The organism is Ruegeria sp. BE3 (assembly GCF_056538865.1).
In genome coordinates this window covers 1-57,671 of sequence record NZ_JBQFTW010000010.1, presented here as the reverse complement: position 1 = coordinate 57,671, position 57,671 = coordinate 1, and the positions used below count along the sequence as shown (strand labels likewise).

Annotated in this window: 50 protein-coding genes and 1 pseudogene (1 of these 51 running past the window's edge); 22 read left to right on the top strand and 29 right to left on the bottom strand. The window is 56.4% G+C overall.

Features of this window, described 5'->3' with window-relative positions; genetic code table 11:
- Positions 1 to 730 carry the 5' portion of a LysR family transcriptional regulator gene (locus ACR0AZ_RS18125; RefSeq protein ID WP_480471972.1) on the bottom strand. 161 nt of this gene lie to the left of the window's left edge, so 730 of the gene's 891 nt are visible here — the first part of the coding sequence; it begins with the start codon at positions 728 to 730; its stop codon lies off the left edge, out of view.
- Positions 731 to 842: 112 nt separating this feature from the next.
- Between ACR0AZ_RS18125 and ACR0AZ_RS18120 the strand changes: the two genes are divergently transcribed.
- The gene (locus ACR0AZ_RS18120; protein WP_480471973.1) at positions 843 to 2,393 is read left to right on the top strand and encodes an NADH-quinone oxidoreductase subunit L; all 1,551 of its coding nucleotides are present in this window, start codon (positions 843 to 845) and stop codon (positions 2,391 to 2,393) included.
- 14 nt (positions 2,394 to 2,407) lie between these two features.
- On the top strand, positions 2,408 to 4,816 hold the full coding sequence (locus ACR0AZ_RS18115) for a YbcC family protein (protein WP_480668019.1): 2,409 nt from the start codon (positions 2,408 to 2,410) through the stop codon (positions 4,814 to 4,816).
- A 106-nt stretch (positions 4,817 to 4,922) separates the two neighbouring features.
- On the opposite strand, the gene ACR0AZ_RS18110 is transcribed toward ACR0AZ_RS18115, so the two are convergent.
- On the bottom strand, positions 4,923 to 5,990 hold the full coding sequence (locus ACR0AZ_RS18110; protein ID WP_480471975.1) for a zinc ABC transporter substrate-binding protein: 1,068 nt from the start codon (positions 5,988 to 5,990) through the stop codon (positions 4,923 to 4,925).
- A gap of 56 nt (positions 5,991 to 6,046) precedes the next feature.
- Here ACR0AZ_RS18110 and ACR0AZ_RS18105 point away from each other — a divergent pair, with 56 nt between their 5' ends.
- The 5 genes from ACR0AZ_RS18105 (at position 6,047) to ACR0AZ_RS18085 (ending at position 11,002) form a co-directional block, all read left to right on the top strand.
- Positions 6,047 to 6,559: a Fur family transcriptional regulator gene (locus tag ACR0AZ_RS18105; RefSeq protein ID WP_480471976.1), complete on the top strand. Its 513-nt coding sequence runs from the start codon at positions 6,047 to 6,049 to the stop codon at positions 6,557 to 6,559.
- A 2-nt stretch (positions 6,560 to 6,561) separates the two neighbouring features.
- Positions 6,562 to 7,302, top strand: a complete 741-nt coding sequence (locus ACR0AZ_RS18100; RefSeq protein ID WP_480471977.1) for an ATP-binding cassette domain-containing protein — start codon at positions 6,562 to 6,564, stop codon at positions 7,300 to 7,302.
- On the top strand, positions 7,302 to 8,099 hold the full coding sequence (locus ACR0AZ_RS18095; protein WP_480668018.1) for an iron chelate uptake ABC transporter family permease subunit: 798 nt from the start codon (positions 7,302 to 7,304) through the stop codon (positions 8,097 to 8,099). The genes ACR0AZ_RS18100 and ACR0AZ_RS18095 overlap by 1 nt, the downstream gene beginning before the upstream one ends.
- Positions 8,100 to 8,578: 479 nt before the next feature.
- The gene (locus tag ACR0AZ_RS18090; protein ID WP_480471979.1) at positions 8,579 to 8,935 is read left to right on the top strand and encodes a hypothetical protein; all 357 of its coding nucleotides are present in this window, start codon (positions 8,579 to 8,581) and stop codon (positions 8,933 to 8,935) included.
- Positions 8,936 to 8,938: 3 nt separating this feature from the next.
- Entirely contained in the window at positions 8,939 to 11,002 is a 2,064-nt protein-coding gene (locus ACR0AZ_RS18085) for a hemopexin repeat-containing protein (protein WP_480668017.1), read from the top strand.
- A 297-nt stretch (positions 11,003 to 11,299) separates the two neighbouring features.
- On the opposite strand, the gene ACR0AZ_RS18080 is transcribed toward ACR0AZ_RS18085, so the two are convergent.
- From ACR0AZ_RS18080 to ACR0AZ_RS18045, 8 genes are all read right to left on the bottom strand, one after another.
- Positions 11,300 to 13,012: an ABC transporter ATP-binding protein gene (locus ACR0AZ_RS18080; protein ID WP_480471980.1), complete on the bottom strand. Its 1,713-nt coding sequence runs from the start codon at positions 13,010 to 13,012 to the stop codon at positions 11,300 to 11,302.
- 4 nt (positions 13,013 to 13,016) lie between these two features.
- Positions 13,017 to 13,967, bottom strand: coding sequence for an ABC transporter permease (locus tag ACR0AZ_RS18075; RefSeq protein WP_480471981.1), 951 nt, complete (start codon positions 13,965 to 13,967; stop codon positions 13,017 to 13,019).
- Positions 13,964 to 14,941 carry an ABC transporter permease gene (locus ACR0AZ_RS18070; RefSeq protein WP_480471982.1) on the bottom strand — a complete coding sequence of 326 codons (978 nt, stop codon included), beginning with the start codon at positions 14,939 to 14,941 and terminating at the stop codon, positions 13,964 to 13,966. Before ACR0AZ_RS18070 ends, ACR0AZ_RS18075 begins: the two co-directional genes overlap by 4 nt.
- Positions 14,942 to 15,029: 88 nt before the next feature.
- Positions 15,030 to 16,595, bottom strand: coding sequence for an ABC transporter substrate-binding protein (locus tag ACR0AZ_RS18065; protein ID WP_480471983.1), 1,566 nt, complete (start codon positions 16,593 to 16,595; stop codon positions 15,030 to 15,032).
- A 149-nt stretch (positions 16,596 to 16,744) separates the two neighbouring features.
- On the bottom strand, positions 16,745 to 18,325 hold the full coding sequence (locus tag ACR0AZ_RS18060; protein ID WP_480668016.1) for an ABC transporter substrate-binding protein: 1,581 nt from the start codon (positions 18,323 to 18,325) through the stop codon (positions 16,745 to 16,747).
- Positions 18,326 to 18,440: 115 nt separating this feature from the next.
- Positions 18,441 to 20,447: an alginate lyase family protein gene (locus ACR0AZ_RS18055; RefSeq protein WP_480668015.1), complete on the bottom strand. Its 2,007-nt coding sequence runs from the start codon at positions 20,445 to 20,447 to the stop codon at positions 18,441 to 18,443.
- 517 nt (positions 20,448 to 20,964) lie between these two features.
- A complete protein-coding gene (locus ACR0AZ_RS18050) occupies positions 20,965 to 21,288 on the bottom strand; it encodes an ester cyclase (protein ID WP_480668014.1) in 324 nt (107 codons plus the stop codon).
- Positions 21,289 to 21,303: 15 nt separating this feature from the next.
- A complete protein-coding gene (locus ACR0AZ_RS18045; RefSeq protein WP_480668013.1) occupies positions 21,304 to 21,981 on the bottom strand; it encodes an ester cyclase in 678 nt (225 codons plus the stop codon).
- A gap of 162 nt (positions 21,982 to 22,143) precedes the next feature.
- Here ACR0AZ_RS18045 and ACR0AZ_RS18040 point away from each other — a divergent pair, with 162 nt between their 5' ends.
- Positions 22,144 to 23,340, top strand: coding sequence for a nuclear transport factor 2 family protein (locus ACR0AZ_RS18040; protein WP_480471988.1), 1,197 nt, complete (start codon positions 22,144 to 22,146; stop codon positions 23,338 to 23,340).
- A 59-nt stretch (positions 23,341 to 23,399) separates the two neighbouring features.
- Here the strand turns inward: ACR0AZ_RS18040 and ACR0AZ_RS18035 are convergent, their stop codons facing one another.
- From ACR0AZ_RS18035 to ACR0AZ_RS18020, 4 genes are all read right to left on the bottom strand, one after another.
- Positions 23,400 to 24,392, bottom strand: a complete 993-nt coding sequence (locus tag ACR0AZ_RS18035; RefSeq protein WP_480668012.1) for a nuclear transport factor 2 family protein — start codon at positions 24,390 to 24,392, stop codon at positions 23,400 to 23,402.
- 78 nt (positions 24,393 to 24,470) lie between these two features.
- Entirely contained in the window at positions 24,471 to 25,355 is an 885-nt protein-coding gene (locus tag ACR0AZ_RS18030; protein ID WP_480471990.1) for a carbohydrate ABC transporter permease, read from the bottom strand.
- A 2-nt stretch (positions 25,356 to 25,357) separates the two neighbouring features.
- On the bottom strand, positions 25,358 to 26,389 hold the full coding sequence (locus ACR0AZ_RS18025) for a carbohydrate ABC transporter permease (protein WP_480471991.1): 1,032 nt from the start codon (positions 26,387 to 26,389) through the stop codon (positions 25,358 to 25,360).
- A 71-nt stretch (positions 26,390 to 26,460) separates the two neighbouring features.
- Positions 26,461 to 27,690 (bottom strand): ABC transporter substrate-binding protein, encoded by a 1,230-nt coding sequence (locus ACR0AZ_RS18020; RefSeq protein ID WP_480668011.1) that lies wholly within the window; start codon positions 27,688 to 27,690, stop codon positions 26,461 to 26,463.
- Positions 27,691 to 27,975: 285 nt separating this feature from the next.
- Here ACR0AZ_RS18020 and ACR0AZ_RS18015 point away from each other — a divergent pair, with 285 nt between their 5' ends.
- The 12 genes from ACR0AZ_RS18015 to ACR0AZ_RS17960 all read left to right on the top strand — a co-directional run bounded on the left by ACR0AZ_RS18015 (position 27,976) and on the right by ACR0AZ_RS17960 (position 39,426).
- Positions 27,976 to 29,022: an ABC transporter ATP-binding protein gene (locus tag ACR0AZ_RS18015; protein WP_480471993.1), complete on the top strand. Its 1,047-nt coding sequence runs from the start codon at positions 27,976 to 27,978 to the stop codon at positions 29,020 to 29,022.
- 69 nt (positions 29,023 to 29,091) lie between these two features.
- Positions 29,092 to 29,628, top strand: coding sequence for an ester cyclase (locus ACR0AZ_RS18010; protein WP_480471994.1), 537 nt, complete (start codon positions 29,092 to 29,094; stop codon positions 29,626 to 29,628).
- Entirely contained in the window at positions 29,628 to 30,575 is a 948-nt protein-coding gene (locus ACR0AZ_RS18005; protein ID WP_480471995.1) for an ester cyclase, read from the top strand. Before ACR0AZ_RS18010 ends, ACR0AZ_RS18005 begins: the two co-directional genes overlap by 1 nt.
- A 9-nt stretch (positions 30,576 to 30,584) precedes the next feature.
- Positions 30,585 to 31,913: a histidinol dehydrogenase gene (gene hisD, locus ACR0AZ_RS18000; protein ID WP_480668010.1), complete on the top strand. Its 1,329-nt coding sequence runs from the start codon at positions 30,585 to 30,587 to the stop codon at positions 31,911 to 31,913.
- Between the two features lie 3 nt (positions 31,914 to 31,916).
- Positions 31,917 to 32,966: an ester cyclase gene (locus tag ACR0AZ_RS17995; protein WP_480668009.1), complete on the top strand. Its 1,050-nt coding sequence runs from the start codon at positions 31,917 to 31,919 to the stop codon at positions 32,964 to 32,966.
- Positions 32,966 to 33,730: an SDR family NAD(P)-dependent oxidoreductase gene (locus ACR0AZ_RS17990; protein WP_480668008.1), complete on the top strand. Its 765-nt coding sequence runs from the start codon at positions 32,966 to 32,968 to the stop codon at positions 33,728 to 33,730. Before ACR0AZ_RS17995 ends, ACR0AZ_RS17990 begins: the two co-directional genes overlap by 1 nt.
- Positions 33,727 to 34,743, top strand: a complete 1,017-nt coding sequence (locus ACR0AZ_RS17985; RefSeq protein WP_480472896.1) for a LacI family DNA-binding transcriptional regulator — start codon at positions 33,727 to 33,729, stop codon at positions 34,741 to 34,743. The genes ACR0AZ_RS17990 and ACR0AZ_RS17985 overlap by 4 nt, the downstream gene beginning before the upstream one ends.
- Positions 34,740 to 35,711: a nuclear transport factor 2 family protein gene (locus tag ACR0AZ_RS17980; protein WP_480668007.1), complete on the top strand. Its 972-nt coding sequence runs from the start codon at positions 34,740 to 34,742 to the stop codon at positions 35,709 to 35,711. Before ACR0AZ_RS17985 ends, ACR0AZ_RS17980 begins: the two co-directional genes overlap by 4 nt.
- Positions 35,712 to 35,862: 151 nt before the next feature.
- Complete coding sequence (locus ACR0AZ_RS17975) at positions 35,863 to 36,825, top strand: cupin domain-containing protein (protein WP_480472000.1); 963 nt, start codon at positions 35,863 to 35,865, stop codon at positions 36,823 to 36,825.
- Between the two features lie 77 nt (positions 36,826 to 36,902).
- Positions 36,903 to 38,024, top strand: coding sequence for a cobalamin-independent methionine synthase II family protein (locus ACR0AZ_RS17970; RefSeq protein WP_480472001.1), 1,122 nt, complete (start codon positions 36,903 to 36,905; stop codon positions 38,022 to 38,024).
- A gap of 9 nt (positions 38,025 to 38,033) precedes the next feature.
- Positions 38,034 to 38,738, top strand: coding sequence for an alpha/beta fold hydrolase (locus ACR0AZ_RS17965; protein ID WP_480472002.1), 705 nt, complete (start codon positions 38,034 to 38,036; stop codon positions 38,736 to 38,738).
- On the top strand, positions 38,731 to 39,426 hold the full coding sequence (locus tag ACR0AZ_RS17960) for an RraA family protein (protein ID WP_480472003.1): 696 nt from the start codon (positions 38,731 to 38,733) through the stop codon (positions 39,424 to 39,426). Before ACR0AZ_RS17965 ends, ACR0AZ_RS17960 begins: the two co-directional genes overlap by 8 nt.
- 40 nt (positions 39,427 to 39,466) lie before the next feature.
- Here ACR0AZ_RS17960 and ACR0AZ_RS17955 read toward each other — a convergent pair whose 3' ends face one another.
- From ACR0AZ_RS17955 to ACR0AZ_RS17890, 14 genes are all read right to left on the bottom strand, one after another.
- Positions 39,467 to 40,471 (bottom strand): LacI family DNA-binding transcriptional regulator, encoded by a 1,005-nt coding sequence (locus ACR0AZ_RS17955; RefSeq protein ID WP_480472004.1) that lies wholly within the window; start codon positions 40,469 to 40,471, stop codon positions 39,467 to 39,469.
- A 5-nt stretch (positions 40,472 to 40,476) separates the two neighbouring features.
- Positions 40,477 to 41,646 carry a dihydrodipicolinate synthase family protein gene (locus ACR0AZ_RS17950; RefSeq protein WP_480668006.1) on the bottom strand — a complete coding sequence of 390 codons (1,170 nt, stop codon included), beginning with the start codon at positions 41,644 to 41,646 and terminating at the stop codon, positions 40,477 to 40,479.
- Between the two features lie 4 nt (positions 41,647 to 41,650).
- Positions 41,651 to 41,959: a Dabb family protein gene (locus ACR0AZ_RS17945; RefSeq protein WP_480668005.1), complete on the bottom strand. Its 309-nt coding sequence runs from the start codon at positions 41,957 to 41,959 to the stop codon at positions 41,651 to 41,653.
- Positions 41,956 to 43,548: a GMC family oxidoreductase gene (locus ACR0AZ_RS17940; protein WP_480668004.1), complete on the bottom strand. Its 1,593-nt coding sequence runs from the start codon at positions 43,546 to 43,548 to the stop codon at positions 41,956 to 41,958. The genes ACR0AZ_RS17945 and ACR0AZ_RS17940 overlap by 4 nt, the downstream gene beginning before the upstream one ends.
- Positions 43,549 to 43,564: 16 nt before the next feature.
- Complete coding sequence (locus ACR0AZ_RS17935) at positions 43,565 to 44,323, bottom strand: 3-ketoacyl-ACP reductase (protein WP_480668003.1); 759 nt, start codon at positions 44,321 to 44,323, stop codon at positions 43,565 to 43,567.
- A complete protein-coding gene (locus ACR0AZ_RS17930) occupies positions 44,320 to 45,810 on the bottom strand; it encodes a GMC oxidoreductase (protein ID WP_480668002.1) in 1,491 nt (496 codons plus the stop codon). Before ACR0AZ_RS17930 ends, ACR0AZ_RS17935 begins: the two co-directional genes overlap by 4 nt.
- Entirely contained in the window at positions 45,807 to 46,919 is a 1,113-nt protein-coding gene (locus ACR0AZ_RS17925; RefSeq protein WP_480668001.1) for an ABC transporter ATP-binding protein, read from the bottom strand. The genes ACR0AZ_RS17930 and ACR0AZ_RS17925 overlap by 4 nt, the downstream gene beginning before the upstream one ends.
- A 6-nt stretch (positions 46,920 to 46,925) precedes the next feature.
- A complete protein-coding gene (locus tag ACR0AZ_RS17920) occupies positions 46,926 to 47,807 on the bottom strand; it encodes a carbohydrate ABC transporter permease (RefSeq protein WP_068340098.1) in 882 nt (293 codons plus the stop codon).
- Complete coding sequence (locus ACR0AZ_RS17915; RefSeq protein WP_480472011.1) at positions 47,807 to 48,700, bottom strand: carbohydrate ABC transporter permease; 894 nt, start codon at positions 48,698 to 48,700, stop codon at positions 47,807 to 47,809. Before ACR0AZ_RS17915 ends, ACR0AZ_RS17920 begins: the two co-directional genes overlap by 1 nt.
- Before the next feature lie 100 nt (positions 48,701 to 48,800).
- Complete coding sequence (locus ACR0AZ_RS17910; protein WP_480472012.1) at positions 48,801 to 50,051, bottom strand: ABC transporter substrate-binding protein; 1,251 nt, start codon at positions 50,049 to 50,051, stop codon at positions 48,801 to 48,803.
- A gap of 57 nt (positions 50,052 to 50,108) precedes the next feature.
- The gene (locus ACR0AZ_RS17905) at positions 50,109 to 51,632 is read right to left on the bottom strand and encodes an aldehyde dehydrogenase family protein (RefSeq protein ID WP_480668000.1); all 1,524 of its coding nucleotides are present in this window, start codon (positions 51,630 to 51,632) and stop codon (positions 50,109 to 50,111) included.
- 3 nt (positions 51,633 to 51,635) lie between these two features.
- Positions 51,636 to 52,403 carry an enoyl-CoA hydratase/isomerase family protein gene (locus tag ACR0AZ_RS17900; RefSeq protein ID WP_480472014.1) on the bottom strand — a complete coding sequence of 256 codons (768 nt, stop codon included), beginning with the start codon at positions 52,401 to 52,403 and terminating at the stop codon, positions 51,636 to 51,638.
- A complete protein-coding gene (locus ACR0AZ_RS17895; protein ID WP_480472015.1) occupies positions 52,400 to 53,971 on the bottom strand; it encodes an acyl CoA:acetate/3-ketoacid CoA transferase in 1,572 nt (523 codons plus the stop codon). Before ACR0AZ_RS17895 ends, ACR0AZ_RS17900 begins: the two co-directional genes overlap by 4 nt.
- Entirely contained in the window at positions 53,971 to 54,972 is a 1,002-nt protein-coding gene (locus ACR0AZ_RS17890) for a Gfo/Idh/MocA family protein (RefSeq protein ID WP_480472016.1), read from the bottom strand. Before ACR0AZ_RS17890 ends, ACR0AZ_RS17895 begins: the two co-directional genes overlap by 1 nt.
- A gap of 498 nt (positions 54,973 to 55,470) precedes the next feature.
- Here ACR0AZ_RS17890 and ACR0AZ_RS17885 point away from each other — a divergent pair.
- Positions 55,471 to 55,650 (top strand): annotated as a pseudogene (locus ACR0AZ_RS17885) (helix-turn-helix domain-containing protein); the annotation flags it as partial.
- 39 nt (positions 55,651 to 55,689) lie between these two features.
- Positions 55,690 to 56,343 (top strand): substrate binding domain-containing protein, encoded by a 654-nt coding sequence (locus ACR0AZ_RS17880; RefSeq protein ID WP_480668036.1) that lies wholly within the window; start codon positions 55,690 to 55,692, stop codon positions 56,341 to 56,343.
- A gap of 178 nt (positions 56,344 to 56,521) precedes the next feature.
- Here ACR0AZ_RS17880 and ACR0AZ_RS17875 read toward each other — a convergent pair whose 3' ends face one another.
- The gene (locus ACR0AZ_RS17875) at positions 56,522 to 57,514 is read right to left on the bottom strand and encodes a helix-turn-helix domain-containing protein (RefSeq protein ID WP_480472018.1); all 993 of its coding nucleotides are present in this window, start codon (positions 57,512 to 57,514) and stop codon (positions 56,522 to 56,524) included.
- Between the last annotated feature and the right edge of the window lie 157 nt (positions 57,515 to 57,671).

Here is a 57,671-nt window from a genome sequence, read left to right as displayed (position 1 = left end):
TTGGTGCGACCAGAGCAAGCCCGATATCCTCGCGCGCTAACAGGCGCATCATCGCCATGTCATCTACTTCTGCAGCGATCTGAGGCCGGACGGACAGGCGGCTGGCCATTGCATCGAATGCAGTGCGCACGCTGCTGTCGGTTGTCGGCAAAATGAAGGGCTGATTGCTCAGTAGCTCTTTGATCGGGCGGTCCTGTTTCAGTCGCTCCGGGGTTCCGACGATGCTGACAGCTTGTTCTCCGATATGGTGTGTTTCATAGGGTGTCAGACTGTCGTCCGGCGGTGGGCGGTTCATCAGGACCATGTCCAGGTTCAACGTTTCCAACCCCTCGAGCAATTCGGTCGGGCTGCCAGAGCGCAGGATAACTTCGACGTCGATGCGCGAGAGAATGGGCCTGAGAAACCCGACCTGAAAATTGCGCGACAAGGTTGCAAGCGCACCGACACGCAGGGCTTTCCGGTCCTGCACGGTGCTACTCAACGTTGCGACAAGTTCCTGCCCAGTCGAGAAAATTGCATCTGCATGATCCAGTGCGATACGGCCAGCCTCGGTCAGATGTAACTGCCGTCCGCGACGCTCGAACAGCGCATGGTCAAGGCGTTCTTCCAGTTGCTTGATTTGAACCGAAAGCGCTGACTGCGACAGGTTTAACCGCTGCGCAGTTCGGGTCAGATTCCCGTCATGGGCGACAGCCCAAAAATACCGGAGATGATGATAATTCAATGGCATTACGTTCTAAAATATCGAACGATATTAAAATAACAATGAATTTTTATTGTTAGAATAGCTGCCCTAGTCAGTCTCAACGGCTTCTGGCCTCGAGAACTGAAGGAACGCGATCATGATTTATCTTTTTTTGCCCCTGCTCAGCCCTCTGGTGCTGATTGCGGCTGCAATTCACGCAGCACAACATCCGGGGAAGCGGCCCGGGACGGTGCCGATACTAACAGAGGTGGCCGCATTTGTGGCCTTTGCAATTGCGACTCTGACTGCTGCGTTGCTGGTTGTAAAAGGTCCCGGCACATCTGCTCTGATCGGGTTCATGGGGTTCGGTTTGTCCATACGCCTTGACGCGGTGAGTTCGATCATGCTCGTGCTTGTCAGCTTTATTGGCTGGATCGTGCTGCGCTATTCCAAGACATATATGGACGGGGAACAGCATCAGGGCGCGTTCACAAGCTGGATGGCAGCGACCTTGGCCGCAGTTCTGCTTTTGGTCATGTCGGGCAATCTCTTTCAGCTTTTTGCAGCGTGGATGGCAATCAGCCTGCTACTGAAACGGCTGCTGTTGTTTTATCCCGAACGCAAGACAGCGCGACGTGCAGCACGTAAGAAAGCCGTTGTTGCACGTCTAAGCGAAGGCACATTGGTAGCGGCTTTCATTCTCTTGATTGCCGCGACCGGGACAAGCGATATCGAAACCATCCTTGCGATGGTTGAGGCGAATTGGATGTCAATGACCGCGGCGCTTTTGATTGCCATCGCGGCCGTCTTGGCATCTGCGCAATTCCCGCTACACGGTTGGCTGACCGAGGTGATGGAGGCTCCGACGCCAGTCTCCGCACTTCTACACGCAGGTGTTATCAACGCTGGTGGGTTCCTGCTGATCCGGTTTGCAGATGTCATGCTACTTGCCCCGGGGGTGATGGCGCTACTTGTTATGCTGGGCGGGTTTACCGCGCTGTTTGGCGGATTGGTTATGCTGACCCAGTCGGCAGTCAAAACTTCGCTCGCGTGGTCGACCATTGCGCAGATGGGTTTCATGGTCTTGCAATGCGGCCTTGCGCTGTTCCCGCTGGCTCTGCTGCATATCGTGGCGCATTCGCTCTACAAGGCGCATGCCTTCCTGAGTTCCGGTGAGGCTGTGCGCAACGTCGCTGCGATCCGTCGCCCGGGACCGACTGCAGTGCCAAGTGCACGGAACGTTTTGCAGGCGTTCATCTTTGCAATCGTGATCTATGGCCTTGTCGGTACGATCATCGGATTTGACGGCAAGTCGATCCAGATCATCGCCCTTGGTGTAATCCTGATCTTTGGTGTCGCCTACTTGCTGGCGCAAGGATTTGCAGACTCGGCCCCGCGCGAACTGATGCAACGCACCGCCGTTTTCGCCCTTGTCACCTCAGTCAGTTACTTCCTGCTGCAAGCCATCGTACAGCACCTGACAGCTGGTACATTGCCGCAGCCCCCCTACCCCGGCCCGCTGGAATGGGCGCTTATCATACTGGCGCTTGTAAGTTTTGGCGGCGTCGCCGTTGCCCAAGCCACCTTCCCGTTATGGGCCATGCATCCAACTGCTGCCGGCCTTCGCGTCCACCTAACCAACGGCCTTTATGCCAATGCGGTTTTCGACAAGCTTCTGGACAGTTGGTCCAGGCGGTCAGTAGCCTGAAAGGAACAGAGTCCATGTTTGCAAAACTCGAAGTTTACCCCGCCGCGCTGCTGGAACTTGTGACCGAAGCCAACGATGCCGCAAAAGCAATCCCACCGCTTTTCCCACTGTCGGCAAATGTAGCGGTGAATCCCTTCTTGGGTCAGACAGGCGAACCACTGGCCGTCGCTGCCGCGCGCCTGGCACGGACGGGTGGCGCCCGCATAATGCCTCAACGGTCACATTGGGCTGCGCTGCTGAAGGCTGGTGACATCACCAAGACGGATCTGAGTGATGCCGTCACTGCGGTCGAGGATCAATTCAATGCACCCAAATTGCAGGACATTTGGGAAGCTCTGGAGGTCGAGACAGATGACGCCCAAGCCTTGCCGACAGTTGCTGAGCTGGCAGCGGAAGTCTCGGGTTTCGATTGGCCGGGTTTGATTGACGACCGCATCGGCGCATGGGCGGCCAGTCATTTTGATCAGGGCCAAGCGTTCTGGCCGCAGTCCAACACGCGGGGTACCTTTCATTCATGGCGTGAATTTGCATCGCGGGATCTGACGCCCGAGATCCATGGGTTGTCCGGTTTCTGCGCTTTCGTGACCGATACAAATCGCTCGCACTGGCGCGCCATCGGCCGGGCTTCGGAACGGCTTAGCGTTGATATGGGTGCCGCGAAGACCGCTTTTCACCGCTGGCTGATGACGCTCGGCGGATGGGCTCAGTACGGGCGTTATTTCCTGTGGCAAGCTGAACTTGAAGGTGCGAGTGACAGCACGGTGACCGAGCTGCTGGCTGTACGTATGGTCTTCGACGAGGCGTTATTTAATTTCTACGAAGAACAGATTGCCGGGCGTTGGGCTGAAGTTATTGCAGCACACCGAACCCTGGTCACGCCGTCGAAAGAACTTGTGATCGACACTGTGCTGCAGGATGCATCCGAGCGGGCACAGCAGCGCCTGCTTGCAAAAACTCTGCTTGGTGGGAAACCACGTAATGCACAGGGCCGCCCCGAGGTGCAGGCGGCCTTTTGCATCGATGTCCGCTCAGAGGTTTTTCGTCGGGCCTTTGAAGCGCAGGATGCCAAGATAGAAACGATTGGGTTCGCTGGGTTCTTCGGCCTTGCTAGCGCACACAAAGCGGCAGGTTCTGATGTGACCGAACTACGCGGTCCGGTTCTTTTACAAGCTGGCATGTCATCCTGCGCGGCGGAGTCAGAGAAAGCTGATCTAAGCCGTCGCTATACCGCTCGGGCCAAACGCGCCTGGGGACGGTTCAAATTGGCCGCCGTCTCGTCATTTGCCTTCGTCGAAGCAACCGGCCCCCTCTATGCCGGAAAACTGATACGAGACTCGCTAGGTTTGGGGAGTAAAGCGAACGCTGACCCGGCACCACAGCTGGACCCATCCATCGACTTGAAAACTCGGGTTGAACTGGCGAAATCCGTGTTGTCGGCGATGTCGCTTACAAAGGGCTTCGCACCGATTGTGATGCTGGCCGGTCATGGCGCCGACGTTACCAACAACCCGCATCAAAGTGCGTTACAGTGCGGTGCATGCGGTGGCTATGCCGGCGATGTGAATGCCCGTCTTCTGGCGGCACTATTGAACGAGCCTGACGTGAAGCTTGGTCTGCGTGACCATGGCGTCGACATCCCTTCTGACACCGTCTTTCTGCCGGCACTACATAACACAACCACAGATGAGGTTTTGGTGTACGAACTGGACCTGCCTGCTGGAGTACCGACCGACAAACTCGCGCTTTTGAAAACATGGCTGGATGCAGCGGGAAACCTCGCCCGTGCAGAGCGGATGCACCGTCTGCCCCGTGCTGATGGCGCCGACAGAATTCTAAAGCGGGCACGAGACTGGGCCGAGACTCGTCCGGAATGGGGCCTTGCAGGATGCCGTGCCTTTGTCGCAGCTCCGCGGAACCGCACGGATGGAGTGGATCTGTCCGGCAAAGCGTTCCTGCACAACTACGATTGGCGAAGGGATGATGAATTCAATGTGCTGGAGTTGATAATGACCGCACCGGTTGTCGTCGCCAGCTGGATCAGCTTGCAGTATTATGGCTCGACCGTTGCCCCGAACCTGTTCGGAGGTGGTAACAAACTGCTGCACAACGTAGTTGGCGGTATCGGAGTTCTAGAGGGCAACACAGGCTCTCCGCGTCCTGGGTTACCTTGGCAGTCCGTCCACGATGGCGCTGCATACCAACACGATCCGCTGCGCCTGTCTGTCATAATCGAAGCCCCGCGAGAGGCGATGTCAGACATTCTGGCTCGTCATCCCGGCGTGCGTGAACTGTTCGACAATGGCTGGCTTCACCTGATTGCTATGGATGAGGAGGGCAAGTTGACCTGGCGCTATCGCGGTGACCTGAAGTGGACAAAATTTAATGAGCATGTCGACGAGGCACAGGCAATAGCCGCCGAGTAGCGGGGCTTCGCGCTTCTATAGTAACCAGCACTTGGACGCTGGGATCCCATGATGCCTCTAATGGTATGCGGCCCGGCGGATTATTCAGACACCGCCGGGCCAGAAGTTACAGGCAATCGGCCAATGTCTGGGCCATATTGCGGATGACCTGTGGGTAGAGTGATGCTCCGGGTTCGAGGTCAGAACCAAGCGGGTCAATGACACCGGTATTGGCTTCGGTTCCTTCCAGAACGGTTGAAACAATTCCGGGGTTGAACTGCGGTTCGGCCAAAACGCAGTCGATACCTTCATCCCTAAGACGGGTCTGAATCTCTGCGATACGGGCCGGGCTTGGGTCCGAAGCGTCGGCGATTGAGATTGCACCCGCGGCCGGGAAGTCAAACGCATCTTCAAAATACTGATAAGCGTCGTGGAAAACGATAAAGTTGCTACCACGAACCGGTTCAAGTGTTGCGGTGATCTCGGCAGACAGAGCCGCCATTTCCTCCCGCGCAGCTGCGGCGTTGGCAAAGTAGGTACCGGCGTTGTCAGGATCTGTCGACGACAGTTGTGATGCAATCACGTTCAACCAGATTTCAGCGTTTGCAGGGGACAGCCAAGCGTGCGGGTCATTTTCGCCGTGTGCATGACCATCATGATCATCGCCATCATGTTCCGCGTGATCTTCGTGCTCGTCGGCATGTTCATTTTCGTGCTCGTCATGCTCTTCGCCTTCAGCATGCTCATCACCATGATCGTCATGATCGTGGTCATCATGTTCCTCTTGTTCGGCGTGCTCGTCATGCCCATGGTCATCGTGGTCTTCGTGTGCCTCGAACAATGCGTTCTCGCGGAAATCGAGAAGTACGGTGCCGTCCGCCTCAAGCAGAGATGTAACAGTCGCGCCGTCGGCAAGTGTTTCCAACGCGCCTTCCATCCATGGGGTCAGGTCTTCACCAATCCAGAAAACGATATCAGCCTCTTGCAAGGCGGCAGCTTCCGAAGGTCGCAGATTGTATTCATGCGGAGAGGCACCAGGCTGCATGATCAGATCGGGCGCTCCGACACCTTCCATGACCCGGGCGACCAGCGAGTGCACCGGCGCAATATCTACTGCAACGTTGGGCACCTCTGCCATGGCCGTCCCGCCCATCAATGCGGTTGTGATCGATAGTGAAAGAAGCTTTCTGGACATCAGACCCTCTGTGTGATTTTATAACATTAAGAGCGGCATACATGATATGGAATAACATGACAAGTGAGACGCACCCTGTTTCGACCGAAGATACGGCTCCGGTCGGGTTCCAGGAACATGACCACAAAAATTGCGTTGAGACCGCACTGACCACAGCGGAAACTCGATGCAAGGAAGAAGGGCTGCGCCTGACCCCGGTTCGGCGCAAAGTTCTTGAGATGCTGTTGCAGGAACACCGCGCGCTTGGAGCTTATGCAATTCTGGATCGCCTGCGCGATGAAGGCTTTGGATCGCAACCGCCCGTGGCGTATCGCGCGCTCGATTTTCTTGTCCAGAACGGGTTCGTTCACAAGGTTGAACGTTTGAACGCATTTGTCGCCTGCTCTCATCCAGGCGCGACGCATTCGCCTGCTTTCATGATCTGCAGAAAATGCGATGCCGTCGCCGAAGCACAATCTGCGCCCGCGAAGGGAGCATTGGGCGCTGCAGCACGCGCGGCGGGTTTCGAGATCGAACGCACAGTTGTAGAAGCTGAGGGAATCTGCCCCGACTGCACCCAAAAGGCGTAGAAATGAGCCTGATCACAGTTGAAAACCTCAGCGTGCGCTATGGCGCGAACACCGTGCTTCGTCACGTGGATATGGTAATCGAACCCGGAGAGATCGTAACGATCGTCGGTCCGAATGGCTCGGGTAAAACCAGTCTGCTGCGCGCTGTCATCGGTGCCACCGAACCCTCGGTGGGTAAGGTTTCGCGGAAACCTGGGTTGAAAATCGGGTATGTGCCGCAAAAACTTCATATCGATCCAACGCTGCCAATCTCGGTCGAGAGATTTATGCGTCTGACAACTCACGTCTCTCGCAAACAGTGCCAAGAGGCGCTCAATTCCGCAGGCGTCCCTGATCTTTTAAAGCGCCAGATGTCGCAATTGTCCGGTGGACAGTTTCAGCGTGTATTGCTAGGCCGCGCCTTGATTAACCGACCTGATGTGTTGCTGCTGGACGAGGCGACGCAGGGGCTCGACCAGCCCGGATCAGCGGCGTTTTACCGTCAGATCGAAGAGGTGAGGCGTGATACGGGTTGTGCCATTTTGATGGTCAGTCACGAACTGCATGTTGTCATGAGTGCTTCGGACCGGGTGATTTGCCTCAATGGTCATGTCTGTTGTGAAGGCTCCCCTGCTGTTGTGGCCTCGGCCCCAGAATATCGGGCGCTGTTCGGATCTGGAACCGGGGGTGCACTGGCCCTCTATCGTCATGATCATGACCATGATCACGACCACTGCGAACACTCTCAGGAAGCAGCAGAATAATGTTCGATGACTTTATGACCCGCGCGACGCTGGCTGGTATCGGCGTCGCATTCGCTGCCGCACCGCTTGGATGTTTTGTCGTATGGCGCCGGATGGCGTATTTTGGTGATGCTACAGCACACGCTGCGATCCTTGGTGTCGCATTGTCGCTTACATTCCAGATGTCGATCTTTGCGGGTGCGCTGGCGGCGGCACTTGTCATGGCGCTGGCGGTAACGCTTTTGGCTGGCCGTGGTTATGCGATCGACACACTGCTGGGGGTCCTTGCGCATTCCTCGCTTGCGTTCGGGCTCGTAGCGGTCTCCTTCCTGTCTGGTGTGCGCATCGATCTTATGGCGTATCTCTTTGGCGACATTCTTGCAGTGTCACGCTCGGATCTAGTTGTGATCTGGGGCGGTGCAGCGCTTGTTGTCGCCCTTATCACCTGGCGCTGGTCTCAACTTCTTACGGCAACGTTAAATGAAGAGCTCGCATACGCCAGTGGCTTTGATCCAAAGCGTGAGCGATTGATCCTGACGTTGTCTCTCGCCGTCACCGTGGCGGTTGCGATCAAGGTCGTCGGCGTTTTGCTTATTGCAGCGTTGCTGATCATTCCGGCGGCGGCGGCACGCAGCCTGGCACGCTCACCCGAGGCAATGGCCTTGATTGCTGCGGCAATCGGCGCATTTTCCGCCGTTGCCGGATTAAGGGCCGCATACGTCTTTGATACACCGGCGGGTCCTTCGATAGTCTGTGTCGCGGCCCTGTTGTTTGCAGGCTTCAACCTTTTTGGGTGGCGGGGATGGCGCAACACTTAGGTCATGCCAAATCACTGGCGTTTGCAACCGAGTTGAGAGCTTGCTTACCAGCAAGCTGCAAACTGCTATTGCCCTCAACTGAGAAATAGTGGGGCGAATGCCTGCGCCCTCTACATAAATCGCACCAGACTGCATGCCACTCTCAATTGACAGGCACCGCAGGCGATATTTCGCCGTCAACGTCATCGACAATTTCTGGTGTCAGATCAGTTAGTTTGATCGCGCCCTTTGTCCGTTGTCTCCTAAGGAGCTCAGAAAACTCGATTCTGGTGAATTTGAAGGCAAATTCGTGTATACTAGGGTTGAGTAAGGTGTGCCTGATGACACCCAGACTTGCGTCTGCAAGCCACTGTTGGTGGCGCATGTTTCAGATCTGATTTGATCGTCTGACCGCTTTTCCGCGGCACTGGCTGTTGTATGGAACAGCGGCTAATTTATTGATTTTGAATTCAATTTATTTAAACTGCAGGAGAATAATCATGTCGAATATGGTGATTTGCGCTGAAAAACGCGCTGACCGTCGCCTGTTGAAATCCAGACTCAAACAGCTTGGGATTAGAGTTGTCCATGATAGCGGCAGCCGCTTCATGATCGTTGGTGTTCCTGATGACGAAAAAGGTCTGAAAGATCGCCTGCCACCGGGAACCGAATTGCTCTCTCCCGACAAGGTCTCCCCGGAAGTTGCTGGCGAAGACGATGGGCAAGAACTGCTTTTCCTCAAGGCGCTGCAGTTGCGGCAATCAAAAAAATACCGCGAAATGAAGGCCAGTCAAACGCCGGGTGAATCTCCGGAAGAACAGGAGATCTATTCCGCTCCTTGCATGGAGGAGGATTGAGCCATGGCAAACGAGCGTCTGATCAACACCGTTTCGGTTGGCATCGTCTATGTCGGAAACACCGATGAATATCGCATCACCGATGAGGAGCGCGTTCATATCGCGGCAGAGGTGCAGGAAGGTCTTGAAGATCTGGCATCCAATGAGCCGGCTGCCAATATCGAATGGATTTACGGCCATCTCAACGTCAATATCTCTGGCTATGTACCGTGGGAGGGTGCCCGTTGGCCGGGCTGGCCCGAAACCTGGTATCGTGGCCCCGACGCCCTGCTGTGGTCCGATCCGAATGACAAGATTTATTGCTTCAAGGGCAGCCAGTACATTCGCATCGACCCAGCAAATGGCTGGCAAGTGGACTCGGGTTATCCCAAACCGATCGCAGGCAACTGGCCAGGCTGGCCCGCCAATTTCACCTCAGGTATCAGCGCCGCGCTGTGGAGTGATCCCAACGACAAAATCTATGTATTCAAAGGCGATGAGTATATCCGCATCGATCCCTCAAATGGCTGGCAAGTAGACTCGGGTTATCCCAAGCCGATTGCCGGGAACTGGCCCGGACTCGATGCAGAGTTTGCCGCAGGGTTTGACTCGTGTCTTTATGCGAAAGCGAATGACAAGGTTTATTTCTTCAAGAAATATCCGGGCGAGCCACCAAAGTATGTGCGCATTGATCCCGCGAATGGTTGGAACATGGATGCCGGTTATCCCAAACCGGTCGCCGGAAACTGGCCGGGTCTTGATGAGGTCTTTACCGGTTCGGGCAAAGGACCAGCCGCAGCGCTGTGGGGTGAGCCCAATGGAAAGATCTATCTTTTCACGGACGACAACACAGGCTGGGCCAGGATCGTCGGACGGTATGTGCGGATTGACCCTTCAAACGGCTGGCAAGTCGATGATGGATATCCCAAGCCAATCGGATTGAGCGCAGGCGAAGCCGAAGCGCTGTGGCGCGATCCGGCCTTAACCCAGCTCGGCTTCGATCCGGGTGGGGACGGTATCAACCAGATATCAGACTTCTTCCAGAATGGTGCCGGAGCTCAATATGGCTATGTTGCATTCTTCACGAAGTTCCCAGCCGTTTGGGCCGCATATGCCGGCGGCAAACGCGTGATGATGCGAAAGGGGGGAACCCCGGGCGCGATATCGTTCCTTGACTGGACGTCGATTGACCGCGTTTTTGCACATGAGACGGGACACATATTCGGTGCGCCAGATGAATACGGATCGTCAGGTTGTAATTGCACCTCGATACACGGGCGCTTTATCAAAGACGTCAATGGCAACTGCGCCAATTGTGCAGATCCATTGGTGTCTTGTGTCATGCGTTCGGGTGCCCCTAGCCAGGCTTGCGATTTTACACATGCCCATCTTGGCTGGCGTGCATTCCTGACGGGGCTAGGTGCTGGTTTCTACAGCTTCCCCAACGACAAGATCTACATGTTCTCAAAGGGTTACTATGCGCGCTATACTGGCTTCGATCTGGACACGGACTATCCGAAGCAGATGGACGGGAACTGCGTGGGCAACTGGCCGGGCGTTCCCGAGTCTTTCTATGACCTCGACGCTGCGACCTACACGCGCAAAAACCACAGGGTCTATTTCTTCAAGGATGATCAGTATATCCGGATCAATCCTTCAAACGGCTGGCGCGTGGACGCGGACTATCCCAAGCCCATAGCAGGCAACTGGCCCGGAGTTGACGGGACATTTGCAAACAGCGTTGACGCCGTTCTGGAGAGTGTGCCCAACGACAAAGTTTATTTCTTTAAGGGCAACCAATACCTGCGGATTGATCCGAACAACGGATGGCAAGTCGATGACGGTTATCCAAAACCCATTGCGGGCAACTGGCCGGGCTGGCCCTCTCATTTCAACCAGGGTATCGAAGCCATCCTTTGGAGCGAAACGAACCAACGGATCTATGCGTTCCGGGGCACCCAGTACATTCGCATCAATCCCTCTGCGGGGTGGAATGTGGATCCCGGATATCCCCGCTGGATCAACAAGAACTGGATGCCGTTCCCCGAGAAGCATGAGATTGGCTTGGGTATTGGTGTCGTCGGTTGAGGTCCACACCCGTTTCGTGGTGAATCTTAACGAGGTCTGGGTTGTCTGTTGATTGCCCAGATCGTTTGTTCTGGCAAATGTGGCCGCGAACATCGGTTGAAAAACGCATACACAACCGCACCGATACTTTCGATCACCGAGAAAGTGTCTAGGTGGCTTTGATCGAGGCTCGGCTGCCGTCGGCAGGCCATAATAAGTTGATGGCATCACCTTAGGGCAGTTGACGTCTGAGATACGGCCATCCGAGTGTCAAGAGCACCTAAGAGGTTGGAAGCCAATCTGACTTCGTTGTCGCCTCTAGCCCTCGCGCGCGCCCAGACCGTCGGTTGAGAGGTCGTCCAGCTTGGGCATCAACCGCAGCAGCTCGCGCGCGTAATCGGTTTGCGGGCTGGCGAACAAGTCGCTGGTTTCCTGAATCTCGACCATCTGGCCCTGCTTCATCACGGCCACCCGGTCGCACATCTGGCGCACCACTGGCAGGTCGTGGCTGATAAACAGCATCGTCAGACCGAGATGCTCCTGCAGATCCTTCAAGATATTCAGAATCTGTGCCTGGATCGAGACATCCAGCGCGCTGGTCGGCTCATCGCAGATCAGGAAACGGGGCTGTGTGGCCAGCGCGCGGGCGATCGAGATACGTTGGCGTTGCCCCCCCGAAAACTCATGCGGGTATTTCTGACCGGCCTCGTGCCCAAGCCCCACCTGATCCAGCAGCTCATCCACGCGTCGTTTGATGTCCGCGCCGTCCATCAGCCGGTGATGGCGGATCGGCTCGGCCACGATCTCATCCACCCGCATCCGAGGGTTGAGAGAGGAATACGGATCCTGAAAGATCATCTGGATATTCTTGCGGTATTCGTCCTGAACCGCACGATTACTCAGGTCGCTGACCCGCTGGCCCTGAAAGTCGATAGTGCCGCCATCTACCGGATAAAGCCCCGCGATCATCCGCGCGACGGTGGACTTGCCCGAACCGGACTCGCCGACCACGCCGAACACCTCTCCGGCCTGAATATCAAAGCTGACATTATCTACGGCTGTAAAATAGGTCCGATCCCACGGCAGCAACCCGCGCTGTTGAAGGAACTTCTTGGTCAGGTTGCGGATCTCAAAAACCGGCTTGCTGGTGTCGTTGTCCACCTTGGGCCAGTGACGCGCCATATCCTCGATGGCAAAGCGCGTCTCACGACCACCATAGCTGATTTGGGGGAAACGGTGCAGCTTCAATGTCGGGCGCGGCACGGCGGCAATCAGGGACTTGGTGTATTCGTGCTGTGGCTGCCCCATCACCTGCGCGGTCGTACCGCTTTCGACCACCTTGCCCGCATACATCACGGTTACCCGGTCGGTCGTATCAGCGATCACGCCCATATCATGGGTGATCAGGATGACCCCAACCTGACGTTCTTGCGCCAGTTCCTTGATCAGGTCCAGAATCTGCGCCTGGACCGAGACATCCAGCGCAGTCGTGGGCTCATCCGCGATAATCACATCCGGTTCAGTGCACAAGGCAAGCGCAATCACCACGCGCTGCCGCATCCCGCCCGAGAACTGGTGCGGGTATTGGTCCAACCGGGTATCCGGATCGGGAATGCCCACGCGGTCAATCAGGTCGCGCGCGCGTTTGGTTGCTTCAGCCTCGGACCCGCCCAGATGCGCTTGAATGGTTTCAACCAGTTGCTCGCGCACCGTAAACAGCGGGTTCAACGAGGTCAGCGGGTCCTGAAAGATCATTGAGATCTTCTTGCCACGCAGACTGCGCATCGCCTCGGCATCGATACCACTAATCTGGTCACCACCCAGCTTGATCTGCCCGCTTGCAATGCGTCCTGGGCGCTCCAGCAGGCCCATAACGGCGGCACCGATGGTGGATTTACCGGCCCCGGATTCGCCCACGAGCCCGTGGATTTCACCAGGTTCGACGGAAAGACTGGCGTGATCCACCGCCGTGAACAACTGGCGACGGGTCGGGAATTCAACGGTGAGGTCTTGGATGGTCAGAAGGCTCATGAAATCACCGCAGTTTGGGGTTCAACGCGTCGCGCAGCCAGTCACCCAGCAAGTTCACCGACAGGGCAAGGGCCAGCAGCGTGCAGGCCGGGAAGAACAGGATCCACCACTCACCCGAGAACAGGAACCCCTGCCCGATCCGGATGAGCGTACCCAGCGACGGCTGGGTCGGCGGTGCGCCAACACCCAGAAAGCTCAGCGTGGCTTCGGCGATAATGGCCAGTGCCAGCGAGATGGTGGCGATGACCAGAACCGGGCTGAGCACATTCGGCAGGATGTGGCGGAACATGATCGGGAACGATCCACGCCCGATCAGCCGCGCAGCTTGCACATATTCCTTGTTTTTCTCGACCAGAGCGGCACCACGGACGACTCGTGCGAACTGCACCCAATCCGACAGGGCAATCGCAATGATCAGGACGTAGATTGCCATTTCATCACGGTATTCCGGCGGAGTGATCCCCTTCGCGATTCCAAAGATCAGCATCGCCACCAGAATGGCCGGGAAAGTGAGCTGAACATCGGCGATCCGCATAATCAGTGTCTCGATCCAGCCGCCGAAATATGCCGCGATCAACCCCAGGATGACACCGATGATCAGCGCCAGCAACACGGCAGAGACGCCCACGAACAGCGAGATACGCAAGCCGTAGAGGATGGTCGAAAACACATCGCGCCCCTGATCATCGGTGCCCAACAGGAAGGTCTCTTGCGTGAACGCATTGGGCGTACCGGGCGGTGTGAATCCATTCATCAGGTTCAACGTTGCGGGGTCAAACGGATTATACGGCGCGATCAACGGGGCAAAGACTGCCGCCAGCACCAGAACGACCACGACCAGCGATGCAATTACAGCCACCGGAGAATGTCGAAACGACCAGGCAAAGTCGCTGTCCCAAAACTTCGCCATGCGCGATTTGGGAGCTGATTTCGAGGTTTCCATCGTGTCGGTCATGTGGCCCTCGCGTCGACACGCAAGCGCGGGTCAATGGCATAATAAAGAAGATCGACAATCAGGTTGATCGTCACGAACATCACCGAGATCAGCATCAGATATGCAGCCATGACCGGGATATCCACGAACTGGATCGCGTTGATGAACAACAGACCCACCCCGGGCCATTGGAACACCGTCTCGGTAATGATGGCGAAGGCGATGATCGACCCCAGTTGCAGACCCGTGATGGTGATCACCGGCACCAGAGTATTCTTCAGCGCATGGCGGAAATTGATCACCCGATCCGACAGTCCCCGAGCGCGGGCAAAGCGGACGTAATCAGCGCGCAGCACCTCCAGCATTTCGGAGCGGACCAGTCGCATAATCAGTGTCATCTGATAGAGGCCAAGCGTGATCGCGGGCAATATCAACGCCTTCAAACCGGACGCTGTCAGAAACCCGGTGGACCAACTGCCAATCATAACGGTCTCGCCCCTCCCGAAGCTGGGCAATAAATCAAGCTCGACCGAGAAGACATAGATCAGCAGGATACCTATGAGGAACGTAGGCAGCGAAACCCCGATCAAGGAAACCGTCATGATCACATTCGCAGCAATTCCTTGTCGTCGGATCGCCGTGAAGACACCGAGACCGATGCCAATCGTAATCGCGAGAAAGCCCGAGACAAAGGCAAGCTCCAGCGTCGCCGGAGCCCGTTCGACCAGAATTGTCGACACTGGACGCCCCTGTCGATAGGAGACGCCGAAATTACCTTGAACCGCGCCTTGCAGGAACTTGGCATATTGCACCACAAAGGGTTGATCCAACCCAAGCTCGGTCCTCAGACGGTCGATGTCAGCTTGCGTGCGCTCTTGACCAAGCATGTTGTCGATCGGGTCGCCGACAAAGCGAAACATCGAGAATGCAACCAGCCCCACGACCAAAAGCACGATCACGGACTGGAACATCCTGCGGACGATATATGCGAACATTCGTTTCCCTCGTTGATCGGTCTCTCTAGGCCGCCTTTGACCAGATGGTCAAGAGAGCGCTATCAGCCCGACGCGACGTTGCCGCTGATCAGTTCACCGTCACCCATCTGAGCAGGAAGAAGTTATCCGGGCGCTGCGTGACCTCGACATTGCTGCGCGTTCCCCAGACCAGCGGCTGAACATACATAGGCACGTAGACCTGTTTGTCCTGATAGATCTGCGTGACCTCATCCAGCATGGCCTGACGTTTGGCCTGATCCAACTCGGACTGGATCATCGGCAGCAATTCATCGACACGTGCATTCGAGAAACCACCAAAATTCCAGCTGCCCAGCTTTTTCTCTTCGTTCGGGGTTGCGACAAGGAACCGGACCGGATGCTCGGCGTCAAAAGTGCCCGGACTCCACCCCAGCAGGTACATATCGTAGTTGTCCTCGCGCAGTTCCGGCCAGTAGTTGCGCACCGGCATAGCGTCGAGTTCCGCTGTGATCCCGATTTGGGCCAGCATGCCAACAACAGCCTGACAGACAGCCTCATCATTCAGATAACGGTCATTGGGGCATTTCAGTCCGAACGAAAACCCGTCGGCGTAACCTGCATCGGCCAACAGTTCTTTGGCGGCTTCGACATCAAACGCGGGACGATCCGCGTTGGCCTCGGAATATCCGCTCATGGCGGGGCTAACGAGCTGCGAGGCGGGCTCGGCATTGCCGCGCATAATGGTGGCCAGAATCGCATCAACATTCACCGCCTGAGCCACTGCCTGGCGCACGCGCGCATCACGGAACGGGTTCGGCTTGCCCGCATCATCGGTGTATTTCAGAGCTTCGGCCTCATGATCAAAGCCCAGCATGATCACGCGCGCTTCGATACCCTGAATGACATCGACCTCAGCATTCTGCTGCAGTCGGGCCACGTCCTGAATCGGCACCGGATTGATCATATCGACATCGCCTGAAAGCAATGCAGCAACGGCGGTGGCGGGATTCTGGATCGGGTTGAACTCGGCGCGGGTAATGTTGTGTTCGACCTCACCCCACCAGCCATCAAACGGTTCCAGCACCGTCTTCAGCCCCGGCTCCCGCTCGGTCACCTTGAACGCACCTGTGCCATTGGCGTTGATCGTTGCGTAATTGCCGGTCTCTTTGTCGGGCACAACCGCATCGTTGGCTTCGGTCCAGCCCTGATCCACGATCATCCAATTTGCAATCGACGACGGAAACAGCGGGTTGGGTGCAGTGGTCATGATATCGACAGTGTAGTCATCAACCACGATCACGTCGCTGACGGGCGCAAACCAACTGCGCGTGTCTGCAGCCTCGCCCGAGGCGCGCTCATAGCTAAACAATACATCCTGCGCGTCAAAGCTGCTGCCGTCATGAAAGGTCACACCTTCGCGCAGTTTGAAACGCCAGCCTTCACCGTCGCCAATCGCTTCCCAACTGACGGCCAATGCGGGCTCAACGCTCATATCCTTGCCGCGACGGACGAGCCCTTCGTAGACATTGTTCAGAAACCCGAGCACCGGGGCCGAGTTGACCGCGTGCGGGTCCATGGTCTGAGGATCAGTGGTCGAGGCCCATTTGAACTCGGCTGCTTGCACGGTACCGGCCAGCAACATAGTCAGGCCGATGGCGCTGTTCCTGAGGATCATGACGATTACTCCCTGTTTATGGATCAGAGCTTCGTGGTTTTTGGCTGGTGCGTAAAGGAATTCTCACATTGAGATCACGCGCCCGTTACCATCGGAGACATGGAAGCAGGGCGCGAAATCGCGCCCTGCCCTGCATCCTGAGAGATGCCTTAGTTCATTTCGAAGTATTTGATCTTCGGCGAGTCTTCCGGCTCAACGATGGTGCCGACACCGGACTTCATACCCCAGTTCAGCACCTGATGGTGGATCGGGATATAAAGTTGCTCGCCCTGAACAACCTGCCAGATGTCCGCAATCTGCTGATCACGTGCGGGCAGATCAGTTTCCGAGGCCAATGCTACGATCTTGGCGTCCAGATCCGGGTTGGAATAGCGCGTGCCGTTCCACGAGCCGTATTTCTCACCCTTTGAGTGTACCAGGAAGTTGAAGATGTATTCCGAGTCATAGGTCGGAACACCCCAGCCCAGCATATAGAAGTCGGTCTCGAGATTGTTGATCAGCGGGAAGTGCTGCGCCTTCGGTTTGGCATCCAGATTCACGGTGATCCCGATCTGGGCCAGCATACCGACCGCCGCCTGACAGATCGCCTCATCATTGATGTAGCGGTCATTCGGGCAGTTCAACGTCAGCGAGAAACCATCAGGATAGCCTGCTTCGGCCATAAGCGCCTTGGCGCCCTCGATATCGGTCGATGAAGACGAATCCATATCCGCATCCCAACCATTCACGAACGGGGGTGAAATCATACCCGCCGGAGCAGACTGGCCACGCATCACAACCTGTTTGATCGCATCGCGGTTGATCGCCTTGGACATCGCCTGACGCACCCGGACATCCGACAACGGGTTCGCGCCGTCAACACTATCCGAGGACAGATCGGCATCACCCATGTTCATACCGAAGAAGATCACCCGGTTCTGCGGCGCTGTGCGCACATCCAGACCGTCGGTTCCGGCCACACGCTCAAGATCCTGCACCGGTACGTCCTGAATGAAATCCACCTCGCCCGACAGCAGGGCGGCAACACGGGTCGCGGCGTTCTGGATCGGCGTATAGATGATTTCAGTCACCTGAAGCGGGAACTCGTCCTTACCCCAGTAGTTTTCGTTGGCGCTCAGAACGGTCTTCACGTCGGGTTCGCGGCTGACCAGCTTGTACGGGCCGGTTCCGTTGGCGTTCTTGGCCGCAAAGGTATCTTCACCGCCCTCATAATCCTGAACCTTCACAGCATTGTTCGCCTCGGCCCAATCCTTGTCCATCATGAACATGTTGGTCAGGTTGTTGGGCATGATCGGGTTCGGACCGTCGGTTTCGATCTCAACCGTGAACTTGTCGGGTGCGCGCACCTCTTTCACCGAAGCGAGCAATTCCTTGTAATCCGAATCCGGCGTCATCGCGCGATTCAGCGAGAAGACAACGTCCTCACTGTCAAATTCGGCACCATCGTGAAAGGTGACGCCTTCGCGTAGTTTGAACACCCAGACATTCGGGTTTTCTTCGGATGGTGCCCATTCGGTCGCCAACGACGGAACCAGCGCACCGGAGTGATCGCGCATCACCAGCGTTTCCATGATCTGGTGCGCCATGGCCGAAGTCGGTCCTTCGTTCTGGGCATGTGGGTCCAGCGTCAGCGCGTCACCAGCGCGGGCCCATCGCAGAGTCTCGGCCGAAGCACCGGCTGCAATCATCGCCGTGGCACTTGCGGCAAGCATAAGTGTTTTGAATGACATACGTCGTCTCCCCTGTGTTGTTTTGACCGCATTTGACTACGGCTGACCGAATTTTCCGGTACTCATGCCAACGCATCATCCAGATCATTTTTCGAGTTGCAACACCCGATTGTGATCAAAGAGGCCTGCCGTAGCCACGCGCCAGACGCCAGAAAGGCGGGATGCCGTCATGGGGATAATAGCAGGCCGGGGCTTCTTCAAACTGAAGTATCCCCTGCCCGGTCCGATGCCGTAACGTCGCGTCAATGGGGACCAGACGTGCGAACTCGAAGGGTTCGATCTGCTCGTGCTTCCAACCTTCGACGGATTGTTTGAGCAGCTGACGCATGGCGACAACCAGCCTCTCTGCCGCTTCACTGCTCCAGGGTTGCAACCCGGTCCCTTCCAGCAGATTGAAAAGGTTGATCCAGCTTTGCAGGTTGTACGCGCAATAATGCTGGGTCAGCGTGCGGGTCATTTCATGAGGCTGTTCACCGTCATCGGTAATACTGCCGAGAATCCGCGCCTGTGCCCGCAGGTTGATCCGCTGCAATGCGGTTTTATCCCCCAGGAAAGACGCCAGAGACGCCGCCTGCAGGTCATAACACGTACCGTGGTTGTTCTTCGCCCGACGCTCACCCTGCCCCTGATCACTATCGGTTAACCACGCAAAGAACTCGGCGCACCAATCGCGCACCCCCGCGCTGACTTCTGAATCGCCCAGCATCCGCACCGCATCGAGGAAGAAGTAGAAATCCTTTGTTTCGATCAGGCCGTGTGCTAACCCTTTGTCGCCTTTGTGCCCTAACCGGACCTGCGCGTAGTCCAGATTCGGGTTCATTCTGGTCGCCGGATCGATAAACCAGGTTTCAACCAAACGCGTAGCATGATCCGCATAGCGGCCTTCGCCAGTGAGCTTTGCAGTCAGCGCCAAAGCAATCGAGTCGTCAAAGAGCCTCTGCAACCGTGTCCGGTCAAACCGGTCACTCTCTTGCTCGTATAGTTGCGTGCCAGGCACTCGTTCCCCGTCCCGGAACACATAAGGCCGTCCGTCTTTTTTCTTTGGGTTGGGCCACCAGTAAGGCGATGGATGAAAATAGTCGTGAATGTCCCCGCTAGGACCAGGCTCGGGTTTATCGGTGACCGAAAATGGACCACGGGTCAGAGCGTCCTCGGCTGCGTCCCGTAATGCGTTCAGATCGGCATCCGTCAACGCGTCGAGCCGGGCCTGATCGTAAAACACGGTTGCGCCGTCGATATGGGTCCCTTCCATGCGACGCGCTTCAAGCATGTCCAACGTGGCGCAGATCGCCTCATTCCTGGCGGTGCCGCGATTGATAAGGGTCTTAACCCCTTTTTGCTCCAACTTGGCCTGTCCGGAAAACAAACGCGCCACCCACCCGGCATATCCCACGCGATGGCCTTCCGCGCTGACCTTGCGAGGCGGAAGATCGAAGCTCTCCAGGGGCCAGTTCTGCCAGGGTCCGGGTATGCCCAGATGGACAAACAGTTCGACCTTGGGACGCCGCCCATAAGGGTGCTCTTCATCAAACCGAAGTGGCGCGTCACATCGAAAGGCCATTTGCGGCTCTTCGTTTGCCTCGGGTTTGGCAGAGTCCTGAAGCAGCTCCTCATTGTTCTGCATGCGTGCCATCGGCACACAGAAATACCGCTTATCTCGCTGAGAGATGATGTCTTCGCGCACAGCCCCCCAGGCGCTCTGAGTAAAGAAACAGTTCCCATCAAATGGCAGCGCCCACTTGGCGTGTTCCAAGCAGAACTCCAGCGCCTGATTGCGCGCGCCGTTGTTGTTCATCACGTAGTTATTGCGCGCCCGGTAAGCCTGCGTAATCATTTTGTTTCGGGTTTCACCATCCAGCCGTTCAAGCGTTCCGTCGGCGAAAACCATCGGGTCTTCGAAGGGCGCAAAATCATATCCGATTGTTTGCAGCGCTGTCGGATCGAAAGGAATGCGCAGATATTTCTGATTATGTGCCTCAAGCAGGACTATAAGCTCAGCCTCTGCTTCAGGATCGACGATCCGATTCAGTATCCAGAGCTTCGTGCAGTCCTTCAGCTCCGGCTCGTTTTCAAGAATGAAACTGACATTTTCCCGCGATTGACCGGCCTTGTGACGTGGCACAAGATCGTTTCCAATTACCCGGCACAGGGCGAAGGTGTCAGGTCGACTTTCAATCAGCCTTTCCTCTGCCTCATCAGATTGCACCGGTTCCACCGATGACAAATTGCCGGCAACATCCCCCATTTTTTTCGTGGATCGTCGAGGTGACTTTTTCTTACGGCGCCACACAAAGAAGAATATCGGCAGCAGTATCGGTGAAAGCAGGACAAGAACCGGCGAGAGCAGAATCAAAACACGATTGCGCAGCCGTTTGCGCCGCTCGCGCTCCTTCAAGGACAGAGGGGGTTTACCAGTTACATTGTTCTGACTTTTCGTCACGGGAAAGACTGCCATTCTAAACGTTCTACCCGGCAGTGCGGCGCGATGCGTTACAGCGGGAATTCAATCCTCTCCCCATAACCTCTACCCGATCAAACAAGCAACAGCACGCAATCTGCAGAACCGCCAGCGTACTCCAGCTCAGGCTTATGCAACGAGCGAATGCAGCGAGGAAAATTTCAGATCAACATTAGATTGGTCAGCACATCTCATGTGCTGGTAAAGTCATCTGGCGATGACGCTCTAACAGATCAATGCCCAGTTGTTTCAAGAACCAAAGCAGGTCGATGAAGATCCAGTTTTCGACCAGCTTCCCATCTTTACATCGGTAGAGATCAACAATCCGCATGTCGGCCTCTGTATCAGAAACACTCGTAAGCCCCAAAAAACCGCCTCTGGGCCTCATGGTCAGACTGGGATAGCCAAAGAAGCCACAATAATTGCCCTCTCCGATGCGCGTGACATGACCGTTGTGCCGCACGAATTCGAGCCCATCTTCGAACGGTAGGACATGGCCCTTCATATACCCTTCATGGGTTTATGAAGCCCCGATACCCGCGGGCCCCCACCACAACATGTCATCGGCCCAATCCTTTTTCAGGTCTTCGATGGTTGTATGTACGCCGGATGAAATGAGCGTATCTAGCATGCGGTAGAGTATATCCAGGGACGCTTCACCTTGTTCCGGAGGACAAGGTCCGAACAAGAGGCCATCCTGCGTTTGAGGACCCGGAGTAATCGTATACACGCCTGTAGGCTGAGGGATGACCTTGCTGCCTGCCTGTATCATCATTCCGAACACATCGATGTGTAGAGATGATTCAGCGATCTTACCGTTTTCAATGCGGAAAAACTCATAATACCGCAGAAAGGCCATCTTGTGGGTTGGCTCCAACCCTAGCCAAGGCTGTTGAAACTGCCCCAATAGATGACCCATCGAGCACACCCAAAGTGTCTGATAATCATCGAGCCGGTTCCTGCCTGCGAAAAAGATGTTCTCGCGCCTTTGAACCGGAGCGAAGGCGGATTTGAACGGGACCCAAAACTCGGTCGCGAAGCTTTCGACGCCACCCATATCGTTGAAGGGATAGCTGCACTGGCAATTGAAGTTTGCACCGGTGTATTTGGTCATTGCGGCGGACACGTTCTGCGCATCGGCCGCATCAAGATCCCGATAGAAGTCTCGCACCAGTTGTTTTGCGCTTTGCAGTTCCATAGCGTCTGCCACCACGATTTGAAATCGTATGCGATACTATATGCATGATACTCGCCTAACAACTATGGAAACTAAATATTCTCCTAATTTAACTGTATTTATATGCATCTTGCCTTGATATTATCTAGCATACGTATGCGGTTTAACGATTCGAGGCTTGCAATGACTAAGGAAGCTGAAGCTGCTGGAAAGCCCGTTGCTGCACGCCAGATCAAAAGCGATAGCAACAGCCAGACAAGCACACATATCCGGTTTCGCCCGCTTGGCGATGCGCATATGCCATCAGATTTTTCAATCTCTCTCGAAAATTATCGACGTGGTGGCACACGGGAATTTCTGGACAAAGAACCCGATCACGTGACCACCCAATCCATGCGGGGTTTCGAGCCGCGTTTCAAAAACATCGTCGACTATATTGTCCGCATCACCCACCAGATCTGGGAGGAAAAGGACATTGGCTATATCTACGACACCTATAGCCATGACTGCCGCGTGTGGGATGATGTCGGACTACAATATGGTCGCGACAAGATTGTTGCAGATACGGTTCACACCAACAATGCCATCCCCGACGTTCGTCTAGTCGCGGACGAGGTCATCTGGGCCGGCAACGATGACGTCAGCTTTCACACGTCTCACCGGACTATGATCCTCGGAACCAATACTGGGTATTCACGGTTTGGCCCTCCGACCGATCGCCCGCTGCGCCTGCTATGTATCGCGAATTGTGTAGCCCGTGACAACGAGATCTATGACGAGCATGTCGCTTATGATACCGCCGCATTGATCCAGCAAATGGGCCTTGATGTCGGAGAAACCGCGCGCTGCATAGCCTCGCAACGCGCGCAGGGCCCATTTGCCCCAAACTATGCTGCAAGCGATACAAACCGCATGGACGGCCAAGGCTTTCCAAAGCGACCCGCGATCCCGGATGTCATCGACGGCAACGTACGTGAATTCACACACGCCGCATTCGAGAGCATCTGGAATCGCCGTGATTTCAGTGCAATGGACCGGGTCTATGCGCCAGACATCGTGCTCGAAGGTTCGACCAGTCGGGTCTACCGAGGCGTTGGCCAATTGCGCTCTCATATAATGTCGATGATTGCGATGTTCCCGAACATCCGGATCTCTGTCGATGACATCTATTGGATGGGCAACGCAGAAGACGGGTATTTGGTCTCGGTGCGCTGGGGCGGTGTTGGCGCCCATCGTGGCAATGGGCCATATGGCGAACCGACCGGGAAAGAAGCGCATATCTGGGGCATCACCCAGTGGCAGATCAAAGACAACAAAGTCCTGAAAGAATGGACTGTTTTCAATGAGTTTGGAATTCTGATGCAAATCTTGGGCGAATAGAGAAGCCCAAGAACAAACCTATGACAACGCACCCCTGAACGGGGTGCGTTTTAATTTGGCTATCCGCGCATATAAGGAAGGCGCGCAAGGACATCCAAACCCTGTTGCTTCCAGAAGTGCAGCAGGTCGATGAAGATCCAGTTCTCGGTCAGTTTGTCACCCGATCTGCGGTACATGTCTATGACGCGCATATCGGCTGGCTTGCCGGTGGCCGGCATACCCATGAAGCCGCCCGAAGGGGTCAATGTCAGGTTCGGCCAGCCGAAAAACCCGCCAAAACTTCCTTCGGCTATGCGCGCAACGTGGCCGTTGAAAATGCGATCCGTAAACCCTTCGCGAAAAGGACCCGCATGCTGTTTGGCGTAGCGCTCGATCGTATAAGTTGCACCGATGCCTGACGGACCCCACCAAATCATGTCGTCGTTCCAGCTGCGCGGCAATTCGGTCAGCAACCCCTCTTCCTCCCGACCCTTCCAATCGCGGATATCATTGATCATGAACTCGATGGCCTGCAGGGTTTTCTCGCCTTCGGCAGGGTCCTGCTCGTCAAACATCACTCCGTCATGAGTCATCGGGCCGGGCTGAACCAGCTGCGCTCCAGTCTGAGGCGGGAATGGGTTGAGGCCCGCCTGCATCATTAGATGCGGGATATCGAAGAACATCGCGGTATCGGTGATTTTGTCCCCTTCGACGCGAATGAACTCGGCATAGCGCAGCATGACAATCTTGTTTGTCGGCGGAATGTCCAGCCATGGCTGATCGAAAAGCCCCATGAGATGACCCATGGAAGCGACCCAGATACCACCATCTTCAAGCCCGTTTTCGCCCGCCATGAACAAATCAAGCCGACGTTGCATACGCGTGACCGCCGTTTTCAACGGCACCCAAAAGGTCGCGGCAACGTCCTCCGGGTTGTGGATTTCATTGAACGGGTGATACCCACGCCAGAGCGCATCCGGCGCACAATAAGTCCTGACCGCTTCAACCGGATCCTGGTCAATTGCGGCATAGTAGTTGCGCACAAGCGCTTTGGCGGATTGCAGAGTAGTCATGTGTCACGCGTATCTTTCGCTCGTTCGAGAACACAAAAAAAGATCCGGCCAGATTGGCCGGATCTGCATCAGTCGAATTCAGCCTTTTACCGCACCGGCCGTGAGGCCACTGACGATCTGCCGCTGGAAGAACAGAACAAGGAAGAACAATGGGATCAGCGCGCTGACCGCTGCAGCGACAGCGAACATCACGTCCCCGGTTTCGCGCACCGTTCCAAGGAAACTCGCAATTTTTGGAACCATGGTCTGGTTTTCAGAACTCAACAGAACCGCGCCAATTGCAAAATCATTGTAAGCCAGCAGGAAGCTGAACAAACCCGTGGTAATCACACCCGGCCACATCACTGGGATGATGACATGCCGAAACGCCTGAAACCGCGTGCAACCATCCACCATGGCACTTTCGTCCATGTCCTTGGGGATGTTCAAAAAGAACGAATGCAGCATCCAGAGCGTAAACGGCTGGTTGATCGCCACCAGAACGATAACCGTTGTCCCCAGCTTACCCCAGACGTTCCACTCAAAGAACGGCAGCAGGTAGCCCGAAACTAGCGTGATATGAGGCATGGCCCGGAAAACCAGCGCCGCCATCAGCAGCCAAAACGCGTATCTGAAACCTGAGCGTGCAAGGGCATAGCCCCCCAAGGTGCCAAAGGTCAGCGAAATGATGACCGTGAAGAATACGACAATCGCCGTGTTGATCGAGTTGCGCCAGAACTCCTGCTCAACCCATGCGCCAAGATACCCGCCACCCGTAAACGCGCTGCCGGTTTCAGCCGTGGTCATCACACCGTAGACGGCGTTGGTCCAGTCAGCTTTGGAAAAGAAATCGGCCTGAACTTTAAACGACCCCCAAACAGTCCAAAGGAAAGGCCCAGCAGCAATGAGAATCCACAGAACCACGAAGCTGCTGGTGAACCAGATCAATCCTTTGGAACGTCTGTCAGCGACTGATGTTGACATGATCAGGCCCTCTTCCGGTTAAAGTCGCGCCATGTGCGGATCAGCACAGGGGTGAGTAGGATGGAAATACCGATGATTGTCAGCAAAGACGTTGCTCCGGCAGAGCCGAACAGCTGGACGTCGCCACCTCGCAGGTCATTGAAGATGATCCACGACAACGACGTTGCCTTGGCCGAAGCCGAGAACGCGACGATGGGTTCAAACACGCGGAAATTATCCATCAACTGCATCAGGGTGATAAACACCACCAACGGCGCCATATAAGGAATGACCACATATCGGATGGCCTGCCAACGCGAGGCGCCGTCAATCTTAGCCGCCTCAAGCGTTTCTTTCGGAACTGTCTGCAAACCAGCGTAGAAGACGATGAAGCTGAAGGGGGTCGAACTCCAGATCCCGTAGACGATCAGCATAATCCAAGTCAGCGGCGTTGAGGCCTTCAGGGACAGGTTCGGATCGTCGAATATCTTTTGCAAAGTTGCGCCGATAATCCCGTCCGCATCCACCATCCAAAACAGGATAAGTGCGCCAATCAGCGGCGTCACAATCATAGGCAGCAGCGAGACAAAAATGGTCGGCCCCTTCAATAAACGTGGCAGATTGTTCACGGCCAGCGCCACACCTAAACCCAGCACGATCACAAACGGGGTCACGACAGCGGTGTAGGTCAGGGTAAAGATCAGGGCTTTGTAGAAGGGCAAGTTCAGCAACTCGCCCATGAAGTCGCCGATTGTCTCGGTTTCACTCCAGGCTACGCTGACTTCTTCAAACGCCAGATGTTTCCGGTTTGTATAGGTTCCCAAACCGTTAAATCGGCCCAGAGGCGCCTCTGCCTGCAGCGCGGCTGTCGCCTCATTGTCGACCTGCAAAACCGTTTCGCATTTGAACGGTCCACAGTTTTCGACCTCGATCATGATTTGCTCGTGCTCAACGAACAGAGACTGCACCGCCACCGATACGATGGGCAAGGCAATGAAAAAGATCATCGCGGCCAATGATGGCAAGATGAACCAGAAGAAAGTGCGATGTTTCATAACCCGGCACCTATGTCAGCTTCGCGGCTTGGGGGAAGCCGAGGCGGGACGACCCGCCTCGGGCATGGCTCTTACAAATAGCCGGCCTCTTTGGCCGCCGCGATGTAGGCGGCTTCGATGTCTGCCAGAGTCTGCTCGGCGCTTTCATTGCCCTGCAGGAAGTCGGGCAGTTCTTCGTAGAACGCCTGATGCAGCAAGCCCATGTATGGCAGCATCGGGTAAGGATCGGCCCCGCCTGTAGCCGTCGCAGCAACGCCTACTGCAGCCGGGCCAGGCTTGTAGGAATCCATCAGCCAAACTGCGGCATCGTTGTTCTCCTCGACCATCGCGGGTGAGATACCATGCATCATCGCGATAAAGGTCGCTTCGGCATCTTCGTCAGAGATGTTTTTTGAGATCGTAAACCCATCCCACCAAAGCGTGGAGGACGGAGTATCACCGCCTGCAACGGTTGGTGCCCCAGCCAAAACAGTGTTTTCAGCAACACCTTCGGCAGCGCCCTCACCGCCCAGAAGCTCGCCGCCGCTGGATCCCCAAAGCTGGGCAATGGCGAGATCACCAGATTTCCAGATCGGAACAACAGTTGCGGTGTTGTATGTCAGGAAGTCGGGGTTCGACAGCGACACCAGCTCTTTCATCATGTTCAGGGTCGCGACGCCCGCTTCGTTGTTCACTGCTGGCTCTGCTGTGCCAGGCTTGAAGAATTCACCGCCGTGACCAAGATACATGTTCACGAACTCTTCACCCAGGTTCCAGTCGGACATGCTGAGGAAGGCAAACGGGTGCTCCATGATACCCGCATCCTTGATTGCCTTACCGGTTTCGACAACCTCCTCCCAAGTCGTGGGCACGGGTTTGCCGACTTGATCCAGAATATCCTGACGCACGAAGAGGTGCTGCGCGTTAGCCATGAAGGCAATCGCCATGATCTTACCGTCAATGGTGATCAACTGGTTCTTGCTGAGAGCCTGGCCATGTTTGGCAACCAAGTCATCCAGCGGGCGGATCAGGCCTTCGTTGAGAAGCGGAACAATTGACGAGTTCGCAACCACAACCGAGCTGTACTCGGCCGGATTGGCCGTCAGCGCCTGAACATGGAAGTTACGGAAATCCTTGTTGTGGTTTGCCCCGACAATGACACCGCCCGCGCATTCTGCCGCCGTGGACGTGATCGCCTTGAGCGCCGGGAAGTCATTCGCCAAGACATTGACGTTGCCACTGGCGATTTCACACTCTGCATAGGCAGCCGTGGCCATCATGGCCGCGACTGCACCAGCAGCGAAGTTTCTAATCAGATTCATTGTTATAAACCCTCCGGTTGGTTCATGTGCAGGCGCCGACCTGCCAAGTCTTATTGTTTTGACTTCTATTCATCTGTTGTGCATTCGCATTCATCATTATGACAATTTATTCTCATATGACAAGTTAATCCTTTTGAGCGCAGCATAATCATGATTTACTTGAATTTATAACTGATATTGCCGTCAAAGTTTGCGATGAACGCATCGGCATAGAAAACTTACGCTTGCTATTTTTCCGAATCTTTGGCAACAATTTTGAGAACGCATGCAATGCTTGGAGCAGACATGGCCGAGATTCAGCTGAAGAACATTTCAAAGCGGTGGGGGTCATTTATTGGCGTGCACAACTTTGACCTGACAATCGCGGATAAAGAGTTTCTGGTGCTGCTCGGCCCGTCTGGTTGTGGCAAGACGACAACAATGCGCATGATCGCTGGACTGGAAGATGTCACCGAAGGCGAGATCACGATTGACGGTCGAGTTGTGAACGATCTGGACCCGAAGGATCGTGACGTAGCGATGGTGTTCCAGAGCTATGCGCTCTACCCCAATCTGGATGTTTACGAGAATATCCGCTTTCCCCTGAAGGTTCGGAAAACGGACCCAGCGACCCATGACGAGCGCGTCGAACGAGCAGCCGAGATGGTCGAACTCACTGAATTCATGCATCGCCGCCCGGCCGAGTTATCCGGCGGTCAGCGACAGCGGGTCGCCCTGGCACGAGCTATTGTGCGAGAACCGAACGTGTTCCTGATGGATGAACCGCTATCCAATCTCGACGCCAAACTGCGTGTTTCCACACGCCATCAGATCAAGAACCTCAGCCACGAACTGCAGGTCACGACAATTTACGTGACCCATGATCAGATCGAGGCAATGACGCTGGCAGATCGGGTCGTCGTCATGAACAAAGGGGTGGTTCAGCAGGTGGGCACACCCACTGACATCTATGACACGCCAGCAAATACATTCGTAGCCAGCTTCATCGGCAGCCCTGCAATGAATCTGCTTGAAGGCGAAGTGAAGAACGGCGTATTCACCGGCGAAAATGTCCGGATCGAGGGTCTGCAGACCAATCACCAGGGCAAGACGACGCTGGGCTTTCGCGCCGAAGACGCCAACCTCGACCCTGATGGGACATCCGCTGCCCCGCTGTATTCACTAGAGCTGCTTGGCGACGCAACGATTGTGACCCTGAAACTTGGGGGTACGATTGCCTCGGTTCGTGCGGGCAAAGATTACCGGGCCGAGATTGGAACACCAGTGAACGTGAATATTCCCGCATCTGTTTGCCATCTGTTCGATGCCAACTCAGGGGAACGCCTGGACTGAGGCGACCACGGCGCAAGCCGCCACGTGACCAAAAGTGCTTACAGGTCAGCCAGATAGGAGAATGCTGCCATGAAGGGGTCTCGCCCTGAACAAGCCGTGCTCAGCCGCGATACGGACATGAACAAGACCGCGGAAACGCGTGCTGTCATCGAAGGGATGGTAGATGGCCTGAATGATCACCGTATCAGCGACATCGGAGAATTCTTTTCCGAAGGCTTTCGCTGGATGGGCAATACCGGCTGTGGCACCAAAAACGGCTTGAAAGAGTTCCAGGACAATTGGCAGCGCCCGTTTCAGGCAGCGTTTTCGGACAAGATCTGCGTCGATGAAGCCCGCCTCTACATGGGAGAGTGGGCCGCGGCCTTTGGCCGTCAAGAAGCAACTCATTCCGGTGAATTCATGGGTCTTGCACCGACCGGGAAACGGGTCGAGATCCGGTATATGGATTTCTGGAAAGTCGTGGATGGGAAAATTGTCGACAACTGGGTGATGGTCGATTTTCCGCATGTGCTGGCTCAGCTGGGGCATGATGTGTTCGCCGGAATGGGTTGGGAATCTTACGATCGAGGTGAGGCGACGCCGCCACGGCCCGACGGAGGCGCATGATGGCATCCGTCCTGGAACTGGTAAAAGGCATGGAACAGGCGCTCGGGCGGTCCGAGACCGACATGTCGCCCTGGTTTCACGAAGACTTTGTCTGGGACGGTAATTCCGGGTGCGGCCGCAAATCCGGTCTCCATGAGTTCCAGAAAGGATGGCAGGAGCCCTTCCGCACCGCCTTCGGCAATCGCCAGTTTGACACAACGGTGTGGCTTGAGGATAGCGACTGGGCGGCCTGTATCGGCACCTGCCATGCAACCCATGCCGGTGACTTCATGGGTATCCCGGCGACGGGTCGCCCGCTGCGTATTCCATATGTGGATTTCTGGCAGGTTCGCGACGGGCGCATCGCCTATAACAAAGTGAATGTCGATCTGGCCAGCGTTGCCGCCCAGTTGGGATGGGACGTGTTTGAAGGCAAGGGCTGGGATCGGCTTGACCCGCCTGTCGCACGCCTGTGGCGGGGAAAGCAGGGCCAGGGCGCTTCTGCACGCCCGCTTGATGTTGTTCAGGCGATGGAAGCGGCCTTACAACGTTCTGACGTCGATGTCTCGGAATTCTTCCATGAGGATTTCGTTTGGGATGCCAACTACGGCTGCGGCCTGAAACACGGCCTCGAAGAGTTTGAAAGCGGTTGGTATTCGCCGTTCCGCGAGTTTTTTGGGAACCGGGATTTCGTGACCCCTCATTTCATGCAAGACGGCGACTGGGCCGCTTGTTTTGGGGCCTGCCATGCCACGCTTGAACGTGACTTCATGGGCATCAAGGCCACCGGGCAGAAAATCCGCGTCCCTTACATCGACTTCTGGCGCATCGAAGGGTCCAGAATCGCCGAGAACATTGTGCGGGTCGATTTTGCCAGCATCGTCGAACAACTAGGGGGCGATGTGTTCCGTGGCAGAGGCTGGGGTTTCGAAGCACCCGTTGAATATAGCGCACATCCTACGGCCTAGGAGGCTGATATGACAATCGAACACCTAAAAACCAGCAAACCCGCAGAAGCGCGCGCCGAAGATGACGCCAAGGTGCGCAAAGTTGTCGAAGGGACGCTGTCCGACATTGAAAATCGCGGTGACACAGCCGTCCGGGAGCTGAGCGAAAAGTTCGATGGATACAGCCCGGTATCGTTTCGCCTGAATGCCTCCGAGATCGAGGCGGCAATGCAGAAGGTCTCGACCCGGGATATGGAGGACATCAAGTTCGCCCAGACCCAGATCCGCCGCTTTGCCGAGGCGCAGCGGGCCTCGATGACGGATATCGAGGTCGAGACCCTGCCGGGCGTCATTCTGGGCCATCGCAACATCCCGGTGCAGTCAGTTGGCTGCTATGTCCCTGGCGGTAAATTCCCGATGGTTGCTTCAGCCCATATGTCCGTGCTGACCGCGCAGGTGGCGGGTGTGCCACGCATCATCGCCTCGGCCCCTCCGGTCGATGGCGCGCCACACCCCGCGATTGTCGCCGCAATGCATATGGGCGGTGCGCATGAGATTTACGTGCTAGGCGGAATTCAGGCCGTAGGCGCAATGGCGATCGGGACTGAAACCATTGATCCGGTTCACATGATCGTCGGTCCAGGCAACGCCTTTGTTGCTGAAGCCAAACGGCAATTGTTTGGCCGCGTTGGCATCGACTTGTTCGCGGGTCCGACCGAAACCATGGTGATCGCAGATGAGACGGTCGACGCCGAGATGTGCGCCACCGATCTGCTGGGTCAGGCGGAACACGGGTACAACTCACCCGCCTGCCTGATTACCAATTCGCGCAGCCTAGCCGTGGACACCTTGTCCGAGATTGACCGGCTTTTGAAAATCCTTCCAACGCGCGAAACCGCGTCGGCTTCGTGGGAAGATTATGGCGACATAATCCTGTGCGATACGCATGAGGAAATGCTGCAGGTCGCCAATGACATGGCTTATGAACACGTTCAGATCATGACTGATCGCGACGACTGGTATCTGGACAACATGCACTCTTACGGGGCGTTGTTCCTCGGCCCCCGCACGAACGTCGCCAATGGCGATAAGGTGATTGGCACCAACCACACGTTACCCACGAAGAAGGCGGGCCGTTATACGGGTGGGCTATGGGTCGGTAAATTCTTGAAAACGCACAGCTATCAGAAGGTAGCCACTGATGAGGCCGCAGCGCTGATCGGCGAATATGGCTCACGCCTGTGTATGCTGGAAGGTTTTGTCGGGCACGCAGAACAGTGCAACATTCGCGTGCGCCGCTACGGAGGTCGCAACGTGCCTTATGGCGCGCCCGTTGTTCCGGTTGAAGCTGCGGAGTAATCCATGTCCATCCACATGACGAACCGCGAATTTCTGGCACCGATGCGGATGGCGTTATACGACTGGGACGACGCGGCCATTCGGCGCGCGTTGGACACGCTCTGTTCTCCGGATGCGGTGTTCCATTGCTGTCATCCTTTCGGCGATCAGATCGGACCGGCAGCGTTTTTCGACAACGTTCTGACCCCGTTGCGACACGCATGGCCTGACGCCGAAAGGCGCGAATGGCTGATCATGGCTGGCGAAGATGAGCACGGCAACAACTGGGTCGGCTGCGGCGGGCACTACGTTGGCACCTTTGTGGGTCCATTGCTGGATATCCCGCCTTCGGGTCACTTGGTTCATATGCGGTTTCACGAGTATTACTGCATCGTGGACGGCAAAATCACCGAGATGCAGATGATCTGGGACTTGCCCGAGGTGATGATGCAGGTCGGTGCCTGGCCGATGGTTCCATCGCTTGGGGCCGAGATCTTTATTCCCGGCCCCGCAACGAGTGATGGCCTGTCTCACGGACCGCATGCTGAAGCTGACAGCAAAGCCAGCCGCGACCTGATCGTGGATATGCTGGACCACATGAAACGGCATCCGTCGCAGGGCGGGCCCGAAGTGATGGAGATGTCGCGATTCTGGCATGAGAACATGAATTGGTACGGCCCGGCCGGAATCGGTACCTGCCGGGGCATTCTAGGGTTCCGCAACTGGCACCAGATCCCCTTCCTTTCCGGCATGCCGGATCGCGGGCAGTATCTGGACGAGATCACCTATCACTTCTTTGGCGACGGTCCCTACGTCGCTGTCACGGGATGGCCCGACATGGTGCAAACAGTCACACATGACGGGTGGTTGGGCATCGCACCATCTGGCAAGAAAATCACCATGCGCAGCCTCGACTTCTGGCGGATCGCCGATGGGCGCATTCGCGAGAACTGGGTCATGGTCGATATACTGGACGCTTATCGGCAATTGGGGGTGGACGTCTTCCGACGTTTGCGCGAGTTCAATAAGGCCCGTGTCCCGGGCCGCGTGCCCTTCCCAGTTGGAGATATCTGATGAACTTGCCCCCTGCACCGTCCTTTCGCCTAGATGGCAAACGCGCCCTTGTGGCCGGAGCCTCCTCGGGCATCGGACTGGCCTGCGCCACCGCATTGGCCAGCCATGGGGCAGAGGTAACACTGGCTGCGCGGCGCGAAGACAAATTGACCGATCTTGCCGACGCTTTCGCAGCAAAGGGCTGGAATGCAAACACACTTGCCTTGGACGTAGCTGACATCGCTGCAACCGAGGCTGCTGTGGGCACTAACGGTCCGTTTGACATCCTGATCAACTCAGCAGGTATGGCCCGGCACAGCCCGGCGCTGGAAACCTCCGAGGCTGATTTTGATACGGTCAGCGATCTGAATTTCAAAGGGGCCTACTTTCTGACCCGCGCGGTGGCGCGCGACCTGATCGCGGCGAAAAAATCCGGTAGCCTGATCAACATCACCAGCCAGATGGGCCAGGTTGGCGGCATTGATCGCGCGGTCTATTGCGGTACCAAACACGCGGTCGAAGGATTTACCAAAGCTATGGCCATCGAATGGGGGCCACTGGGCATCCGCGTAAACACGCTCGCACCAACCTTCATCCGCACGCCTTTGGGGGAACAAACACTGGCCATTCCTGAAAGACGGGCCTGGATCGAGGAAAAAATCAAGCTTGGCCGCGTGGGCGAGCTCAGTGACATCACCGGTGCTGCCCTCTACCTGGCGTCGGATGCCTCAAGCCTTGTCACCGGCACTTCCTTGTTGATCGATGGCGGATGGACGGCAGACTGATGGCAGAGAAAGTTACATCCTTCGACGTTGCCCGCCTTGCGGGTGTCAGCCAATCAGCGGTAAGCCGAGTGTTCACCCCCGGTGCTTCAGCATCAGCCGCAACGCGCAAGAAAGTCAAAAGAGCCGCCGAAGAACTTGGGTATCGACCCAATACGCTGGCGCGAGCAATGATCACCGGAAAAAGCCGGATCATCGGCGTGGTTGTGGCCTATCTTGAGAACCAGTTCTATCCAATGGCACTGGAATACCTCGATCGAGCGCTGAAGGAGCGCGGCTATCATATCCTGCTGTTCATGGCCAAGAATGACGAAAGCGTACCCAAGATCGTCGAGGATCTGCTGTCTTTTCAGGTCGACGGCATCATCACAGCCTCGGTCGACATGTCCAACGATATCGCCAAGCGTTGCGACGACGCAGGTATCCCTGTGGTCATGTTCAATCGGGGCCAGGTTTCCGGTAATCTGGCACAGGTCACATCAGACAACATACAGGGCGGGCGCACTGTCGCGCATTTCCTGGCGGGCGGTGGCCATAAGAAGATTGCGCACATCTCAGGCTGGCAGGAGTCCTCGACAGGTGTGGATCGCATGCGGGGGTTTGTGGACGGACTGAAAGAGCACGGCCTTGAACCATTCGCAATCGAAGACGGCAAGTACAATCAGGAAACCGCCTCGACCATCGCGCGCAAGCTGTGCAGCGCTTCGGATCGGCCCGACGCGATATTTGTCGGCAATGACCACATGGCGTTTGCCGTTATGGATACTGTTCGGTTCGAACTTGGCCTGTCTGTTCCTGGTGACATTAGCGTCGTCGGCTACGACGACGTGCCTATGGCCGCCTGGCCGGCCTACGACTTGACGACCATCAGGCAACCAATCAACCAAATGGTTTCTGCCACAGTCGATGTTCTTCTGTCGCGCATCGAGGATGGCACCGCATCTGAGACCATTCAAATACCCGGCCCGCTGAAAATGCGCGGTTCGGCCCGAAAACCAAAGGGCTTTACCCCATGACCTATGCGAACAAATGGAAAGACTTTCCGGACTACATTCTCGGGATCACGAAAGAGATCTGGGAAGATCGCGGAACTGAGACGTTAAACCGCTATTATGCGCCTGAGATCCCGGTGCGCACCCCGATGGGTATCAGCCATGGCAATCAGACTGTGATCGCATCAACGATGGCGACCTGCCATGAATTCCCGGATCGCCAGCTATACGGTGAAGATGTAATCTGGTCCCACTCGGATGAACACGGTCACTTGTCCTCTCACCGGCTTCTAACAACTGCGACCCATCTGCAGGATGGTCAGTTCGGGAAAGCCAGCGGCAAGAAGTGGGTGGTCCGGGTGATCGCGGATTGCGCAGCAAAAGGCGAAACGATCTATGACGAGTGGTTGGTGCGCGATTATGGCGGACTTGTACGCCAACTAGGTCTGGAGCCCGAGGATTATACACGCGACCTGATCGCCTCAGAAGGCGGTCCGGAAAAGGCGAGCTGCCCCTTTTCGCCTGAGATTGATGTGGACGGTGGCTATCACGGGACCGGCAACAACAACGAATGGGGCGCACGCTATGCCGAGACGCTGACGCGCATCATGGACAAGGATTTCAACCATATTCTTGCTGATTATGATCGCGCCGTGATCGGTGAGTACGCTGGTTCAAAACAAGCCATTGGACGCGAAGCGGTCAGCGAGTTCTGGATTGGTCTGCGGTCCTCGTTCCCGAATGCGACGTTCAAAATCCACCATCAGATCGGCATGGACGGCGATATGATGCCGCCAAGAGCTTCGGTGCGCTGGTCTTTGGACGGCACCCACGATGGTTGGGGCGCTTTCGGTCGGCCAACCGGGGTCAAAGTACACGTGATGGGCATGTCCCATGCAGAATACGGCCCATGGGGCCTGCGTCGGGAATTCAGCCTCTATGACGAAGTTGCAATCTGGAAACAGATCCTACTGCAAACTGGAGATGTCTGATTGATCCAGGCGGGTGCATATCTCGATGCCAGCCAAGCCGCGAAGCGCTTTCACGCGCACCGTGCGAGCCTGCGCGCGCGGCGGTTGAACAACCGACCTCCGGGACATGGGGTTTGATCCCACAAACCCCCGAAACCAAGGAGATAGCATCATGAGCACCATCCAAAACCGCATCGTTCGCTATGGCGAGCTTCAGCCCTGTAAAACCGCCTTTATCGACGCCCACACACCCGGATCGGATCAGAAAGAGAACTTCACCATCGTCGGTGGCGGCGTATCGGAAAGCCCCGACCAGCACGTCCACATTACAGACAAGATCGGCTTTAACATTGGCGCAGCGGGGCAGCCCCCGAAATGCCGAAACTCATTGCACAGTCATACCACGGCCGAGGTCTTCTTTGTCGCCAAAGGCCGCTGGCGGTTCTTCTGGGGCCGTTACGGCACAGCGGGCGAGTTCATCGCCGAGGAAGGTGACATTTTCAACATCCCGACCGGTATCTTCCGCGGGTTTGAAAACGTTGGCCAGGACTATGGAATGATTATGTCGATCCTCGGCGGTGACGATGCGGGCGGAGGGGTGACTTGGGCGCCTCAGGTCATCGAAGACGCACAGGCACACGGGCTTATGCTGGGCGATAACGGAGTGCTTTATGACTCGAAGAAGGGTCAGGAACTGCCGCACAACGTACGACCCATGCCGCTGCTGAGCGACGAACAGCTCAAGGAATATCCCGAGGTTCCTGTCGAAGATGTGGTCGGAAAATACGTCGCGCGCTATTGGGACTTGATGGCGCTTGCCGCCGACAAACCCGCTATTGTGATCGGCGAGAATGGGATCATAAGGGACAAACCCGGGTTTGAGGTCGATTTCCTGACCCGCGGCTCCAGCGTGGATACTCTGGTCGAAGCTGTGAAGCCGGTGGTCCTTATGCCTGCCATCGGCCATTGGCGGATCGCTATCAACGATGTGGTGACCACTTTGTCCGGTGGCGACACCGCGCTGGTTCTGCCCGGCGAACGCTACAGCGTGGCACCCTCGATGACAGGCCAGGCGGGTTTGTATCGCATCACCGCAACGGATGATCCAGCGGGCGCGACCTGGATCGGCATTTGACCCACCGGGCGGTGGTCGGAAGAAAGCCGGTCCCGCCCGATGAGACTGCCACAAGGAACAAGACTGAGGAGACGAAGATGACCCGAGTTCTGACAACCCATGTGGGCAGCCTGCCACGCACGCAGGAAGTGGTGGACTTCATCTTTGCCCGCGAACGCGGGGAGTCTTATAACACGCACGCTTTCGATGCTTGTATTACCGCCGCTGTCTCAGAGACGGTCAAACAGCAAAAGGATGCCGGGATCGATATTGTCTCAGACGGTGAGACCTCAAAGATCAGCTATGCGACTTATGTGAAAGATCGTTATACCGGCTTTTCGGGCGATAGCCCCCGCAATGCCCCAGCCGATCTAAAAATGTTCCCGAGTTTTCTGCAGCGGCTGGCCGATGCGGGCGGAACACCTCAATACGCGCGCCCCATGTGCACGGGCGAGGTCCGATCCAAAGGGCAGGATGAACTGCAGAAGGACATCGCCAACCTCAAAAGCGCGATGGCGGAACACGGGATTAAGCGCGGCTTCATGAACGCCGCCAGCCCCGGCGTGATCTCACTATTCCTGCAGAACGATTTCTACAAATCGCGCGAAGCTTATCTGGCCGCACTCGCCAATGCGATGAAAGAGGAATATGAGACCATCGTGGCCGCTGGTCTGGACCTGCAGTTAGATTGTCCGGATCTGGCCCTGTCGCGGCACATGTTGTTCACTGAATTGTCGGATGATGAGTTCATCAAAGTGGCGCAGATGCATGTCGATGCACTGAACCACGCGCTCTCGGATGTGCCGGCTGAAAAGGTGCGCGTGCACATTTGCTGGGGTAACTACGAAGGTCCGCATCTGTGCGATATCCCGATGTCCAAGATGTTTGACACTCTGATGGCGACCAAATCGCGCTATGTTCTGTTTGAAACATCAAATCCGCGCCACGGGCACGAATGGACAGTGTTCCGGGATCGCAAAGCGGATATCCCGGATGACAAGGTGCTGGTGCCCGGGGTCGTCGACACCACGACGAATTTTGTTGAGCATCCGGAACTTGTGGCCCAACGTATCGCCAGATTTACGGACATCGTCGGAGCCGAACGAGTCATCGCAGGTAGTGATTGCGGCTTTGGCACCTTTGCCGGGTTCGGTGCCGTTGATCCTTCCATTGCCTATGCCAAGCTTGCTGCCCTGTCGGAAGGCGCCGCGTCCGTTTAGGGAAAAGAGATGACTCCACTTGTTCTGCTGCCAGGCATGATGTGTGACGCCCGGCTTTTTGCACCTCAGATCGAAGCGCTCTCGGCCGAACGTGCTGTATCGGTGCCTGAACTGTCGGGTAGCGATACGATGGCCGGGCTGGCTGCGCAAATCCTCGCGACCCAGCCGGAACGGTTTGCGCTGGGCGGTTTGTCCATGGGTGGCATTGTCGCCATGGAGATCGTGCGGCAAGCGCCCGACCGCATTGTCGGACTGGCGCTGATGGACACAAACCCGCTCGCAGAATTGCCCGAAGTCCAGGCACGCCGTGGACCTCAGATGGAAGCTGCGCGTGCCGGACGGCTTGAAAATGTGATGCGGGACGAGATGAAACCCAACTATCTCAGCGATGGTGAAAACCGGGCCGAGATACTGGATTTGTGCATGGAGATGGCGCTGGAGCTCGGACCGGATATCTTCTGCGAGCAGTCAATCGCATTGCGCGACAGGCCCGATCAAACCGCAACGCTGCGCGGTTTCGACAAACCTGCGTTGGTACTGTGCGGACGCGGAGACAAGCTTTGCCCGATCTCTCGCCATGAGTTGATGCACGATCTGCTACCGCGATCCGAGCTGGTTATCATCGAGAATGCAGGGCATCTGCCGACACTTGAGAAATCGGTTGAAACCACGCAGGCCCTGCGCCGCTGGCTGAAGGATGTTGACGATGAATGATGAATTGCTGACTCTATTGAAATCGGTAGATACACCGACCGTCTGCAACGCGATCGAGGTCGCCCAAGGCGGGCGCGGTTTCGACCAGTTCACGCGTGGCACTGTACTGTGCAGCGATCCAGATGCCGGAGCAGTCGTCGGATATGCCCGCACGGCCAAGATCGCGGCTGTCGAACCCCCATCTGAGCCCGTCGATATCATAAAAACCCGCCGCATGGACTATTACCGCCACATGGCCGAAGGCCCCCGCCCCGGTATCGCGGTCGTCGAGGATGTGGATGGCGAAAACGCCATTGGTGCCTATTGGGGTGAAATCAACACCACCATTCACAAAGGCTTTGGCCTGTCCGGCGCGCTGACCAATGGCGTGATGCGTGATCTGGGTGACCTGCCCGAGGGGTTCCCCGTCATCGCCGGCTCTGTGGGGCCCAGCCACGCATTTGTTCATGTCCGCGAAATCGGCACTCCGGTCACCGTGTTCGGCATGATGGTTGAAGATGGCGATCTGATCCACGCCGACCGTCACGGTGCATTGGTGATCCCTGAGAAAGACATCCCTAGGCTGGCCGATGCGATCCACAAACTGCTTGAGACCGAAAAGCTGGTGTTGGAACCTGCCCGCGCCGAAGGGTTCGACTTTGCCGCGTTCGAAGCCGCCTGGTCCGCATTCGAAAAGGCGCGCACCTGATCTGCTTGGTGACAGCGCCCAATTTCTGAACTTTCCCGGCTCAAGAACCGCGCGTCGTCTGCCTGAGTACGAGCCGTACCGGTGTACGCAGGCAAGGTTGGGGTTTGGTTGTGCCCTGTAGCCAGCCAACAATCATATCGGCAATCTTCTCTCCAAACCCATGAACACCGCAATGCACTGTGGAGAGCGCAGGCCAATACTCCGAAGCCTCTGCGATGTCGTCAAACCCGATCATCTGAAAATCCGCACCAATCTGTCTTTGGGCTTCGTGACAGGCGTTGATCATCCCGAATGCAACGAGATCATTGAAACAAACCGCTGCGTCGCAATCTGGCTGATCTTCGAACAGCTGAACGGCGGCAGTATGCCCAAACACGCGGCTGCTGCGGCCAGTCAATACGAGAGGGGTCAGACCGCTTTCTTCCATCACTTCCAGGTATCCGGAATACCTTTCATGGGTAACTTTGCGCCCTTCCAACCCGCCGACAAACGCAATTTTCTTTGCCCCGGTTTCAATGAGGTGTCGCGTCGCGATGCGCCCACCTTCGGTATAGTCCGGCGCAATGAATGGGAAAGTTTTTGTGTTGCTCTCGACCTGACGCAGGACTTGCATCAGAGGTATGCCCGCCCGTTCAACAGCGGCAAATGTTCGGGATACATCCCCATAAGCCGGAGACACGATCAGAGCCGACACGCCATGTTCCAGCATCGCGCCAATGACCTGATCCTGAAGCGCAGGGTCTTCATTGGTGTTGGCCACGACCACCGCATAGCCACGAGAGCCCAACGCCATCTGCAATGATGTCGCAAATTCCGTGAAGAACGGGTTGGTCAGATCGTTGATCACCAAACCAATGAGAGCGGTTCCGGTCGAGCGCAGATTTGCCGCCGACCGGTTGTAGACATAACCGATCTCTTTCATGGCAGCGTGCACCAGCGTCCGGGTTTCGGACTTCACCTGAGCGCTGCCTTGCAGGACAAGACTGACCGTCGATTTCGAAACGCCTGCCTTTCTGGCCACATCTATGATCGTCGGTCTTCGCATTCAGATTATTGTTCAACTCCGTGCAGGTTCAGCAACGTGATCATCCGTGCTTTAGCCAGTTCCGGATCCGAGAGCAAACCAGCCCTGTCCGCAAGCCGGAAGACCTCTGCATAGTGGCAAATGTCACGACTGGACTGGAAACCGCCGGGCATGACAAAGTGAGACTGCGCGCCGTTCAGCCAGGCCAGATAGACGATCCCAGCCTTGTAGAACTGAGTCGGCGCTTTGAAAATCTCGCGACTCAGGGGCACCGTCGGCGCAAACAACGCCTGATAGCGATCCATTTCACCCAATGCGAGCGCCTCAAGTGCCTGACTTGCCGCCGGTGCAATCGCCGCGAAGATACCAAGCAAAGCGTGCGAGAAATACGTACCATCTCCGGCGATCAGGTCGGCATAGTTAAAATCGTCACCAGTATAGAGGCGCACGTTGGGCGGAAGCCGGGTGCGAAAGGCTTCTTCATGGGTCTGATCCAGCAGGGATATCTTGATCCCGTCTACTTTGTCCGGGTTTTCGTTGATCAGGTTCAGAACAAAATCGCTGGCCACGGCGACGTCCCTGTGACCCCAATAGCCCGTTAGAGCGGGATCAAACATATCCCCCAGCCAATGCAGGATCACGGGCTCAGCCGCCCCATCGATCAACGCCCGATAGACATCATGATAGATCTCTGGCCCGGCATCAATTGCCGGGAAAGCACGCGATGCCATCAGGATCAACTGGCCGCCTGCGGCCTCGATCGCTTCGGCCTGATGCTCATAGGCGGACAAAATCTCACCCGCAGTGTTCAGCGCGCTCAGCGGAAGATGATCGGTTCCTGCCCCGCACGCAACGCGGGGCGACAACGGGTGCGCACGGGCCGCCTGCATCGTGCGCTGAATTAGCTCCAGCGCGGTTTCCCAATCGACGCCCATGCCTCGCTGCGCCGTATCCATCGCTTCGGCCAGCCCCAGACCCTGATCCCAAAGCCCTTGTCGGAATTGCAGCGTGGCATCCCAATCCACTGCGGGGCGTCCATCCCAGGGGTTCCGCTCGGCCAGTGGGTCCGACACTACATGCGCGGCGGCAAAGGCCGTGCGTGTCAGCGGCACTTTAGGCGCACGTGGCACCAATGGCGTTCCGCTCAGAGTGTACGGCTGTAGTTGCCCGTCGAGATTTGGCAGTATCAGAGTCATCGTCTCACACCTCCAGATCCAGCACCAGAATGCCGTCGATCCCGCCGACGGCATTTTCGACTAGCTGTGCGCCCAATGCCTTGTGGATCTTGTTGTTTTGATAGGTTTCAAGCGCGGTCCAATCGTCAAAATCGATTACGAAACCGTGCATATAGCCGCGCTCAATCTGTTCAGGACTTTCACTGCGGCCACCGGTAAATCCGCTTGCGCCTGGCAGGGTCTCGGACAGGTCTGCGAGACCTGTGTAGATGGTTTCAACGGTCTCTTCTGTGACATCAGGGCGGAACTTGGTCAGTACGATATGGCGGATCATTGTAAGATACCTTGATCTTGTTTGATCATGTCAGCGGCTTTCTCACCGATCATGATGGTCGGGGCGTTGGTGTTCGAAGAATTGACCGTCGGCATGATCGAGGCATCCGCAACGCGAAGCCCTTCGATCCCGTTAAACCTCAAACGCGGGTCCAAGACCGCCTCGGCATCGCTGCCCATACGACAGGTGCCTGCGCAATGGTGCGAGGTTTTGGAATGCACGCAGATGAAGTTGAAATATTCCTGTTCGGTCTGCACACCCGGCCCCGGAAGACGCTCGGCCAGGATATATGGCTTCAGCGCGTCTTGCGCGAGGATGTTCTGCACCAGTTTTAGGCCCCGTATGGACATCTCGCGATCATAAGGATCGGCCAAATAGTTGGGGTCGATCAGGGGCATCGCCGCAGGGTCAGCGCTTTGCAATCGCACGGTACCGCGTGAGCGCGGCCGCAGGAAGCAGGCATTCAGCGTGACGCCACCGTTTGGCATGGCCTCGACACCCGCTTCGATGCCGGTGCCAAGGCCCAGATGCATCTGGATATCCGGGGATCGGGCATCGGGATCAGCATACCAGAAACCTCCCGTTTCAAAGAGACTTGAAGCGACCGGACCTTTCCGGGTGAAGATGTATTGCAACCCGGCCAGGGCCGAGAGATGCAGCTTGGCAAATCGGTCATAGGTATGCGGTCCGGTAACCTCACAGATCGAATAGAGATCCAGATGATCCTGAAGGTTCGTACCAACCTGCGGCTGATCGTGGACCGTGTTTATCCCAAGGCTTTCCAGATGGTCAGCCGGACCAATCCCCGATAGCTGCAGCAAACGCGGCGATCCAATGGCGCCTGAGGATAGAATGACTTCTTTCGCAGCGGTGATCCTGTTGCCACTCATCATTTCGACGCCAATCGCGCGGCCCTTGTCCACAATGATACGACGGACCTGAGCCCCCGTGCGCACGGTCAGGTTGGATCGACTACGGTTCGGTGCGATAAAAGCCATCGCAGCGGAGGAGCGTCGCGCATTGCGCTGGGTCAATTGGTAATAGCCTGCACCGTCCTGCTTTGCGCCATTTACATCCCGCGTTTCGGGAATGCCGAGCTGCCCTGCGGCTTTGATATAGGCATCGCAAATCGGCAGAGGTGCTGCAGGCATCGAGACACCCATCGGCCCGCCTTTGCCATGGAAGTCGTTGTCATAGGTATCGTTGTCCTCGGATTTTTTGAAATAGGGCAACACATCGGCATAGCTCCAGCCTTCGCACCCCATTTGACGCCAGTCGTCGTAATCCTGCGCTGCCCCGCGCGTATAAATCTGCGCATTGATCGCAGAACCGCCCCCGATGACCTTGGCTTGAGTATAGTTGAAGACCTTGTTCTGCATGTGTTTTTGCGGAACGGTGGACCAGCCCCAGCTGCCAATGCCCTTGGTCATCTTGGCGAAACCTGCCGGCAAATGAAAAAACGGGTGGCGGTCTGTCGATCCGGCCTCGAGCAGCAATACTTTCGCTGCAGGCTCTTCGGACAGGCGCGCGGCAATGACCGAACCGGCCGAGCCGCCCCCGATGACAATGAAATCATACCCTTCAGACATTCTGATGTGTCCTGATCTAAAGACGTGGAATTGACAGGCCACCATCCACCGCAATGGTGGTGCCGGTGGAAAAGTGCATATGCCCCTGAACAAGCGGTATGACGACGGACCCGATATCTTCGGGCACGCCCCAGCGCGCTGCAGGAACCAGACCGCCTTCGATCCGATCGGTGTATGTGTCACGGACACCCGCCGTCATCTCGGTGGCGATGATACCGGGTCGCAGCTCAAAAACTCCGATCCCGTGGGGCGCAAGGCGAACGGAAAAAAGCTGCGCCATCATCGCAGCGGCCGCCTTTGATACGCAATATTCAGCGCGTTCGATTGAGACCATCGTGGCGCTGACCGAGGTCACGAATATGATCGAGCGATAGATGTCCTGCGGCAGCTCCAACATGCGCCGCGCCACCTCTTGCGCCAGAAAGAATGCGCCGCGCGTGTTGATATTCTGGACGAAGTCCCAATTCTCGGGCTTAAGATCCAGCATGTCACCGCGCACAGGTGCACCGACGCCTGCATTGTTGATCAGCGTCGTGACAGGACCCGCTTCAGCCTCGATCTGATCCAGCAGTGCCGGAACGCGCGAGATGTCAGACACGTCATGCTGAACATAGAAAGCGTTTGCGCCAAGCTCGGTCAAAGCCTCCTGCACCACCGGTGCGTCAATCGCATACTGTGAAGCCAACGCCACCTTGTACCCAGCCGCAATCAACGCGCGTGAGATACCAAGACCAATGCCTTGCTGCCCCCCTGTGACCAAGGCGATTCCGGTCATGCTGCGAACTCCGTCTCGATGATGTGACGGCCCGCTCGAAGTGCCAGTGCAGCAATGGTCAACGCCGGATTTACCGCAGCAGATGTCGGCAGCACCGAGGCATCAACGATGAACAGGTTCCTGTGGTCGTGACTGCGGCAATAGATGTCAACGACACTGCCTTTCGGGTCCGCCCCCATACGCGCCGTGCCGCATTGATGAGAAGGTGTTCGGCGATCAAAGGGCCGCGATAACACAATCGGGAAACCCGCCCTCCGCAGATGGGATTTCAGTCTCTTAACTAGTGCTTCATGCGCAGCCCAGTTCGACCGTTTCCAGTCGAGACAGATTTGACCCCGGTTAATTGTTACGCGGCTTTCTGGGTTTGGCAGATCTTCAGACATCGCATAGAAATCAAAGCTTCTGTTCGCGATCAGGTTTGCAATCAGACCCGGCAAACGGGTCTGCGCCGCTAGAATGGGGCCCGTGATCTTGCCCAGCATCTGGATATTACCGAGCGGGAAGCCACCCTTGCCATCACCATTGTAATAATCATTGAACATCAGTGTTTTCTGATAGATGGCCCGGTTCCTGCGAAATGGATGCAGGGCAAGCACGGCTGAACAATTATGGTTCATAAAGTTCCGTCCCACCTGATCCGAGCGGTTTGCCAGACCCGTCGGACAATTTTCATTGGCAGAATTCAACAACAGGGCCGCGGATTGCACCGCCCCTGCGGACAACACGACCAATGGGGCCGCAAACGTACCCTGCCCCTCGACCTCAACACCGGTTATCTGTCCGTCGTCTCCGGCGATCAGTTTTTGGGCAGATGCTTTGGTCAGAAGATCGACATTCTTGTAGGTCAGAGCCTGCGCAAGCGCCCGCGTTTCCGCATCCATCTTGCCACCGCAAGTGTTTGGAAACGCATCCCATGTGGTTTGGCCCGCGGCGAGCCATGTTTCGATATCCACGCCCAAAGGGACAGAGGATGGCGTCAACCCGCAACGGCGCAAGCTATCCCGCAAATCCGCGATGTCTGCCTCATCCGGCACCGGAGGGTGCGGATAGTTCGCGCTATGCTCGGGCTCGGTTGGATCTTCATCAGTCGTTCCATGCACATCGTAGAGCTGTTCAGCAGCCGTATAGTCGGCCTCCAGCTCCTCGTAGGAAATCGGCCAGCCGGGGGCTTCACCTCCCATATGCTGACGGCGCTGAAAGTCCTCCTTCCGATACCGTATCAAAGCGGCTCCGTAGAACTTGGAGTTGCCGCCGACGCGATAGTAGTTCCCAGGGTTGAACGGCCGACCCTCTCCGTCAAGCCAGGTCTCGTCCGGACGAAAACAGCCATCACCAAAAATCGCCTTTGGATCCCGATCCTGAGGCGAGGGGCGTAGATGCTCCCCTCGCTCAAGGATCAGAATGCGGCGACCCGACGGGGCCAGCGCAGCAGCGAGCGTTGCCCCGCCAATCCCGGACCCGATGATTATGATGTCGGCTTGTGTCACAGGGCGATCCGCATCTCGCTTTCAGGATCAAAGGCCACCGCCTTTTCCATGTTTACGGCAAAGGGGAAGTCCTGACCCGGTGCCACCTCGGCATCCGAGCGCATCCTTGCAATCACGTCTTGCCCTCCAAGTGTCATCGACACAAAGGTGTCAGAGCCTGCGGGTTCCGTAACAACAATCCGATTGGTCATCTGCGCGATGTTCGTCGATTTACGATCTGCGCCATCCATGTCGGTAATCGTCTCTGGACGAATGCCCAGCAGAATCTCACGCCCATCCCATGCAGACAGGTTATCCTGGCTGAAAGGCAGTTGCGCCATTGACCCGTCGTGCAAAGCAACCTCGGCATGCGGACGACCGTTCAGAACAGCCACTTTCGCAGGCACCACGTTCATCGCAGGCGAGCCCATGAAGGTCGCCACAAAGATATTTGCAGGGGCGTCGTAGATCTCCTGGGGCGTACCCAGCTGCTGCACGTACCCGCCATTCATGACCGCGATGCGGCTGGACAGAGTCATCGCCTCGATCTGATCATGGGTGACGTAGACGATGGTTGTACCAAGGTTCTGATGCAGCTTCTTGATCTCAGTCCGCATATCGACACGCAACTTGGCGTCGAGGTTGGACAGCGGTTCGTCGAACAGGAACACATCCGGGTTCCGCACCAACGCCCGCCCCATCGCGACCCGCTGGCGCTGTCCGCCGGAAAGCTGACCGGGCTTTCGATCAAGTAACTGCTCGATCTGCAACAACTTGGCGACCTCTTGCATCGCCTTGTCCCGTTCAGGTTTCGGAACGCCATGCATCTCCAACCCGAAGGTGATGTTCTGTCCGACCGTCATGTTCGGGTAAAGCGCGTAGCTTTGGAACACCATTGCAATGTTACGATTGGAGGGGTGCACCCCGTTCATCACCTGATCCTTGATGCGAATTTCTCCGCTGGTGATCTCTTCGAGCCCTGCAATCATGTTCAGCAAAGTCGACTTGCCACAGCCCGAGGGGCCGACAAGCACAAGGAATTCCCCTTCCTGCACCGAGATATCGACTTTGTGCAGAACTTCGACCGACCCATAGGATTTGGTCGCATTATCTATGTCCAGAAAACCCATCAGGTCTTATCCTTTCACCGAACCCGCCATCAGGCCGCGGACGAAATATCGACCGGCCACGATGTAGACGAGCAGAGTTGGCATGGCGGCCAGAATGGCGCCTGCGAAATGAACGTTGTATTCTTTCACACCGGTTGACGACTGCACCAGATTGTTCAGCGCCACCGTCATCGGCTGACTATTTGCATCCGCAAAAGACGCACCAAACAGGAAGTCATTCCAGATATTGGTGAACTGCCAGATGATCGACACCACGGCGATCGGCCCGGAACTGGGCAGCAGGATGCGCCAGAAGATCTGGAAGAAGCCCGCGCCATCGATCTGCGCCGCCCGGATCAATTCGGTCGGGAACACGGCGTAGTAATTACGGAAGTACAGCGTGGTGAAACCTATCCCGTAAACCACGTGGACCAACGCGAGACCCCAGGTCGTGCCCGCCAAACCGATGATGCCTAGCATCCGTGCCATTGGGATCAGGACGATCTGAAATGGGATGAAGCAGGCAAACAGCATCAGGCCAAACAGGATGGTGTCATACTTGAAGCGCCATTTGGTCAGCACATAACCGTTCAGAGCTCCGAGGATGGTCGAGACGATCACGGCCGGAACCACCATCTTGATCGAGTTCCAGAAATAGGGCTTCAACCCGGTTGGATCGACTCCGATCTGAGCCGAGGACCAGGCCTTCAGCCAGGGTTCTATCGTGAACACCTGCGGCAGGTTCATCATGCCACCGCCGGTGATCTCTTCCAACGGTTTGACCGAGTTCACTAGCATCACATAAAGCGGCAGCAGATAGAACAGACCGAACAGCAGCAGCACCAGATAGATCAGCGTGCGCGTGACGCGGCCCGTGCGAATTGCGGTATCCTGAGTTGCCTGAGACATCAGCGTTTCTCCCGCAGTTCTGCATACAGATAGGGGATCATGATCGCTGCAATGGTCATCAACATGATCGTGGCAGAGGCCGCGCCGATCCCCATCTGGTTCCGCGTGAAGGTGTAGGAATACATGAACGTCGCAGGCAGTTCGGTTGCACGGCCCGGCCCACCTCCGGTCAGGGCGATTACAAGGTCAAAGGTCTTGATCGCGAGGTGGCTGAGAATAACGAAGGCCGACAGGAACGCGGGTCTTAGCTGGGGGATGATGATCCGACGATAGAGGTTCCAGTTCGAGGCCCCATCCATCTGTGCTGCCCGCAGAATTTCGTTGTCGATGCCGCGCAGACCCGCAAGGAACATGGCCATAACGAAGCCACTGGTCTGCCAGACCGCCGCCAGAACGACGGTATAAATCGCATAATCACGGTTCTTGATCCAATCGAACTCGAAACTGGTCCAACCCCATGTGTGCATCACGTTCTCAAGACCGATGCCGGGGTCGAGGAACCATTTCCAGGCGGTGCCTGTGACGATGAAGCTCAGCGCCATGGGGTATAGATAAATCGGACGCAGCAGCCCCTCACCACGGATTTTCTGATCGAGGAAGATTGCCAGCCCAAGCCCGATGCAGGTGCAGATCACGATATAGAGGCTCGCAAAGATCCCCATATTGATCAGCGAGGTCTCCCAATGGCTCAACCGCCACAGCTTGTCGTAGTTCTCCCAACCGACCCAGCCGAAGGTTGGCAGGATGCGGCTGTCTGTGAATGACAGATAGACCGAAAACAGAATGAAGCCGTAGACAAAGACCAGCATCATCGCCAGCGATGGTGACAGGACCAGCTTGGGTATCCAGTTCTGAAGGCGTGTCTTGAAATCCGCGTCGGCTGAAGCAGCCATGGCGCGCCCTCCTCGTTCGAGTGCAAAAGATCGGAGCGTTCACGCCCCTAAGGTGACAGGGCGGCTGCACCGCCGCCCCATCGGGAGGATCACGTTAGGATCACTTGGCAATCGAAACAGCGTCGACCAACTCGACCACTGCCGTTTCACTGTCATATTCGCCGTTGAAATGGGCGGTGACCACGTCATAGACCGCGTTCTTCACCGAAGCAGGCGCTGCGTGACCATGCGCCATCGAGCCGAACAGATTGCCCGATGATGCAGCCGCAGCCAGATCCTTCATGCCCTGCTGTCCGCAGGCATCCAGATCACTGCCATCCACATCCGTACGCGCAGGCACCGAGCCTTTGACCTTGTTGAACGCAATCTGGAACGACGGCGACAGGATCGCGCTGGCCAAGGCGGCCTGTTCAGCCGAAACCGAGCCACCCTGATCGAACATCATGAACTGGTCGGCGTTGAAGGTGACCTGATCCTGCGTGCCGGGGAAACGGAAGCACAGGAAATCCTCGCCCGGGACTTTACCCGCGCCCAGGAACTCACCTTTCGCCCAGTCGCCCATCATCTGGAAACCGGCCTCGCCATTGATGACCATCGCCGTTGCAAGGTTCCAGTCGCGGCCCGAGAAGTTCTCGTCAACGTTGTCGCGAATAAAGGCCATGCGGTCGAAGGCCTCTTTCATAGCGTCACCACCCAGAGTTCCTTCGTCCAGATCGATGAACGCTGCTTTGTAGCCGTCTGGGCCAAGCGTGGACATCGCCACCGCATCAAAGATGGTCGCATCCTGCCAGGCCTGACCGCCATGTGCGATCGGGGTGATACCAGCGGCTTTCAGCGCTTCGACAGCGGCCACAAACTCATCCCAATTGGTGGGTTGAGCGATACCATTGGCATCCAGAACAGCCTTGTTGGCCCATACCCAGTTAGTCGAATGCACGTTGACCGGTGCCGCAACCCACTTGCCGTCATGCTTGGCAAAAGCCTTGAGCGCGTCCGGAACGACATCGTCCCAGCCTTCCTGGGCCGCAACATCGTTCAGATCCGCCAACGCGCCCTGACCGGCCCAGTCCAGAATGTCAAAACCCAGTGCCTGCACGGCTGTCGGTGCGTTTCCGGCTGTGACACGGGCACGCAGAACGGTCATGGCTTGCTCACCACCGCCACCGGCGACGGGCATGTCGGTCCAATCGATGCCCTGCCCAGACAGGTCATCTTTCAGCACATTCAGCGCCGCAGCTTCGCCGCCTGACGTCCACCAGTGCAGAACTTCAACCTCTTCTGCCTGAGCAAGGCTGGTCGTGCAGAGCAGACCGGCAACGATCAGAGATTTGGTCTTCAGTAGATTACGCATTCTTGTTTCCTCCCTAAATGCGATCTTCCTTGGCGCGCCCCTTTGCGGCGCCCCGTCTTAGTCTTGTGACACCCATGGCGCACGACTGTTGCCGATACGCATGACCACTGATTTTACCTCGAAAAATTCCTCGAACCCGTAACGTCCGATTTCCCGCCCCTGCCCGGATTGTTTGAAGCCACCGAACGCAAGTTCGGGAAAGCCGTCCATCCAGGTGTTGGTCCAGACCGTTCCCGTTTCTGCACGACGGGCGAATTCCAGGCAGGTGTGAACGTTTTCGCTCCAGACCCCTGCCGACAGACCGTAAGCGCTATCATTGGTCAGAGTGATGGCTTCGTCCAGTGTTTTGAACGTCAGCACCGATAGGACCGGGCCAAATACCTCGTCCCGAGCGATGGGCATTTCCGGCGCGACGTCTGAAATTACCGTCGGTTGATAGAATTGATCGCCCAGACCCTCGACCTGAAGCGGAGCGCCGCCCAACGCGATGGTCGCGCCAGCGTCTTTCGCCGCTTTGACATAGGCGTCGATCTTCGCGTTATGTTCGGGTGTCACAATCGCGCCGACCTGTGTCGTCGGATCCAGCGGATCACCAAATTTAACTTTGCGAGACAGGGCGACAACTCGGTCTCGAAACGCCTCGGCAATGTCTTCATGCACGATGATCCGACTGCTGGAATTGCAGCATTGGCCGACATTGAAATAGACACCAAATACAACAGCATCTGCGGCAGCTTCCAAATCCGCATCGGGAAAGATCACCTGCGGGTTTTTACCACCAAGTTCCAGCGCCACTTTCTTGAGCGTGCCAGACGCGACAGCGCTGATCGTCTTACCCACGGCGGTCGAGCCAGTGAAGCTGACCATATCCACACAGTTATGGCTGGACATCACGCTGCCGACCGGAACGCCATACCCCAACACGATATTGCAAACGCCTGCTGGCAGACCGGCCTCAATCAACAATTCACCCAGCATCAGAGTTGTCGAAGGCGTCATCTCAGAGGGCTTCACCACCACGGTGCAACCCGCAGCCAGCGCAAATGGCAGCTTTTGGCTGAGGATCCAGAACGGGAAATTCCAGGGCGTGATGATTGATACGACACCAATGGGCTCTTTCAACACCACACCCATCATGTCTTCGCCCAACGTGTTGTGGCTGTCGCCATGCGTGCTGCGCGCCAGTGAGGCCGCATAGCGCCAAAGGTCTGCCGCACCGCCAACCTCGCCTTTCGATTGGCTGATCGGTTTGCCGCTCTCCAGCGTTTCAATCACTGCAATGCGGTCAACGTTTTGCTCGATCAAATCGGCGATCTTGAGCAACACGGTCGCACGTTCTTTGCCAGAAGCGCGGCTCCAGACACCACTGTCAAAGGTCTGACGCGCGGCTTTGATGGCGGCTTCTGTTTCCGCCTCGCCACCCAAAGCCGAACGGCTCACCACATGACCATGTGAAGGTGAACACCTCTCGAAGGTTTCGCCCGAGGCGCTGTCCAGCCATTCGCCGTTGATCAGATGACGACCCTCGAACAGCGCAGGCATGTCAAAGGGAATGGCAGGGTTGATCGTCAGGTCTTTCATTCGTTACAGGCCCGAAAATTGAGGGTTACGTTTTTCCATGAAGGCCGCCACACCTTCTTCGCGATCCGCAGACGCGGCGATGGCGGCGCTACCCAAAGCTTCGACAACCGCATGAGTGTCCTCACCCACCGCAGCGTGGATCATGTTTTTTGAGATCTCTGTTGCGCGAGGCGAAAGGTCGGTCAGCTCGGCCGCGATCTCAAGCGCGCGTGACTGCGCATCCTCGGCGATCTCGGCGGCGTATCCCAGTGCAACAGCCCGGTCGGCACCAATACGGCGTCCAAACAAAGCCATCTCTTTCACTGCACTTTCGGAAATCAAACGCGTCAATCGCTGTGTCCCTGACCAGCCGGGTACAATTCCGACCCGTGCTTCGGGCAAGGCAAGCGTCGCGCACGGCGCTACCAGCCGCAGGTCGCAACAGCTGGCCAGTTCGAGTCCCCCACCGAAGGCGTGACCGTTTATCGCTGCGATGGTCGGCTTGCCGATCCGGGCAAGACGATCAAAAATGCGATGCCCGTCCCGTACCCAGTGTCGGGCGAACTCAGCCGGGCTCAGACCACCCCAGGCGCCAATGTCTGCCCCACAACAAAATGCTTTCTCACCTGCCCCGGTCAGAACAAGCGCACGAATAAAGGTATCACGCTCGACCTCCTGTAGCCGGACCTCTAATGCCTCAAGCATCTCAACGGTCAACGCGTTCAGCTTTGCAGCGTTGTCCAGTGTCAGGACAGCCGTTGTACCTTCAATATGAAAGCTGATCCCGCTCACAGCTTCATCCCCATCGGGCCATCCAAGAACAGCGATTTAGGCATTTGTATCGCGTTCTCAGCAACTTTGACGCGACCTGCTGAGGCAGCGATAATGTCGCGCTCGGCGTTGATGCCCGGCATGATCTCTGTCGCTACCAGGCCTGTGTCGGCAAGGCGGATCACGCAGCGCTCAGTAACGTAAAGCACGTCCTGCCCGGTTTCGCGCGCACGACGACCAGAGAAGGTGACGTGTTCGACCTGATCAACCATCTTGGTGAATTTGCCGGGCGTTGCGACGTTGATACCATCTTCGGTCAGCTCAATCCCGGCGCCCGCCTCAAACCAGCCCGAGAACACGATCTTCTTCGCCCGCGCCGTAATGTCGACGAAACCACCGCACCCAGCCGTCAGATAAGGTTTTTTTCCAAGCTTCGAGACATTCACATTCCCTTCGACATCCACCTCAAGGAAGGACAGGAACGACATATCGAAACCGCCACCCTGGAAATAGATGAACTGCTGCGGTGACGGCACATAAGCATGGGCGTTTGAGGCACAGCCAAACGCGAAACCTGTCAAAGGCACCCCACCAACAGCGCCTTGTTCAATCGCCCACGTGACCGCCTGAGGGTGCCCCTCTTCAAGCAGGATACGCGGAACCATGGCGCTGATGCCAAACCCCAGATTAGCGCTCATACCGGATCTGAGTTCTTGGGCGGCCCGGCGGGCGATGATCTTCTCAACCCCGTGCTCTGCCAGTGAAAAACTGCCCCACGGGCGCATGACTTGACCGGAAATCGCAGGATCATATGGTGTTTCGGTGGTCTGTTTCTGGTCGGGGTCTTCCACGACGAGATCGACCAGATGCCCTGGCACACGAACATCATGCGGGCACAGACTGCCCGCAGCCGTCACACGCTGGACCTGAGCGATCACCAACCCACCATGGTTGCGCACACAAATTGCCTGTTCGAGTCCGCCCAGATACGCGCCTTCATGTTCATAGGTGAGATTGCCGAACTCATCGGCGGTGGTCGCTCGCAGGATGCAGACGTTGGGGTTGATATTCGGGAAATGCAGCCAAGTCTGATCGCCAAACTCGGCGCGGGATACAATCGGTGCCGCGGCGCCTTTTGCGTTCATCGCACATCCCTCGCGCACCGGGTCGACAAAGGTATCTAGCCCAACCTGCGTTAACACGCCGGGGCGATGCGCCGCCGCTTCACGATGCATGTCGAACAGAATCCCCGACGGGACATTGTACGCCGCCACCCGATCCTCAACGATCATTTTCCAGATCTCCGGCATCTCAAGACTGGACGGCCCGGACGGATAAGATCCGGCCAACACACGCGCCAGCAGCCCGTCCTGCGCCAGATACTCCATGCCCTTCACGCCATACATATCGCCTGCAGCAATGGGATGGAGCGTCGTGATATCGCGCGGATGCCCATCGGCTTGAAATCTCTGCCCAAGCGCTTTCAGCACCAGATCAGGGCACCCCAGCGCCGAAGAGGAAGAAACCGTAATGACAGCCGCGTCAGGAATACGCGATACGGCCTCGGAAGCGGAACAAAGCTTGGACATCAGAAACCACCGTAATCTATTTCAACACGCCGCCCCGAGACAGCGGCCTCGCGCACGCCGAATGCCACCGATAAGGATTTGACCCCATCTGCGCCATCAGCGGCCGGACGGCCCTGCCCTGCTGCGGCCCCGACGAACTCCGAGACGCCCTGAACGTATAAAGAATGATCTGAGAACGGGATTTCCTCGCGCCCGTTTTCAGTGACCAGCTCAATTTGCCCAACGGGCCTTTGGGTCATCACGCCACGCGCAAAGATCGATCCTTTGGTTCCATGAACCTCAAGACCAGAGCCAGCATGGGGGTGCGTGAAACTCTCATGCGCCATGACCATGGCGCCAGACGGCATGGTCCAGACCGACATGCACGAGTCTTCGACCCCTTGCCCCATCCCAGAGCTAGCCATCTGCGCAACAACAGAAGCAGGGTCCTCACGCAAAAGGAATCGGGTGACATCGGCGTCATGAACAACAATATCGGGTATAACCCCACCGCCAGCATCGGCCGAGTTAATACGCCACCCCTGCAGGTGACCCGGTAGGTGCACAGCGTGATGAATGCGCAGTGACAGAACGTCACCAATACGCCCATCATCGATCAGGTCGCGAATTGCACGATGACTCCCTGAGCAACGCAGGTGGTGATTTGTTCCAAATGCCACTCTGGCCTCATCGGCGGCACGCACCATTTCAACGGCTTCGGCCTGCGTCATGCCCAAAGGTTTTTCACAAAGTACGTGCTTGCCCGCCGCAATAGCGGCCAAAGCCTGCCCGTGGTGCTTTTCATTGGTCGAAGAGATGTAAACCGCCTTAGTACGCGGATCAGTCAGAGCCTCTTTCAGATCGGTGGTTGCGTTGGGAATGTCATGCTCCTGAGCCCAGACCCTCACCCGATCAGACGAATTGCTGACAATCCATCTGACATCGTGGCCGGCCTGCTGGCGCACCGCATTCAGCATATGCTCGGAAGCGATTGTACTCGCGCCAACGAAAATCCAATCCATTTCTCTTCCCCCAACATATGGAACGTTCCAGAATCATTCTTATTGGAACGTTCCATATTTTTCAATACAGGGATTTTCGTTTTTTATGGAACTGCACGGAAGACCCGTGATTATCACTCACATCATGTCGATGAAAACGGCGTTTGCTCAATCACTCGCAGCTAAGCCGCGGGCTTGCATCCCATCAAAGCAACATCTGATTTGTGATCGGGCTAACAAGGAACTCGGTGAGGCGATCATTTAACGCGTCCAGTTTATCTACTCTACATCCGATGCTGCACGCGCCACCAGGCACCAACTATGTCGGAAATCATCGGCTCACTAATCGTTGCTCTGTTCATTGCTTGACCGCCCCAAGATCAGCATTGATCACGGCGAACAGAGCGCTGCCCGTTAGGTATTCTCAGATATCGGAGTTGAGTTAAGACAGTCAGCTTGAAACTCGCTTTAATAGAGAAACCCGTTTTATCTGGCTGCACTCCTCGATACATTGAATGGATGTATCGTTACGCCCAAAGCCTTATTGCATTTGTCGCTGTCGGAGAAACAGGCGCATTCGTTAAGGCCGCAAAGCGGTTAGGTGTCGCGCCATCTGTCATCAGCCATCATATCGCGCGACTTGAAGACGAACTTGGAGAAGTCCTGGTTCATCGCACAACACGGAAACTGACTCTATCGGAGAATGGGCGAAACCTGTTCGAAGCTGCGAAACAGGGGTTGGACGGCATCGAACTGGCCCTGGAACAGATTGAAACCGGTTCCGATCATGTCGCAGGCGCGTTGCGAATTGCTTTGCCAGCATTTGTTCCCGATCCCGCGCTCGAATCCAAAGTAATGGAATTTGTTGCTCGCCATCCAAACGTTGCGCTGACGCTGGATTATTCTGACCAGATCAAAGACCTCGTCGAAGAGCGCTATGATCTGGCCATACGGATTGGTGACTTGCCGGATTCCAGCATGACCCGAAAAAAGATCGGGTCTGTTCAGCATATGCTGGTCGCCACACCCGAATTCCTCCTGCGCCATGGCCCTGTTGCTGTCCCCAAAGATCTTGAGCCGCTTCCCTTTGTGTCGATGGGACCAGTGGGTGATGTGTTTTCACTGACACGCAAGCAAGATGTGCAGGAAATAACGCTGAATGTCAGCCAACTCAGCGTCCAAAGCATTTTAGCAGCCAAAGCTGGAACGCTGGCAGGTGTAGGCTTTGGAAATCTTCCGGTAAGTTTGATCTCAGAAGAACTTTCGACCGGTCGGTTACAACGCATACTGCCAGAATGGTCTTTACCAAAACTCACAATTCAAGCCGTTTGGACTGGCACCTCGCGGCGTCAAAGCCTTGCGCGGAGATTTGTCGAATTCCTCAACAATTAGCCCCTATACCTCGCCCTTCTCAACCTGATCATCGCCCAAACTTCAACCCTCCATTACCAGTCACCTTGGCAACTTGGAGAGATCGGTTCCGTTTAGCGTTGAAAAGCCCGAACAGGTTTCTTTGTACGCTCCTGGCTTGGGTTCTTTGAAGTGTGAGGGTCCAAAAGGCTAATCGCCGTCAAGCCCGCATGCTGCCAATAAAACGCCGATTTCTGACGCTCTCTGGCCGAGACTTATAGTGCTTGAAGAACGCCCGCGACATCGCTGCCCGCGATGAAAATCCCGTTGCAGATGCAATTTCGATATCCGGCAATTCTGTGTATTTCAGCAGACTACAAGCCCGTTCCAACCGAAGCTCTTTATAAGTCTCCAACAGCTTGGCGCCCGTTTTACAAAGAAACCGTCTTTGAAGCTGACGAACGGATGTACCCACCAAACCTGAAAGCTCGGAGATGCTCAACGGGTCCTCAATGTTGTCCAACATCTTTTCCACTACAAGCGTGACCAGCTTGTCCCCTTGCGCGCGGCGTATCAACCGGTTTGCGACCTGGCTCTCGGATTTCCGGTTTGGTTCGACAAGCCCGATATACCGGCGCAGGGTATCCGCCAGATACTCGCCATGATCCATCGACACGAATTCTGCCAGAAGACGCAATGCGCTCAGGCGCGTATTGGCGCTATGTGTGCGCCCATCCGCCGAGATATGCGTCGCGTTGCCACAATTTCTCAGCCCGCTCTCCAACGCTGCGGCTTCAAAACTCTGATGAATGGCAGCAACTGATCGGTCCGTTCCGCCAGACTGGGTCAGAAGCATAACCGCACCTCCGACGAGAAGAGATCTTGGCGATAGGTTCAAGGCCTGCGAAACCCACGACTTTTCCGTCCCCACCGGTTTCCAGATATTGTCGAAATCGCCCCAGAAGATCGCCATGCGCCCGGCCCAATAGAGTGGCCCACCAACCGAATCTTCGGCCTGGACGCGCAAGGTGACGACATAAGTGTGATTTTCCACCAGCTTGTTTAGCGCGCGGTAGAATTCCAGAACTGTTTCGGCTGAAGCCTTGTCGGCATGGCTGCGCAGAATGACATCGATATGCTGAACACGCTCCCGCGATATACCTGCCGTCTTGGCTCGTCCTGTGTAGTCCTTTCTTACGACGTAGTGTTTCATGATTTCTCCGTCGGTCTTGATGGAGGCAGCCTCTTTCACGGGGCTGCCTCTGGTTTTGGAAATGACCCCCGCCGATTTTGGCGGGGTTTTGTTGTATTATTCTGCGGCTTCTTCGTATTCTGACATGGGGGGGCATGTGCAGATGAGGTTTCTGTCG

Coding starts and splice junctions, on each gene's coding strand:
- ACR0AZ_RS18120 (WP_480471973.1), top strand. CDS start 843: ATGATTTATCTTTTTTTGCCCCTGCTCAGCCCTCTGGTGCTGATTGCG.
- ACR0AZ_RS18115 (WP_480668019.1), top strand. CDS start 2,408: ATGTTTGCAAAACTCGAAGTTTACCCCGCCGCGCTGCTGGAACTTGTG.
- ACR0AZ_RS18110 (WP_480471975.1), bottom strand. CDS start 5,990: ATGTCCAGAAAGCTTCTTTCACTATCGATCACAACCGCATTGATGGGC.
- ACR0AZ_RS18105 (WP_480471976.1), top strand. CDS start 6,047: ATGACAAGTGAGACGCACCCTGTTTCGACCGAAGATACGGCTCCGGTC.
- ACR0AZ_RS18100 (WP_480471977.1), top strand. CDS start 6,562: ATGAGCCTGATCACAGTTGAAAACCTCAGCGTGCGCTATGGCGCGAAC.
- ACR0AZ_RS18095 (WP_480668018.1), top strand. CDS start 7,302: ATGTTCGATGACTTTATGACCCGCGCGACGCTGGCTGGTATCGGCGTC.
- ACR0AZ_RS18090 (WP_480471979.1), top strand. CDS start 8,579: ATGTCGAATATGGTGATTTGCGCTGAAAAACGCGCTGACCGTCGCCTG.
- ACR0AZ_RS18085 (WP_480668017.1), top strand. CDS start 8,939: ATGGCAAACGAGCGTCTGATCAACACCGTTTCGGTTGGCATCGTCTAT.
- ACR0AZ_RS18080 (WP_480471980.1), bottom strand. CDS start 13,012: ATGAGCCTTCTGACCATCCAAGACCTCACCGTTGAATTCCCGACCCGT.
- ACR0AZ_RS18075 (WP_480471981.1), bottom strand. CDS start 13,967: ATGACCGACACGATGGAAACCTCGAAATCAGCTCCCAAATCGCGCATG.
- ACR0AZ_RS18070 (WP_480471982.1), bottom strand. CDS start 14,941: ATGTTCGCATATATCGTCCGCAGGATGTTCCAGTCCGTGATCGTGCTT.
- ACR0AZ_RS18065 (WP_480471983.1), bottom strand. CDS start 16,595: ATGATCCTCAGGAACAGCGCCATCGGCCTGACTATGTTGCTGGCCGGT.
- ACR0AZ_RS18060 (WP_480668016.1), bottom strand. CDS start 18,325: ATGTCATTCAAAACACTTATGCTTGCCGCAAGTGCCACGGCGATGATT.
- ACR0AZ_RS18050 (WP_480668014.1), bottom strand. CDS start 21,288: ATGAAGGGCCATGTCCTACCGTTCGAAGATGGGCTCGAATTCGTGCGG.
- ACR0AZ_RS18045 (WP_480668013.1), bottom strand. CDS start 21,981: ATGGAACTGCAAAGCGCAAAACAACTGGTGCGAGACTTCTATCGGGAT.
- ACR0AZ_RS18040 (WP_480471988.1), top strand. CDS start 22,144: ATGACTAAGGAAGCTGAAGCTGCTGGAAAGCCCGTTGCTGCACGCCAG.
- ACR0AZ_RS18035 (WP_480668012.1), bottom strand. CDS start 24,392: ATGACTACTCTGCAATCCGCCAAAGCGCTTGTGCGCAACTACTATGCC.
- ACR0AZ_RS18030 (WP_480471990.1), bottom strand. CDS start 25,355: ATGTCAACATCAGTCGCTGACAGACGTTCCAAAGGATTGATCTGGTTC.
- ACR0AZ_RS18025 (WP_480471991.1), bottom strand. CDS start 26,389: ATGAAACATCGCACTTTCTTCTGGTTCATCTTGCCATCATTGGCCGCG.
- ACR0AZ_RS18020 (WP_480668011.1), bottom strand. CDS start 27,690: ATGAATCTGATTAGAAACTTCGCTGCTGGTGCAGTCGCGGCCATGATG.
- ACR0AZ_RS18015 (WP_480471993.1), top strand. CDS start 27,976: ATGGCCGAGATTCAGCTGAAGAACATTTCAAAGCGGTGGGGGTCATTT.
- ACR0AZ_RS18010 (WP_480471994.1), top strand. CDS start 29,092: ATGAAGGGGTCTCGCCCTGAACAAGCCGTGCTCAGCCGCGATACGGAC.
- ACR0AZ_RS18005 (WP_480471995.1), top strand. CDS start 29,628: ATGGCATCCGTCCTGGAACTGGTAAAAGGCATGGAACAGGCGCTCGGG.
- hisD (WP_480668010.1), top strand. CDS start 30,585: ATGACAATCGAACACCTAAAAACCAGCAAACCCGCAGAAGCGCGCGCC.
- ACR0AZ_RS17995 (WP_480668009.1), top strand. CDS start 31,917: ATGTCCATCCACATGACGAACCGCGAATTTCTGGCACCGATGCGGATG.
- ACR0AZ_RS17990 (WP_480668008.1), top strand. CDS start 32,966: ATGAACTTGCCCCCTGCACCGTCCTTTCGCCTAGATGGCAAACGCGCC.
- ACR0AZ_RS17980 (WP_480668007.1), top strand. CDS start 34,740: ATGACCTATGCGAACAAATGGAAAGACTTTCCGGACTACATTCTCGGG.
- ACR0AZ_RS17975 (WP_480472000.1), top strand. CDS start 35,863: ATGAGCACCATCCAAAACCGCATCGTTCGCTATGGCGAGCTTCAGCCC.
- ACR0AZ_RS17970 (WP_480472001.1), top strand. CDS start 36,903: ATGACCCGAGTTCTGACAACCCATGTGGGCAGCCTGCCACGCACGCAG.
- ACR0AZ_RS17965 (WP_480472002.1), top strand. CDS start 38,034: ATGACTCCACTTGTTCTGCTGCCAGGCATGATGTGTGACGCCCGGCTT.
- ACR0AZ_RS17960 (WP_480472003.1), top strand. CDS start 38,731: ATGAATGATGAATTGCTGACTCTATTGAAATCGGTAGATACACCGACC.
- ACR0AZ_RS17955 (WP_480472004.1), bottom strand. CDS start 40,471: ATGCGAAGACCGACGATCATAGATGTGGCCAGAAAGGCAGGCGTTTCG.
- ACR0AZ_RS17950 (WP_480668006.1), bottom strand. CDS start 41,646: ATGACTCTGATACTGCCAAATCTCGACGGGCAACTACAGCCGTACACT.
- ACR0AZ_RS17945 (WP_480668005.1), bottom strand. CDS start 41,959: ATGATCCGCCATATCGTACTGACCAAGTTCCGCCCTGATGTCACAGAA.
- ACR0AZ_RS17940 (WP_480668004.1), bottom strand. CDS start 43,548: ATGTCTGAAGGGTATGATTTCATTGTCATCGGGGGCGGCTCGGCCGGT.
- ACR0AZ_RS17935 (WP_480668003.1), bottom strand. CDS start 44,323: ATGACCGGAATCGCCTTGGTCACAGGGGGGCAGCAAGGCATTGGTCTT.
- ACR0AZ_RS17925 (WP_480668001.1), bottom strand. CDS start 46,919: ATGGGTTTTCTGGACATAGATAATGCGACCAAATCCTATGGGTCGGTC.
- ACR0AZ_RS17920 (WP_068340098.1), bottom strand. CDS start 47,807: ATGTCTCAGGCAACTCAGGATACCGCAATTCGCACGGGCCGCGTCACG.
- ACR0AZ_RS17915 (WP_480472011.1), bottom strand. CDS start 48,700: ATGGCTGCTTCAGCCGACGCGGATTTCAAGACACGCCTTCAGAACTGG.
- ACR0AZ_RS17910 (WP_480472012.1), bottom strand. CDS start 50,051: ATGCGTAATCTACTGAAGACCAAATCTCTGATCGTTGCCGGTCTGCTC.
- ACR0AZ_RS17905 (WP_480668000.1), bottom strand. CDS start 51,632: ATGAAAGACCTGACGATCAACCCTGCCATTCCCTTTGACATGCCTGCG.
- ACR0AZ_RS17895 (WP_480472015.1), bottom strand. CDS start 53,971: ATGTCCAAGCTTTGTTCCGCTTCCGAGGCCGTATCGCGTATTCCTGAC.
- ACR0AZ_RS17890 (WP_480472016.1), bottom strand. CDS start 54,972: ATGGATTGGATTTTCGTTGGCGCGAGTACAATCGCTTCCGAGCATATG.
- ACR0AZ_RS17875 (WP_480472018.1), bottom strand. CDS start 57,514: ATGAAACACTACGTCGTAAGAAAGGACTACACAGGACGAGCCAAGACG.